The sequence below is a fragment of the Pseudomonas sp. Pseusp49 genome, assembly GCF_059491875.1.
In genome coordinates this window covers 3,740,130-3,797,800 of sequence record NZ_CP168514.1, presented here as the reverse complement: position 1 = coordinate 3,797,800, position 57,671 = coordinate 3,740,130, and the positions used below count along the sequence as shown (strand labels likewise).

Here is a 57,671-nt window from a genome sequence, read left to right as displayed (position 1 = left end):
CCTCGCGCTGCAAGAAAACCCCCGATTCTCGGGGGTTTTTCGTTTCTGGCGGCGTCTATGTTTTCCCCCTCGTTGTGCAACCCATCCCCCGCAGCAGGCTGTTTTTGCCGTCGTACAGGGTGTTTTCGACTTGGCTCGAAGGCTCTGGCGTAGGCTTTTGCGCGACGATTAAAAATAAATTGAACAGAATTTTGATTTCTGCTCAATTTGAATTTAATCTCTGGTCTTAGCAGCGAGCCTTTCGGCTTCCCTTTGCGCGACAGCTTGCGTCTGGTCACGGGAAGGACCGCGCTAACAAACCAACAAAAAGTGCCAACTTCGAGGTACCTAGACATGCTTATCGATCTCCATGCTCACGCTCCCCATCCGGGCTACTACAACCAACACCCTCATTGGGGGCCGTTTTTCGAGCAACACGCTGACGGTGACATCAAGCTGCGTGTAGGTGATTGGATTCTGGGTCTGGGATCGCCAGAACGTAAGGCCGCCGTCCGCTCCGGTAACGGCCCCAAGCTGGAAGAATATTTTGCTCGCTGGGCTGACCCGAAAGTGCGCCTGGCCGGCATGAATGCCGCCGGTCAAAACCTGCAGGTCGTGTCTGTTCCTTCGCACTGCTACATGTATTGGACCGAAGCCGAATTCGCCGTGCCGTTCGCCCGTACGGTCAACAGAACCCTGGCTGAATACTGCTCCGCAGCGCCAGACCGCCTGATGTTCTGGGCCCATGCGCCGCTCAATGTCCCGGAAGCGGCCGCCGCTGAAATTCGCTACGCCTGCACAGAGCTGGGTGCCAAAGGTCTGGTCGCGGGGGGCGCCAACTTCGGTGGCCTGGAATTCGATTCGCCGGAACTCGATGTGGTATGGCGCACCCTCTGCGACCTGGATTTGCCGATTTTCGTGCACGGCTACAACCAGTCGGTTACCTGGGGCAAGAACGCCAACGACGACCGTTACGAAACCACCGCGATCGTCGGCATGCAGTACGACGAAACCCGTTGCTTCTGGAACCTGATCTGCGGCGGTGTGCTCGATCGCTTCCCGGACCTCAAGGTCTACATCACCCACGGTGGTGGTTATGTGCCGTACCAGCTTGGTCGCTTGGCCAAGACCAACGAAAACCTCGACGTCAAATACAACAAGAAACCACTGCTCGAATACATGAAGAACTTCTACTTCGACGTGGAGCTGCATGAAGTACCGATGCGCCAGGCGTTGATCGACATCATCGGTGCTGACCATGTGCTGTACGGCAGTAACTTTGGTGGCAGCGATGCGGTACGCCACGACCTGACGCATGGCCTGCAGTTGTCCGATGCCGATATGCGCAAGATCCGTTATGAAAACGCCTGCCGTTTGCTGCACCTGGACCCGACCAAGTTGGGCAAGGTAGGTGCCTGATGAAACTGGCGCGATGTGAATACTTGGGCACGGGCATTTTTTGGGCTGTTGTCGATGTCGCCCAAGACCAGGTAACGCCAATTTCCGGTGAGTTCAACGACTGGGCGCCAGCGGTGGCGGCCGGTCGCGGCATCAGCTCGGTGCGGCTCTCGGGTTCTTCCTTGCCGTTATCAAAAGTACGCCTGCTGCCACCGATTGAACCCGTCAATCGAGTGGTCGTGGCGGGTGCCAATTACGCCAAGCACCTGGTGGAATTCGGTTTGAGTGCGCCGGCGCAGCCCGTCGCTTTTCTCAAGGCCTATGGGGCATTGATTGGTGCGAATGACCCGATTCGTTTCCCGCCGTTGACGGAGGAACTGGATCACGAAGTGGAACTGGTCGTCGTCATCGGCACTCCCGAGATCGATCTGGAAAACCCGTTGGCTTGCGTACTCGGCTACACCGTCGGCAACGACGTCAGTGCACGAGATCTGCAACGCAGTGGGCCTGCGGGTATCGGCATGGACTTGTTCGCGGCGAAAAGCCAGGACCAGACCACAGGCCTTGGCCCCTGGATCGTCACCAAGGACGAGTTCCCGCAAGGTTCACCACGGTTGCGACTGACCTTGAAAGTGAATGGCGAAGTGCGCCAGGACGGCTCCACCGGCGAAATGACCTGGGATGTGGGGCAGTTGATCAGCTTCGTGCAGCAGCGTTCGAGTTTCGCCGCGGGCGATGTGTTGTTTACCGGGTCTCCGGCGGGCGTGGGAATGGGTACCGGTCTGTTCCTCAAGGAGGGCGATGTCGTCGAAGCCAGCGTTGAGGGTATTGGCACGTTGCGCAATGTGGTCAGCAAAAAGAACCGAGCCTAAAAGAGAGCCGAACATGAGCGCTAATCAAGAAAAAGTAGTCGTCGTCGGTGCCGGCCTGATGGGTACCGGCATTGCACATGCGTTCGCCAGCTCCGGGTTTATTACGTTGCTGGTGGACACCAACACTGCGGCACTGGCGCAGGCCCGGGCGAGTATCGAGAAAATCCTTGCCGATGGCGTGCGCCTGGGCAAGGTCAGCGAGCAGCAAGCACAGCAATCCCTGGCGAATCTGCTGACCTGTGGCGACTTGAGTGAAGCCGCCATCGGCGCCAACGTGCTGATCGAGACGGTTTCGGAGCAGTTGGCAATCAAGAAGGCGGTCATTGGCCAGGCGGCACCGCTGCTGGCAGAAGACGCCATCATCGCCACCAACACCTCTGCCCTCAGTGTCACCGAGATTGCGGCGTCGGTGGACTGTGCCGATCGTGTAGTCGGCATGCACTTCTTCAATCCAGTGCACAAGATGAAGTTGGTGGAGCTTGTGCGCGGCCTCGCGACCAGTGATGAAGTGGTCGCGCGTACCCGCACCCTCTGCGAGCAAATCGGCAAGACCTCGATCGTCGTCAATGAATCGCCGGGACTGACCACCAGCCGTATGTCGGCGTTGTTGGGTAACGAGGCGATGTGGATGCTGCAGGAAGGCACCGCGACAGCTGAAGACATCGACACCGCGCTGCGCCTTGGCTTCAACCACCCGATGGGACCGTTGGAACTGGGTGACCTGACCGGTTGGGACACTCGGCTGTCGGTGCTGCGCTACCTGCACCAGACCCTCGGTGAAAAGTTTCGACCTTGCCCGCTGATCATCAAGATGGTTGCGGCCGGCCGGTTGGGGCGCAAATCCGGACATGGCGTTTACCGCTATGAAGAAGGCAAGCAAGTGCCGGGCTCGGGGCTCAAGGCCAGTGCACTATGAAAAACGATAAGAAAGACATCGTCATAGTTGATGCGGTACGCACGCCGGTAGGCAAGTTTCGCGGCAGCCTTGCCGGCGTGCGTGCGGACCATCTCGGGTCACTGGTGATCAGTCGTTTGCTGGAGCGCGTCGACGTATCGCCGGCCTCTGTGGACGACGTGATCTTTGGCTGCGTAACGCAAATCGGTGAACAATCCGCCAACATCGCCCGTACGGCGTTGTTGGGGGCCGGCTGGCCGGTCACCGTTGCCGGGCTGACCATCGACCGTAAATGCGGTTCGGGTGAAGTCGCGGTCCACCTGGCCGCCGGTGCAATTGCCGCGGGTGCCGCCGACATCGTGGTGGCGGGCGGTGCTGAAAACATGAGCCGTGTACCCATGGGTAGCAACCGTGAAATCCATGGGCAAGCGTTTGGCTGGATGGCCGCGCAACGCTACGAGTTGACCAGTCAAGGTGAGGCCGCCGAGCGGATCGCCGATAAGTGGGGACTCAGTCGCGAGGCCCTGGATGACTTCGCGTTTGCCAGTCACCAGCGCGCTGCTGCCGCTTGCGATGCAGGTTATTTTGAGAATGAAATCGTTCCAGTGGCGGTCGAGCGACTGCGAGAACTGGAGTTGACGGAACCTGCAAGCACGCTGCTTCGCGATGAAACCATTCGCCGTGATACCTCGCGGGACAAGCTCTCGACACTGAAAACCAGCTTTCGCCCGGATACCGGGCGCATCACGGCTGGCAACTCGTCGCAGATCTCTGACGGGGCAGCGGCATTGCTATTGATGAGTGGCGAAACCGCGAAAAACCTAGGGTTGCGGGCGAGGGCGCGCGTCGTTGCCTTCACCACCGTTGGCTCCGATCCGACACTGATGCTTACCGGGCCCATTGAAGCGACCCGCAAGGTCTTGGCCAAGGCCGGGCTGAGTATCGGTGACATCGACCTGTTCGAAGTCAACGAAGCCTTCGCTTCGGTGCCGTTGGCCTGGATGGCGGAAACTGGCGTGCCGCACAGCAAGTTGAACGTCAATGGTGGCGCCATCGCGCTTGGCCATCCATTGGGGGCGAGCGGTGCACGGCTGATGACGACCTTGCTCAATGAGCTCGAGCGCCGCGGCGGGCGTTATGGCTTGCAAGCCATTTGCTGCGCCGGCGGGATGGGCACGGCCACGATCATTGAGCGGCTCGATTGAGATGGCGCGCTTACCGCTGATACCACTGGAAACCATGCCGGCTGCGTTGCAAGACGCCGTCGAGCGTGGCCAGCGCAACCGCATGCTCAGTTCCACCACGCCAGTGCAGGTCTGGGCACATCGTCCGCAAGTGGCACTGGCCTGGCTCGGCTTGATGGAAAGCCTGCATACCGACAGTTTGCTCGATGAGCGTTTGCGCGAGTTGGTGCGGCTGAAGATCGCCAGCATCACCACCTGCCAGGCCTGCCAACTGGCGCGAAAATCCGACACCGTTACTGAGCAGGACATCGCCTGCATGGCGACGGACAGCGAGCTCTTCACGCCGGCCGAACGGGCAGCGTTGCACTATGCAGAAGCATTTGCGAGCGATTACCTGGCCATCGACGACGCGTATTTCTCCCGGCTCGCGGGTTTTTTCTCCACTGAACAAGTGGTGGAACTGGGGCTGTACTGCGCGCTGATGCTGGCGGGTGGTCGCATGACACTGGTGCAGCAAGCTTATTGAACCTAGCCTGTGGCAATGACAGTTGATCTGATTTTAAATAAGTGTCAAGTATTGTTCAGGCAAGGCCTATTATCAGGCAATCATCCGAGCCTTTCGTCAGGCTCACACCAAAAATAATGACAATAAAGGCGGAGACGATCATGTCAACAGCGGAACAGAGCGACCTGGCCAAGGTTTTTACCGACGTAGCCAGCAATTATCGCGGCACCAGTGACATCGACCTGCACGCGACCTACCGCGAAATGCGCGCCAACTCTCCCGTACTTGAAGACAATTTCATGACTCGCCTGGGTGTGCCTTCGATTGCCGGGCTGGATGCCAATCGACCGACGTTCACGTTGTTCAAGTACGACGATGTCATGGCAGTGATGCGTGATGCGAGCACCTTCACCAGCGGTTTTATCGCCGAGGGGTTGGGGGCGTTTTTCGATGGCTTGATTCTTACGGCCATGGACGGTGACGCCCACAAGAACATCCGCAGCCTGTTGCAACCGGTGTTTATGCCGGAAACGGTCAATCGCTGGAAAGAAACCCGGATCGACCGGGTGATTCGCGAGGAATACATCCAGCCGATGGTGCCGGCCAAGGGCGCCGACCTGATGGACTTCGCCCTGTATTTCCCTATCCGGGTGATCTATTCGCTGATAGGGTTCCCTGAAGACCGCCCTGAACAGATCGAGCAGTACGCGGCGTGGGCACTGGCGATCCTGGCGGGGCCGCAAGTCGATCCGGAAAAAGCCGCCGCTGCTCGTGGCGCCGCCATGCAGGCTGCTCAGGCGCTGTACGATGTGGTCAAGGACGTGGTGACCGAGCGCCGGGCCGCAGGTGCCTCAGGGGATGACTTGATCAGCCGGTTGATCCGCGTCGAGTACCAGGGGCGCTCGCTGGACGATCATGAAATCGCCACCTTTGTGCGTTCGCTGTTGCCGGCTGCCAGTGAAACCACGACTCGTACGTTTGGCACCTTGATGTCGTTACTGCTGCAGAACCCCGATGTGCTGGAGCGGGTGCGCAACGATCGCAGCCTGGTGAACAAGGCGATTGATGAGGCGGTGCGCTTTGAGCCGGTGGCGACCTTCAAGGTGCGCCAGGCGGCCAAAGACCTGGAGATTCGTGGTGTACCGATTCCGAAAGGGGCGATGGTGCAATGCATCGTGACGTCCGCCAACCGCGATGAAGAGGCGTTCGAAAACGCCGACAAATTCGACATCGACCGCAAGCCAAAACCGTCGTTTGGCTTCGGCTTTGGTCCTCATATGTGCATCGGTCAGTTCGTCGCCAAGACCGAGATCAATTGCGCGCTGAATGCGATCCTCGACTTGATGCCCAATATTCGACTCGACCCAAGCAAGCCGGGGCCGCAGATCGTTGGCGCTCAGCTGCGTGGCCCGCACTACCTGCACGTGTTGTGGGACTGAACAACCTCGTAACTCCCCTCTGAAGCCTCTGATTAGCCCGCGACAGGTCTGGTACCTGTCGCGGGCTAGTGCGTTATCGCTCGCGCTTTTTCCCTAGGCCTGAATTAATATGAACACAAACAAAAAATGTGTTTAATAAAGTAAAGATGTGCTCTATGATTCAGGCACAACAACAAGCCCGAATGCGAAGGGGAAAACAATGAAAGTTGAAGATCTGATTCTCGTCAGTGTCGATGACCACGCGATCGAGCCGCCAAATGCCTTTGCTCGTCACATGCCTGCACGCTTCAAGGGGCGTGAGCCGCACGTGGTCAAGAAAGGTGACCGCGATGTGTGGGTGTTCGAAGAGCAAGCCACTGGCTACATGGGCCTCAACTCCGTGGTGGGTCGACCGAAAGAGGAATACGGCATGGAGCCGTTGGGCTACGACCAGATGCGTCGTGGCACCTGGAACATCAAGGACCGCGTCGACGACATGAACGCCAACGGCGTGCTCGGTTCATTGTGCTTTCCAACCTTTCCTGGCTTCGCCGGGCAACGTTTCCAGGTGCATGCCGACCGCGACGTGTCGATGGCCGCGATCCAGGCCTACAACGACTGGCATTTGCACGATTGGTGCAATGCGGCGCCAGGTCGCTTCATTCCGCTGATGATCGTGCCGTGGTGGGACATGAAAGCCGCGGCAGCCGAAGTCGAGCGTCTGGCCAAGCAGGGCGTGCACGCATTGTCGCTGTCGGACAACCCGGCCATTCACGGTTACCCGTCGATCCACAGTGATTACTGGGACCCGTTGTGGAAAGTCTGCAGCGATAACAAGGTCGTGATCTGCTGCCATATCGGTACCGGTGTCAAAGCCAACCACGCTTCCGATATGTCGCCTATCGACGCCTGGATTACTTCCATGCCGATTTCCATCGCCAACTCCGCGGCCGACTGGATCTGGGCACCGATGTGGAAGAAGTTCCCGGACCTGCGCATGGCGCTGTCCGAGGGCGGCATCGGCTGGATACCTTATCTGCTGGAGCGTGCTGATTTCACCCACCGCCACCACAATGCGTGGACCAACTCCAACTTCGGCGGGAAGATGCCCAGCGACATCTTCAACAAGCACTTCATCACCTGCTTCATCGAAGACAATTTCGGGCTGAAAAACCTCGACTACCTGAACGCCGAGATGGTGACCTGGGAAAGCGATTACCCGCACTCCGACTGCACTTGGCCGAACTCGCCGGAAACCGCGTGGGAAGGCTTGAAGCACCTGCCCAAAGAGATGATCGACAAGGTCACGCACTTGAACGCGATGCGCGAGTTTTCCTTTGATCCGTTCTCCATCCACGGTCGGGAAAATTGCACCGTCGGTGCGCTGCGCGCTCAGGCGACACACGTCAGCATCGAACCGGCCCTGGGCCTGGGCGGCGCCGACCACGGTCGTCACGACAATAAACCGGTGACCTCCGGCGACATCAACGCGATGTTCGCCCAGGCTGACGCGCAAACCGCGTTGTAAGTTGCCGCTGTTCTCTGCAGTCGTCGGTCCACGGCGACTGCGGGGGGCGGTTGCCGTTCTGTGGTCGCTTCATTCGAAGCGATTGCGCCTGTGTTCAGCGTTAGAGAGCGCATATGGCCATCAGTCAATTTACCTACAGCAATATTCCTGCCGAGGCACAAGCGCTTCGCGCACAAGTTCGGGAGTTTATCCAGACCAATCTGGCCGATTACCCGCCCAGCTTGAGCGCACAGTCCTGGATGGGATTCGACGCCGAATTCAGCGGGAAACTCGGTGCCCGGGGTTGGGTTGGCATGGCACTGCCCAAAGCCTACGGCGGTTCGGAGGCGGGCCCCTTTGCGCGCTATGTGATTATTGAGGAATTGCTGGCTGCCGGTGCACCGGTATCGGCCCACTGGATTGCCGACCGCCAAAGCGGGCCATTGATCAATCGCTTCGGGACCGAAGCACAAAAGCAGCAGTACTTGCCGGCTATTTGCCGCGGTGAAAGTTTTTTCTGCATCGGCATGAGCGAGCCTAACTCGGGCTCCGACCTGGCCTCGATCAAAAGCAATGCCGTGTGTGACGGTGACAGCTGGCTGCTCAATGGCCAGAAGGTCTGGACCACCAACGCACACCATTCGAACTACATGATTGCCCTGGTGCGTACCGGTGAAAAACCGGAGGCCCGGCATGACGGAATGTCGCAATTCATCGTCGATCTGAGCTTGCCTGGCATCACCATTCGCCCCATACGCGACCTGGCTGGTGGCGAGCACTTCAACGAAGTGTTTTTCGACAATGTACGACTGCCCGCCGATGCCTTGATCGGTACCGAAGGCAAAGGCTGGGATCAGGTCACCGCCGAGCTGGCGTTCGAGCGCAGCGGGCCTGAGCGATTCCTCAGTTGCATGGCATTGCTCAAAACCCTGATTGACGCGGTGGGTAAATCTCCTGATGCGCTACAGGCGCGGGAAATTGGACGCCTTTCGGCCAAATTGCTAACGCTGCGCAACATGTCGTTGTCTGTCACTGCGCAATTGGCGGCGGGTGAACATCCGGCCTGGGCGGCTTCCTGCGTCAAGGATCTCGGCAATGCCTTTGAGCAGGAGATTCCCGAAGTTGCCCAGTTGCTGCTGGAAACCGAGCCACGGCAGGACGGAGGCAGCGAGCATGCTCGCGTGCTGGCCTACCTGACGCAAATGGCGCCCTCATTCTCACTGCGCGGGGGAACCCGCGAAATTCTGCGCGGCATCATTGCCCGCGGTATGGGGTTGCGATAATGCGCGAGATATTTGAAACGACGATAGAACGCCTGTTTGCCGATCTGGCGACGCCGGCTTATGTGATGGGCTGTGAGGGCGGTGAATGGCCGGCCGATTTATGGGCTGCGCTGGACGAGTCGGGTTTCACCCTGGCCGGTGTCTGCGAGGCACTCGGAGGCGCCGAGGCTAGCTGGGCCGACATGTATGTCCTGGTCCGCGCTGCAGGACGTTACTCAGTACCGGCTCCAGTGGGCGAAGCGCTGCTGGCCAACTGGCTGTTGAGCAAGGCGGGGCTGGAGGGGCGGGAAGGGGCGTTGAGCGTGGCGGCCCGTGCCGATCTGCTGCTTGATGGCGAGCGTGTGTACGGCTCGGCGTACGCTGTGCCATGGGGACGCAATGTCGACGCATTGGTCGCTATCGCCCGTTCGGCTTCCGGTGTCCCGAGCATTGTATTGCTGGCGCGCAGCACGGCCAGTGAACTGACCTTGAGTCTCAATGTGGCTGGCGAACCCCGTGATGACCTGGGTTTCACCAGTGCCCAGGTACTGGCACAAGCGCTGCTGCCTAACGGGTTCGACGCCAATGTTCTGGAGCTGGGCGGCGCCATGTTGCGCGCGGCGCAGTCCGCCGGGGCATTGCATGCGCTATTGGACATGACGGCCAACTATGCCGGTGAGCGCAAGCAGTTCGGTAAAGCGATCGGCTCGTTTCAGGCCATTCAGCAGCAACTGGCGGTCTTTGCCGAGCAGGCTGCCGCCGCTGGTATTGCTGCTGAGGCAGCCTTTGCGGAGTCCCGCGACGGCCTGGCAGCGCTGACCATTGCCGCGGCAAAAATCAGCACCTCAGAAGCCGCCAGCGTGGGTGCCGGCATTGCCCATTCGGTGCATGGCGCCATCGGTTTTACCGAGGAATACCCGCTGCATTTGCTCACCCGCCGGTTGTGGGCGTGGCGCAGCGAGTTCGGCTCGGCCAGCCTGTGGAGCCAGCGTCTTGGCACCATGATCTGTCAGGGTGGCAGCGAGCAGTACTGGCCATTGCTGACCCAGCATGGAACGCAACCTTTAACCACTTTTGCGAGTAATCCGGCATGAGCCCGTTTCTTCAGATTGAACGCGAGGGCGGCATCGTTACGGTGCGCATGAACCACCCGGACACGCGCAATGCCCTGACCACGCCCGAGCAGATCCAGGAATTCGTCGACCTCTGCGCTGAACTGCGCCGCGACCGTACTGTGCGGGTCTTGGTGCTGACCGGCAATGGCAGTGCGTTCTGTGCCGGTGGCAACGTCAAGGATATGCATGAGCGTGACGGTATCTTTGCCGGCTCGCCCTATGAACTACGCAATACCTATCGAGATGGCATTCAGCGGATTCCGCTGGCGATCTATGAGTTGGATATTCCGGTGATCGCCGCGGTAAACGGGCCGGCGATTGGCGCCGGTCTGGATCTGGCGTGCATGTGCGACATACGTCTGGCGGCGCCCAAGGCAATTTTTGCGGAAAGTTTTGTACGCCTGGGCATCGTTCCGGGTGACGGCGGTGCCTGGTTGTTGCCCCGCATCATCGGCATTCCGAGGGCCAGTCTGATGGCGTTTACCGGCGATGCAATCGACGCAGCCAAAGCGCTTGAGTGGGGCCTGGTGGAGCAGGTGTGCACCCACGAAACGCTGCAGTCGGAGGCGCAAGCGCTGGCGCGCAGAATTGCCAGCAATCCGGGGCACGCATTACGCCTGACCAAGCGGCTGTTGCGTGAGGGGCAGCACATGCGCCTGGACTCATTGCTTGAGTTGTCTGCTGCGTACCAGGCACTGGCCCATCACACCGAAGACCATCAAGAGGCGGTGTCTGCATTTGTCGACAAGCGCGATCCGATTTACCAGGACCGCTGATTCCCCATTGCCAACAACAAGAATCGATCTGGAGTAAGCAAGATGCGCGGCGTATTTCGAGAAGACCACAACATGTTCCGTGATCAGGCCCGCCGTTTCGTCGACCGCGAAATCGTGCCCTACCTGCATGAGTGGGAAAAAAACGGCATCGTGCCCAAGGAGGTCTGGCTGAAGGCCGGTGAGAATGGCTTGTTGTGCTCGACCGTGCCGGAAGAATACGGCGGACCGGGCGGTGACTTCGGCCACTCGGCAGTGATGATCGAGGAGCTGGCTCGCGCCAATGCCACTGCCGTGGGGTTCACCACTCATTCGGAAATCGTCACGCCTTACATCGTTGCCTATGGCAGCGAAGAGCAGAAGCAGCAATGGTTGCCGCGCATGGTCAGTGGTGAATTGATCGGTGTGATCGCCATGAGTGAACCGGGCATCGGCAGTGATCTGCGCTCCATGCGTACCTCGGCGCGGCGCGACGGTGATGATTACATCGTCAACGGCCAGAAGACCTTTATCACCAACGGCGGCAACGCCGGCCTGGTGGTCACTGCGACCAAGATCGACCCTGCGGCCAAAGAGTTGACCTTGATCTGCGTCGAAGAATCTCGTTCCGGTTTCGCCAAGGGGCGCCTGCTGGAAAAGATCGGCCTGAAAGGTCAGGACACCGCTGAACTGTTTTTCGATGAAGTCAGGGTGCCGGTTGGCAATCGGTTGGGCGAGGAGGGGATGGGGTTCAAGTACCTGACCCATCAACTGGCCTGGGAACGCTTGATCATCGCCATTCGCGCCGCGCAATCGATCGACACACTGCTGGAAGAAACCATCGGCTACACCCGTGAACGCAAGGTCTTCGGCAAACCGGTGCTCGACTTCCAGAACACCCGCTTCAAATTGGCGGAAGCCAAGGCCCAGGCCACCATGTTGCGGGTGTTTGTCGACGACTGCCTGGCCAAAGTGATGCGCGGCGAGCTGACCCCGGAAATCGCTGCGATGGCCAAACTGCTGGGTTCGGAAATGCAGGGCAAGTTACTCGACGAGTTCCTGCAATTGCATGGCGGCTATGGGTTCATGAGCGAATACAAGATCAGCCGCGCCTGGGTCGATGCCCGAGTTGCCCGCATCTATGGCGGCACCTCGGAAATCATGAAAGAAATCATCGGCCGTACCCTTTGATTGACCACCGTGTGAGGCAGCCAGATGAGTAACGCCCTTTACGACATTCCCTTGAAGCAGATCGATGGCAGTGCCGGCAGCCTAGGCGACTACCGGGGCAAAGTCCTTCTGGTGGTCAACGTCGCTTCCAAGTGCGGCCTGACCCCACAATACGAAGTGCTGGAAAAACTGTACCAAGGCAAAAAGTCCCAAGGCCTCGAAGTGCTGGGGTTTCCGGCGAATAACTTCAGGGAGCAGGAACCGGGGAGCGACGCAGAAATCGTTGAGTTCTGTTCGACGACCTACGACGTTCACTTTCCATTGTTCTCAAAGATTTCGGTGGCGGGCGCCGATCAGCACGCGCTGTACCGCGAACTGACGACCTCGCAGCCTGAGGCCATCGGTGACGGTCCGTTTCGTGAGCGGTTGAAGGGCTATGGCATCGAGTCTGCTAACACAACGGACGTGCTGTGGAACTTCGAAAAGTTTCTGATCGATCGTCAAGGCCAGGTTGTCGCGCGTTTCGCGCCAGACGTTGCGGCCGACGACCCACGGCTGCTGGCTGCCCTGGATGCGCAGTTGGCCAAAGAGGCATAAACGGTGCAGACAGTCGATACGGTGAATGCATTGCGCGCGTTGGTAAGCCGTGCGCGCAGTGAGAACAAAAAGGTTGCCCTGGTGGCGACCATGGGCAATTTGCATGAAGGGCATATTGCCCTGGTCCACTGGGCGAAGCAGCGGGCTGACTATGTGGTCGCCAGTATCTTCGTCAATCCTTTGCAGTTTGGCGCCAACGAGGACCTCGCCAGTTACCCTCGAACGCCAGAAGCGGATCGGGAAAAACTGGTCGGCGCAGGCTGCGATGTGCTGTTTGCGCCTACGGTGGAGCAGGTTTATCCGGAAGGCATGCACAGTCAGACGCTCGTTAGTGTGCCGAAGGTCTCTGAAGGTCTTTGCGGTGCGGCGCGGCCCGGTCACTTTGACGGTATGGCAACCGTCGTTATCAAGTTGCTGAACATTGTGCAGCCGCACGTGGCGGTGTTCGGGCAAAAGGATTATCAGCAACTGGCGGTCATTCGAGCGATGGTTCGGGATCTCAACATGACGGTCGACATCGTCGCTGCACCGACGATCCGGGCTGCGGACGGCTTGGCCCTATCGTCGCGTAACGGCTACCTGACCGATCACGAACGGGCAGCGGCCCCGGTGCTGTATGCGTGCCTCCAGCAGATGGCGGCGTCGATACGCAATGAGCGGCGCGTGAATGAGCGCCAGTTGATCGAGTGTCATCAACGGATCAGCGACGCTGGATTCCAACTGGAATACTTCGAAGTCAGGAATGCACAGACCCTGCAGTCGGTGACGGGCATCGATACCCATTTTGTAATTCTGGTGGCGGCGCGCCTCGGGAGAACGCGGCTCATCGATAACCTGACCCTGGATCTTCGCCAGAGTGAATGAATCAACCATCAACGGCCAGTATTGGCGGCGACGCATGCTTACGCTGTCAGTCGGGGCAGCGCAACGATCACCCGAGGAAAAATACCCATGAACCTTTATCGAGCGTTCGCTGCCCTTTGCCTGTGTTTTTTCTCCGTGGCCGGCTTTGCCCAGCAAGAGCCTGCGAATGCCTATGAAGCCGATACGGAACATGCCAAGACCTTACTGGTAAAGGCAGTTACCGAATACAAGGCCAAGGGCGATGCCGCGCTTGCCGAGTTCAGCCGGCAAGGCGCCTATGTCGATGGTGATCTGTACATCTACGTGGTGGACACTTCCGGTGTGATGCTGGCCAGCGGCGGTCCTTCCGTTTCACTGGTCGGCAAACCGGTGATCGGTTTTCTGGACGACGACCTCAAGGCGATGTTCCAGCAAGCCATTTCGCAACCGGACGACGGTGTCGTGCGCAGCGCCGAATACCGCTGGTGGAACTGGCAGCACGCCAAGGTCGAGCGCAAGCGCGTGTTCTATCAGCGAGTGCATGATCGGATCATTTCGGTGGGTTACTACATGCCACGGTCCAGCCCGGAACAGGCGCAACAGCTGCTGGGCGAGATTTCGGGGCACGTGGTCAGCGACGCAAATGCCACCTTCGAGCAGATCAACCAGCACGCCAAGCAATTCAGCCAAGAAGACCTGTATGCCTTTGTGGTGGACTTGAAAACCCAACGGTTCGTCGCTCATGGTTTTTCACCGCGCTTGATCGGTACTGATTTCAAGTCGCTGCGTTCAGTCGATGGCAAGCCTATTGGCGAGGACATCCTCAAGCAAATGAGCACCCATGAGAAAGGTGAAATTGCCTACCAGTGGCGTAACCCCATTACCGGGCAGAACGAATTCAAACGGACTTTCTTGCAGCGGGTGAACGGCTACGTTGTCGCGGTAGGCTGCTATGCGATCAAGTAATCAAGACCGGGGCCACGGCAAGGAGTACGCGCATGACTGATTTGGTATTGCTGCATGGCGGCAATCACGGTTCGTGGTGCTGGGGACCATTTGTGGAGGCATTGAACCAGCAACCCGGCGGCTTCGAGCGCGTGATCACGCTGGATATGCCCGGGTGCGGCAAGAAGCGCGGTCGCGATGTTGTATCCCTGCGACTAGATGACGTGGTCGAAGAGCTGAATCAGGACTTGCGTGTGCTGGGGGTGAACCAGGCTGTATTGCTCGGGCACTCCATCGCCGGGGCCGTTCTGCCGAGGATGGTGCTCGCCGCGCCGCCATTGTTTTCGCACCTGGTGTTCCTGGCCTGTGCGTTGCCCGATGAAGGCCAGTCCATCCTGCAGTTGCTCGGTTCAACCCTGCACGGCAAGAGCCCGGGCCACGTTGGCTGGCCGCTTGACCCTGTGCATTCAACGCCACAGGCAATGGCCGTGGCCATGTTCGGTCAGGATCTGAGCCCGGCAACTCTGGAGTGGCTGCTAGGCGAAGTCAGCCAAGACACAACGCCACTCTGTGTCGCCACAGAGTCGATCAGTCGCGAGGGATACGCTGGAATGATTCCCGCGAGCTACATCCTCACGCAGCGCGACAACATCTTGCCCGTCGACTGGCAGCGCCGATTTGCGCAACGTGCTGGTGCAGGGGAGGTGATCGAGATCAATACCGCCCACGAGCCCTTCGTATCGCATCCGCAGCTTTTGGCGGAAGTCGTACGGGGTATCGAGCGGGCCCGGTGATGGGGGACATCAGCGTTTCAAGCCAGGGCAATGGCAAGGCTATCGGCAGCCATTGGCTGATTCTGTCCATTGTCGGCTTCAATTTTATCTCGTACATGTGCAGTGGCTTACCGTTGGCGGTATTGCCCGGCTTCGTCCTTAATGACCTTGGACTGACCTCGGTATTGGCCGGTGTGGTCATCAGTTCGCAATACCTGGCGACGCTCCTGGCCCGTCCCTTGGCTGGCGCCGTGGCTGATCGCTTGGGTGCCAAATACGCGGTTGTATGCGGACTCATTGGCCTGATGCTAAGCGGCACACTAACGGTGTTCGCCATCGTCCTGCCCACACACCCCTGGTCGACCCTGACGTTGTTACTGCTGGGTAGGCTGGTACTGGGGGCATCCACAGCCATGATCTCTACACCTTGTTGCACCTGGGCGATTGGATTGTGTGGTTCATCCAGTTCGCCACAGGTCATGTCGTGGAACGGAATAGCCGCGTACGGAGGGACGGCGGTGGGCGCGCCCCTAGGCGTGCTGCTCAGCCATTCGCTGGGTCTGTTCAGTGTGGGACTGTGCACCGTTTTGCTGGGTTTGCTTTTTCTGCTGTTAGCAACAGGCAAGCGCCCGGCGCCGATTGTTGCAGGTGTCAGGCTGGCATTTCATCGTGTGTTATTCACGGTCATGCCCAATGGCCTGGTGCTGGTGTGCAGCTCGGTGGGCTTCGGCGGGCTGACGGCGTTCGTGGCGCTGTATTTCGATAGCCAGGGCTGGGACCACGCCGCCTATTGCTTGACTGGTTTTGGCGTGGGCTTCATTTTTGCCCGATTGACTTCGCCCGGATTATTGCAGCTATTTAGGGGCTACAAGGTGGTGGCTGGCTGCCTGCTTGTCCAGACTTTGGGCATGCTGCTGATATGGCTTGCGCCGTCGCCAGCGCTGGCGATTGCGGGTGGCGCGTTGACGGGCGTGGGGGTGTCCTGGGTTTATCCGGGGCTCGGGGTGGAGACCCTGGCGAGCACGCCGACGGCAAACCGCAATTCGGCGCTAAGTGCTCTTTCATTGTTTTTCGATATCGCAGTGGGTATGGCCGGGCCAATCATGGGGTTGATTGCTGTGGGTTTTGGTTATGCCGCCATTTTTCTCTGTGCTGCGCTGATGTCGATGAGTGGGTTTGTGGTAGTGACATACCTGTATTGGCGAGGAACGACGGTACGCAACTAAAGCTCAGGGAGAGGCGTTTCCTGAAGTGTAGGAGTGTTGCGAGGCTAACCTTAGGCGACGCAGTACGAGACAGTTTATCCAGGGCTCGGCGTAAACGCCTTCTAGCACCTGAAATTCCTGTTGATAACATTGTCATCACACCCATAAAAATAAAGGTGACCTGAAACGCTGTTCGTGTGACTGGTTTAGAGGGAGGTGCTGGCTTCGGTCCTTTTTTTGCCGATGGTAAAGTAAGAAGCAAACCTTTATGGCTTTTATCCATTGGTCGGTTGCTGTCTACCGCCAAGGGCTGCAACCGGCCGATTCTGTTGAAAAAGTCGGATTTTCAGCTGGCCCGGACTCAGGCACGGCCACCAGCGGAGAACCTCCTCACCACATTGAGTGGTTTCTCGGCCCTTCGTTGACCTTTGCTGCTCGGTTATTGGGTTGGTGTGAGGGGTTTTGCTTGGTGTAGGCGTACCTAGCCCGTGATCGGTGGCCCTTGAGAGGTAAATTTGGCCAGCCGACGCAGGTTCTGCACCGCAGCGGCCAGCGTGAACTCATCGGTCGCGCCACTCATGCCACGTAGCCGCAGGCGATCCAGTTTCAGGATGCGCTTGAGGTGGGCAAACAACATTTCGACCTTTTTACGTTCGTGGCGAGAGCGCTGATATGCCGGCGTCGCGGCGATGCGCCGAGCCACATCACGAGCGGCTTCATGGACGCTGCGAGCGATCTTGCGCAACGCAGTGTTCGGGCAGCACTTGGCTTTCATCGGACACGTCGTGCAGTCGGTCTGCCGGGATCGGAAGATGATGGTGTTGGCTTTGGTGACGTGTGAGCGCTCGTTCTTGAAGGCTCGCCATTCGCTGTGCAATGGGTTGCCGGCCGGGCAGCGGTATTCCTCAGACTCTTCATTCCAGTGGAAATCGTTGCTCGAAAAACTGTCATTCTTGCGCTCGGTTTTGTCCCACACCGGCACGTGTGGTTCGATGTCTTTTTCCTCCACCATCCAGGCCAGCATCGGCGCGGTACCGTACGCGGTATCGCCGATGAGGCGTTCCGGCTTGATGTCGAACTGCGCTTCGACCCGGTCGATCATGGTCTTGGTGCTCTCGACCTCGGCCGTGCGATGAGCCGGTGTGGGTTCCACATCCACGATGACGCCGTGCTCGGTATCGATCAGATAATTCGTGGAGTAAGCGTAGAACGCTGGGCCGCCCGGAGCGGCCGTCCAGCGGGCTTGAGGATCAGTCAGTGACAAACGCTTCGGCAGCGTTTCGGTCAAAGCCTCGTCATGAGTGCCTCAAGGTATTCACGTACGGCGCGACTGCTCAGGGCCGGATCGCTCCAGTTGATCTGTTCGTCACCCGGTACGCCGCGCTGCGGGCTGGCATCCGCCTTGATGATGCTGGCGTCCACGGCAAACCCTTCGCCCTTGACCAGGCCGGCGTCCATACAACGCCTCAGTACCTCGTTGAACAACCCGCGAAACAGATCGCTGTCCCGGAAACGGCCGTGCCGATTTTTGGAAAAGGTCGAGGGGTTGGGGACTTCATCTTCAAGGCTCAATCGGCAGAACCAGCGATACGCCAGGTTCAAATAGGCCTCTTCGCACAACCGCCGCTCTGAGCGAATGCCGTAGCAATAGCCCACGATCAGCATGCGGATCATCAGTTCAGGATCAATCGACGGGCGCCCAATCGGGCTGTAGAAATCGGCGAGGTGATGACGCAAATCGCTCAGATCGAGACACTGATCAATGCTGCGCAGAAGGTGATTGGCTGGGATGTGATATTCAAGGTTGAACGAGTAAAACAGTCGCTCCTGCCCACTCGATAACGGTCCCATCATGCTGCGTGCATCCCTGCCGGCCGATGCGCGGATTTTTCCGCAGGCCAGACAGGGGAGCTACTTTTTCAACAGAATCGGCCGAAAGCAGTCGTTTGCGTGGCGGTGGTGAAGTTTTAGCTGCGCAAACTCAGTCAGGCGAAAAAGGCCTGATCCGAGCGTTTCACCGTTATGTGCGTTGATTTTGCAGCAGATCGCCACGGCATTTCGCGCGCGGCAGTACCGGAGGTGGGTAGAAAAGTGTTCCATCTGAATTGCTTCCTGTTCAACTCAGAAAGCTATTGGCGCATTCTACATATGCCAGCCCTCTACCGTTGGAGGAAAGTCAGGTTTTGGCCGGGTTCTGCCTGTCGCCAAGGGCCACAACCGAGCAGAAGAAATCATCAGCAGTTAGCATCACGCTTCAACTGGCGAAGAAATTGCGATCATAATGAATCATCCCCGCCAAGACCAAAGTGTGAGTAACATCATGACCGAAGCCCAGCGCTGGACAGTGAAATGCCACGATCCTGCGGATGGAAGCGGTGACGTCATCATTGACTTACCGTCTGACCTACTCGCCAGTTTTGGATTGAGCATCGGCGACGTACTGACCATTGAAGTGATCGACGGAGCGATAGTTCTGACGCCGAAGTCGAGCGACTCAGCTACACCCCGAATCGCGCCGGCGCGCATGACCTAATCTCCAAACGGGCATATGTGAACGGTACAACTGAGCGGCAGCGATCGGGCAGATTTTACGTAGCGACTCAGACTTCAAAGCAGTGGCTACTTTTTTACACAGCTACGGTCGATTGCGGCCCGTCACGACAGGCAGAAATCGGCCAATTTCAGCCAATGCTGACCGGTAGCTATGGGGAAAGGGCGGGATTTTACCCGCCCCAATTTTTTAGCTCCGTACGAACGCTAGCCTGACCCCATCTGAAGAGAATGTAGATCTTCAGCTGGAGTTGGCGGAGCGCTTGCAATCCGATTCAAATTCTAGACAGTACCTCCCCATTCCAGCGCCTGAAGTACCCGACGAACCTGCTTGCCTCCGATTTCAGTTCCACAGAGCATGACCGGCGTATCTCCGCCGAGGGCATTGTTTGGTTTAGACATCCAGCATGCGGCCGCATTTCTGTTTTGGAACACCCTTTCAGCTAAAAGACAAACAAAGGCAACTCGATCTAGCCGTTCTGATGCGATGGAGTTGAGGGGCATTTGTTCACGGCTACGTCGCTTGAGTGTGGAGATTGACGAGTCGAGGAGCTGCTCCAAGCTGCATTTCTGAAGCACAAAGGCTATGCGAACCACTTGTAAAAGCTGAGAGGAAAAGCCTGCTTTGATCTGAAGCAGCCGCTCTGAATCTTCGAGCGATACGCAATTGGTGCTGAAATCCCAAAATACGGCGATCGCGGCGTTGCGCAATTCGGCTTTTTTATTTACCTGACGATTAGCAGTGGTTTGGGTGTTCATCAGTTCGGAATAGGCGAGCAACGGGACGCTCAAATGAGAGTCTGCGGGGGGAGGTGACAGTGAACCGTCACCAACAAATCCCACAGCACAGGAGGCAAGATTAGCAGGGCACACCGATCTCGTAAATTCGGGGCAAATCCCGTTTTTTGCGTGCCTGGCGCTGAGCAGTCTTTGAAGAGTTCATCGCGTCTCCATTGTAAAACCAGGTGAATCCAACAGAGCGTACACTTGGGACCAAGTGGATTTAAATAGCTTGACGAAGCGCGACCTGCATCCAGACGGGAACATCACTGTCTGCGAGTTGCTTGAATTCATACGGGGTCATCTTGGCTTTGATACTGGTTATGACGGTGTCATTCAGACCTTTTTTGCCTAAGTAGAAGAGGGCGCAAAGTGCTAATCCAACGTGGGTCCCGGCATGCTGCAGTTTCCTAGGGGAGACGTGGAGCAAGCGTATATGCCTCGCCCCAACTTTCACCTGGCGACTCGCACCGCTCGTGTAAAAAACTGGTTTGATTTGCATCTGGGTACTCAACCCGAAAGCCCTGACCGCTTCTGCACCATGCACCTGAATAATCTCGCGATTACGTCTAGCGATTATTCGGAGAACTGATTGGGTACTTGGTCGCACATAACCAGCAAAATGACTGAGCTTTGGTCGCATATAAATACCGCGACTCAATCGCTCCAACTCACCTGATGCAGCTAGGCGAGATAAGGTTTTGGCCACAGCTGTGCGGGAACCTGCGTCAACAAATCGACCGATGCCGAATGGCTGCCCTTTGGGGGTGTACTTGATGCGCTTGACGATATTGGCGGTAACAGACATACCACTCACCAGTGTTGAGCGAAAAGCTAGCAAGTTCTTGCCTTTTTCAAAGGCTTAGCTGTCGAGACGGCGTCGCGGGGATTTAGACATATCTACCTTCAGTCGTAGAGCTCAAGAAGGGCGGAGTGAGCCGATTCGTCATTTGCTCTTCCACTTTTCCAGCTAGCAAAACCTCATTTGAGGTGGGGTAATGACGCAAGAGCCGCCGAGCCTCGTTGCGTATGGACTCGGGCAACGCTTGGTCATGGGATAGATCAACCAGAAAGTCTCGGGCCTGAATTATCGATCGCGTACGTTCATGCGGCATTGTCATCATTGACTCCTTAGGTAGGGGAACAAATAACGCCACCGCCAGCACATCCCGGAGAAGCGCTCGATGTCAGTCGCGCTTTCTTTTGACGGCTGGGAACAAAACCCTAACGCTTTTTAGGTCCACCTCGGTGTTCACACCCAAGTGTGAGTAGGTTCGGTCAGGAACCCTGAAAAGCGGCACCCGCTCACCCTGTTGATTAATCGCCTCACTTGCCTCAAGGAGCGGCTCCATTTTCCATTGGCCGGTTTCATTTACAAAACCTGGAGTTACGTACTGAATGGAACGTACCCGAAAGGACTCGTGTTGGACCTTGAGAATGTCTTTCAACGCCTCAAATGAGGACACCATGAGCATTTCTCCGACGAATTCCTTACCGTATCGAACGTGGGCTTCGAGGTAAAACCAAGGGATCATGACCGTCTGCCGCATGAACGGACGCCCCAGAAAATCGGCATTGAAAAGGCTGGAAATGATCGTCGGCCCTTCATGATCCTTGCTCATCGCTGGTACCTCAGTATTTCGAATGCACAATATATGTTGTAGTCATATATTGCGCAATGTCGCCTTATCGTTCCTTTTGTGAGAAAGCAAAATGGAACTGAAAGAAGCATTTGGGGCGACGCTCCGGCAGGCCCGCCTTCAGAAAGGCCTGACGCAGGAACATTTTTCGTTAGTGAGCAGCCGCACAAATGTCAGTTTGCTCGAGCGAGGGGGCACCAGCCCGACGCTGGTGAAGCTCGAGGAGTTGTGCAGTGTTTTGGGGGTTCATCCCGTCAGCCTAATTACGGCGTGTTACATGCGAAAGGAAAACATCACGGATCTCAAAGCGTTTCTAGCTCAAGTGCGGAAAGATTTGAAAGCCATTGATTCCTGAGAAACAATTGAGCGTAGGTACCGTGACGTACCAGATCTTCGTGACCCAGGAAAAGGTTAATTTTGCTTGTGATGGGAAGCTGGAAGGTGTTCGGCGCCCCATCGCAGCGAAACATGCATTGGTCCGATTAAACCGGGTTTTGCAGGAGCAACCCAAACCTGGACTGCGCCAATGCAAAAACAGGTTAGCGAAAAGGACGGGGATAATAGGCGGGGCGGAGTTGCAGTTAAGTGGGGAAAACGTGGTTCCTGCACCGTTACAGATGAGAGTGCGGCACCGAACGTGAGGACAGGCTGACGCTACGATCCAGAACAGCACTTACGAGGTGCCTCAGTTATGCGTACAACCTTCAGCTGTAGCCAAGTTCGCCGGCGGCTCCGCCGCCTTTTTGCGCTGGTCGCCCAAGGTCACAGATTCGTCATAACTAAGAACGGACGAGCTATTTGCCGGTTAAAGGGTACCGAAACGAATCACGTCGCTCATGGTTAGAGCCTACCCAGCAATGAGCGGGCGCTCATTGATGCGCCTGCTGCCCCGTGAAAACGTACTTCACGTAAGCGCACAGATTTGCCGGGACCAAGCCCTGCATTACAGCATTATCCGCTGGCTAGCGCAGGCTGCGCGATTTGATTAAGAATTTGTCATTTTTGGTCACTAAGGCTGGGCTCGCCGCTCTAAGCAATTTGTAGCCAGAGATCGCTAGGCAGGTGTTACCACCTTCCCACGGTTGCTGCCTAATTCCTAATATTACCAATGAGGATCGTCGACTGCTTATACGTTCTTGAGTTTTCTCTGCGGTTCACGGATCGCTGGGAGAGGAGCCATCAGGCGCTCCCGTGAAAGACCCGCGAGTGTGGCGTTATAAATCAGTCGGTTTGCCATCTCGGCCATTTTGGACAGTTCGGCTTTCAATGCGTCGTTTTCTGTCTGGAGCCGGGTGATCTTTTTCATGGCATCCAGCGTGCTCCGCGGCTTTGATACCGCCTGGAGTTTTTGTTTCTCGAGCTTTAGTTGCTCTTTCTTGGCCTTGTAAGCGACCTTTATAACCATTTTTTTGTCGAGTGCTTGGCGTGTCGGCGGGCTCTCCCACCCCAATATAACTTGCGCGCCGATGCAGGCTGCGTTCCAGTCCAGCGTATGTCCTTCTGGCCAATTGCGAATCATCTGTACGATTTTTCTTTCATGCTGCTGGGTGATTGTCTTAGGCATTATCGGAACTCCGAAGAAGGTCAAGGCAAGCGAGCAGATCATCGCCGTAGGTGATGCCCAGCTCACGTCTGTCTAACAGCCTCACCCCTGCGGCTTCGGCCTTCTCGGAGACAATCACCTTTTCATGGCTGAAGTCTTCTCCGGCCATTTCGATAGGACTGCCGTCAGGGAGGTCGGGGTTGTGCAAAATGGTCAGCAGTTGATCGAGTCGTTCGATCTGCGGCCCTGTCTTTTCCGTCCAGCGCGATGCAGCCCGTTCGCCGTTCGCTATCGCCTGTTGGGCTGCCGTGTATGTTTGGAGGAGGTTGTCCCGATCCGTTTTAATGATTTCAGCGGCGATCTTGTCGCCCTTGCACATCAGCAGCTCTGAGCAATTGAGACAGTCGGCGAATTTGTTGCACGGTCCGGCTCGCCAACTACGACGGCAGATGCCGTAGCGGCTGCGATGGAATGGGCCTTGGTTGTAGAGTTCAGCTTCTTCGTCGGTGACTGGCTTCAGGGGCTCTTGCTGCTGCGTTGTCCTGAGCACGACTGCCCCTTTGGCGGCAGCAATGGTCGGGTTGTCGTGCAGATAAGTACGAGTTTGCTTGGTGGTGGCGCGACTGCTCCACTCGGTGAGCACCTCTACGGAGATGCCTCTGCTGCGTCCCATCCTGTTGAGTAGATGGCGGAGGCTGTGTGATTTGAACTTGCTTGTCTCGTAGCCGTGCCGGGCGAAAAAATTCATTGACTCCACACTTTTTTTACCGGTCTTGAAGCGCCCGGAATAAAAGCCCCCATCAAAGGGCGCTAGCAGCACGGGGCTTGTGCTGGACCTTGTTGCCAGTTGAAAGCGGCGAAAGCACAGAAGGGACTTGGACATTTTCAATGGCGGCTGAGTCGAGCTATCCGGGACCTCCTGGTAAGGGAAGTGTGGGTTGAGCGCGCGGTGCTCCGTCAGTACTAGTTGCCACAAGGCGTCCAGAGTAAAGCCAGTCAGCGCATAGGAACCGGTGTGCCTTTTAATGAAATTTTCGCAGCTACCTTTGCTGGAAAACCCCAGCGCTTGCGCCACCTGTTCAGGCGTCATTATCTGATCGTCAGCGATATTGGGACAGTCTGCATGACGGTAAAACTTCGTTGGATTGGTTTCCATGTAAAACGCTAGGCGACGCCCCTCCTCGGTGATTGCGCTCAGCCGCCTGACCGCTTCCTCTGTAACTTCGGCCATTGTGCGGGGGACGGGCTTGCGAGCGAATTGCCGGGTCTTCGGTACCCAGTACGCAAGGTAGTGCTGGCGATCTCCGTTCCTGTCGCTGTCATCGCGCAGGCAGTCGATGCGAAAGCGCAGGGATTCGCCAATTCGCACGGGCGCGCTCATCAGAAGCCCGGTAATGCAAGTCACCATGACATCGGAGTCTTCCTGCGTTTCAGTTGTGCCTCGAGAAAAAACTTCGGCAATGGCCAGCAATGCATCCTGGTCGGGTATCTTCTTCGCCTTGACTTCATCCGGTGCCCTTGCGCCATTGGCAGCTTCGTAGCTGTGCTGGCCCACGTAGGGGTGTCTCCAGAACCGCGGTTCGACGGTCAGGATGCACAGGTCCGCTAGCGTTTTTAGGATGTCCCGCATTACGTCGCAAATAGTCTGGCGGGCCGCGGAAGGTTCAAGGGCGCCGACTGCTCTCTCCCAGTGCCGTTGGTCGAACCTAGTTAAATCCGGCACTTCCATGTCTAAGCGTAAGGCGAATTCCATTACGCGAAGCGCACGCATTTCATGGCCTATGCCTTTGTGTGGACGCAGCGTATGCCTGTAGCGCAGGTAGGCTTTGGCTCCCTCCATAAAGGTCGGGTGCATGAGTTGATGTGGTTCGATGGGCTTGCTGTGATGCAGGTTGCTGTGTTCAAAGTTAACGAAGCGAACGCCTCCATGCGTCGTTGGCCATCTGTTCGCGTCCCAGGCAAAGCCATGCAGGGTAGACCAAAGTGTCAGATGATGGTGGGCCAGGGTGATAAAGTCATTGAGGTTCTGCTGAGCAGACAACTGGTAGTTTGGTGTGAACCGGATTACCTGACTCAAAACTTTATCTCCCGTTCGGCTTTGCGGGCGTTGCAGCGCACAATGCAATTTTCGATGGCGCGAATGTCAGATGACAAATCAATGGGAATCAGCAGGATTCGCTGGCCGCCGATCTTAAGCATCTTCTCCTCGGCGGTCTGTCGCTGCTGCAGTGCCTCCAATACCTCATGGTGTGGTGCATCGACTAGCGGTTCGAAATGCTTGCAGCGATAGCAGGGGATGGGTACGGAGGTTGTGGCGCAGAAACTATGCTTTCCGCAACGTCCTACACTCTTAAGCTCACCAGCCCGGGAGAACTCCAGCTTGCTGGTAGGGTCGCTGGCTCTTTTGGCCTCATTCTCTGAATCAATTAGGGCTCCGGTAAAAGCCATTACCAGCGGCGCCAATGCCGGCGACATTGCTTCATCGAGTTCTCGTGCCTGCTCGGCGGGATCGTTGTAGTAGGCACCCAACGACTTCTCAGACGTGTGGCCAAGCCAGTTAGAGAGTACGTGCTTGGGCACACCCTGTCGGGCGAGCTGGCGTGTTCGCGTATGGCGCATCCGCGTCGCGGTGACAACCATTGTCTGGCCGGTACGAAGGCTGACCGGCAGCTTAGGTCGCAACGACCTTGATAGGCGATCTGCTCCGTAGCTGCAATTAGGTGTGTTGTTTGTCCAGTTGATTATACTTATTACATAACCTTTGCGCAGATGAAAAAGTTTGCTATCTAAATTGTCAAGTATGTTGAGCTGGTACTTGTCTTCAATTATTTTGCGAGCTTCTTTTATTCGAATTTCGCTGCAAAAAAGCGGCAGATTGTTTAGTTGGGTATCAGAGAGTGAAAGGCCTAGAGTGTATTCATAGAGTGCCTTGACTTCTTGGCGTTGCACTTGGCACATCTTCCAAAGATGATCGGCCAGTGGGTGAGGCTCAAATTTGCTGTCACGAAAATCAGTTTCGGCGGTGATATCCTTGACGCCTGGAAAGTTTATGATACGCCCTTTGAGACCTTGACTGTCGGAGCCGTCGCTTTCACAAATGTCAACAATTTTGAGTAGTGCGATCTGTCTGGGTCTTCGCGAATATTGCATTGAAAGTAGCTTGATAAGTGTCACTTGCGTGCCAGAGATGCCATTGTCATAGTTGTCCCAAACGGCGCTTAGCAAACTGTCATATTCCGAGTTGGTGAGCCAGCTTTTTTCAGGGTCGTCAGAGAGCACATTGCGCGGCCCGTTGCGGCGTGCGGCAGTATCAATCAGCAAACGCAATGCATCTGGACTGATGGCCGTGCTGTCGTGTTCCTGCCAGTGTAGAAAAAACTGCGCAATTGGGTGTTTGTATCTATGGAACGAAGAGTTGGCCAGCGCCCGCGAAATCCAGTCGGAATCAATGGTGCTGGTGGGGATTGCCTTGAACACTGTCTTCAGCGTTGCGAAGAAACCAGATAAACTATTGGGTGAGTAGTTGCCTAGCTTCGAGAATGAAATGATCTGTTGTTTGAATGACGCCTTGAGCGAGGGACTTAGCTTCGACATGGCTTCGGTCATTTTGTTTCGTCCTTGGCCCATATGTACGAGATCATCACCTTCCCAATAATAGCTATCAGTCCACTGTTCTGGGCGTTCAGTTCGCTGGAGATCAACTTGAAGAAAAGTTGCCGCTTCCTTCAAGCGGGGTTTATTATTCATGCAGTAATCCTTGCCGTATCGGAAGCGATTTTCAGGCCAATTTCATGTGATTTTTCTTCGATATGCCGGCGGTTATAAAGTAGTGACATTGGCGAGTCTGGCGCCCAGCCCATTAGTTGCTCCCTCAATGTGCGCTCTTCCTCAAAAGGGATGCCCTCGATATCCACTTGCTTCGAAAAACGGTAATTCCAATCGTGTCGAAGTAGGTGAGGATGAAGTTGCATGAGGGCTCGAAAGGATTGCTTGAGGTTGGCAAGTCCTATACCGAATGCTGTTTTGGGGAGTGCTTGACCCTGGCTGCGTCCGCCACGATGGACAACGAAAATAAAGTCTTCATCCGAAAACCCGACTTTTGGAACCTCTGCTCGCCAGTTGTCTCTATATTCCCTTAGCTGATCTTCGAGGCCTTCCGATATCGGGACTCTGCGCCCCAACGTTTTGGCAACTGGTTGATGAAGACGGTTGTCGACCACGTCGTGGTGGTTACGGCCGATTTCTAGGTAGGCGCTATCACCGCCGCCTGCTTCAATGAGGTTTTTGAGCTTTAGGCTCAGCAGTTCACCGATTCGCATGCCCGTTTCGTAAACAACACGTAGCATCACTACATTGCGCAGTCTCGGCGCCAAATCTTGCGGTTGCTGAATGCCCGCAAAGGGACGTTCGAACAATTCCAGTAACTGGTTGCGGGCCTCGGCAGATAATTTCGCCGCCAAAATACGTTGTTCACATCCGGACTTTGACCCGGCTTTACGTCTCTTTTTTCCTAGCAACATCTTTTCTTGCTCTTCAACAGCATCCCTGATGTCGCGCGTGTTGGAGTCAGTGATGATTTCTTGTGCTAGCCAACGTAGATACATAGCAGCATAGGTTACGTAGGTGTTGTACTTAGGGTTGCTGATCACACTTCCCCGACTGCCCAATTTGCTGGCACGCAGATAGTTCGCTAGGTCATCAATCTGCATTGCGCTGAGAAATCTGCGGCTTTGGAAACATATAGCTAGATCGATATTTCTAGTGGATTCCCACTCGCAGATTCGCTTGATCACAGCTAGGTAAACCTTCTGGGTCTCGTGCGTAGTGGAGGCACGGACCGAGCGGGCGATAAAGGCGGTTGGATAAAAGAGGGGGAGGCCGGGTTTGTTAGTTTCGTAGAGCTGAGAGAATCGTTCGCCGTTGTTCGCAATGAAGGTTTTGATGGTGTAATTCATGTTGTTATGTCGAATATTCATTCTGCTCCCAAGCGGCAGGTACAAGTAGGCCTTGCCTGTCACGATGAATGCAATTCTAGGATGAATGGGCATGCGGCCCACTCTTCAACCGGGAGGGGGCGCAGGATACGGCTATCGGCGTTGCTAAAGCTGAATGGTAGTCACGCTGGCAGTATTGAACCAGTCGTAGAATTAGGCGTATTTTTACTGTATCTGATGCCAGCTGAGTAAGTAAAAATGAATGATTTTCAAAGAGTTAATCAGCTTTATCTCGATTTTCTATCAGAAGCGCGTATCCGTGAGGGGCATGGGGCCTCCGAGTGGTCCGAACCGCTGAAAAGCCTTCGCATCCGATACTGGTTCGAAGTGCTACGCCAGCGCACTGCGCTAGATAATGCCTACCAGATGGAAATGTACTTTGAGCCCGAGTCGTTTGTGCGAAATCCTGATGGTTCCATTCGGCACTACAAGAACAAATGGGCTCTTTATAGGAAAGGGAAGAATTTCCCTCGGGAAACCCTGCTAGAAAAAGTTGAGGAGAAAATTCCTGGCTCGACACGGGAGTTGCACCACCCGCTGTGGTTAGTGCTGGATCTTGAAAATACACAAATCATGGGGGGCGATGCGTTCTTGCACCAGTTAGCCCCTGCAGTTCGGGACATCCTTTTTATGCCTGCCCAAGAAGGAATGCTCGGTTACTCATTGCGGGTACCTGTGACAGAACTGGTACTGGAAAAGCTGGAGCGCAGGGCTTGTCTGGATGTGTTAGCCGGCCTGACATGGCTGCTACGTGAAGCAGCAAAGCGGCAGAGTGTGGATGCCGTAATGATTGGCCATGCTTTACACAACGTGCTGACCATGATGGCTCTGGAGTTGTATGCGCTAAAGATTGCCCTGCCGCTACTGCAGTTGTTCATTGATCGCATTCTTCCATTGGGGCTTTCGTCTCATCTTCGGTTGGGAATGAGCCCGATCGATTATATGCATACTTCCGGACATCTTAATCGACTGATCTATACAACGCCAAAAGGTGGCCGAACGCTCAATTGGATAACAAAAGTCAAAATCATGCAGCAATTATTACAAGGCAAATTCGGTGTTGACGTTCGTTTTGCTATGCGTCAGAAATTGGAACTCGATAATGCTGGTGTAGAGGTTCCTGTTGACATTGTCAGTGCCCATGATCGAACTAGTAAGTTGAATGCATGGGGCTGGCTTTGCGTACAGACAGGCCTGCGGTTGCCGCTTCCATCATTCAAGTAACTTTAAGTGTGTGGCTTTCATCTTGCGGTTGATCCAATCGGCATACGTTGGCGATCTTCCTGGCGAAGTGCTAGGAATAGTGATTTTTTGACTCTACAAGGTGGAAGTTCTTGAGTTTTGGGCTCAGCCCGCTCGGTTCCCAAAACTCTTCCGGCAGTTACTACGTCGTCCGATCATCTCTGACGCCGAAATCGCTATCTGCTTGTGATGCTCCGCCACTAATGGAGCACTTACACATTGGCGCACTTGAGTGGAAGGTAAATGGTGGTTTACACCTGAGCATTGGCCATTGAGATTGCTTTCATGTGATGTGGTAAGATCCGGCGCGTGTTTAAAGGCGGATATGCAATGACGGTTTACAAAAAACCTGCTGACAGGTCAGTAGTACTCGACACCGAAACCACCGGCATGCCGGTGACCGACGGCCACCGGATTATCGAAATCGGTTGTGTCGAGTTGATCGGCCGACGCCTGACGGGCCGGCACTTTCACGTGTACCTACAGCCCGATCGCGAAAGTGATGAGGGCGCCATCGGCGTCCACGGTATCACCAACGAATTCCTCGTGGGCAAGCCGCGTTTTGCCGAGGTGGCCGAAGAGTTCTTCGAGTTCATCAAGGGCGCGCAGCTGATCATCCATAACGCGGCGTTCGACGTTGGCTTCATCAACAACGAATTCGCTCTGATGGGGCAGCAGGATCGCGCGGACATCACGCAGCACTGCACGATCCTCGACACCCTGATGATGGCCCGGGAACGTCACCCGGGTCAGCGCAACAGTCTCGACGCCTTGTGCAAACGCTATGGCGTCGACAACTCCGGCCGTGAACTGCACGGCGCCTTGCTCGACTCCGAGATTCTCGCCGACGTCTACCTGACCATGACCGGCGGGCAGACCAGCCTGTCCCTGGCCGGTAACGCCTCCGATGGCAATGGCTCTGGTGAAGGGGCGGACAATTCGGCCACCGAAATCCGTCGTTTGCCGGCGGACCGCCAGCCGACGCGCATCATCCGCGCCAGCGAAGACGACCTGGCCCGCCACGCGGCGCGCCTGGAAATCATCGGCAAATCCGCTGGTGCCCCGGCGTTGTGGGTGCAGTTGGCAGAGGCTGAGGCTGAGGCGCAGGCGTAGCCCCCCCATTTTGCAAACATTGCTTTTGTGGCGAGGGGGCTTGCCCCCGTTCGGCTGTGAAGCAGTCGTAAATACATCCTCTGCGGTTTATCTGGAAGAATGATGGGACCGCTTCGCGCTCCAACGGGGGCAAGCCCCCTCGCCACAAAGTGGTGCATCCCGCTCGCCACTTGCGCTGCAACACTCTACCCTGAGGTGATTGGCAGGCTCTGGTCTGCCGCCTCAGGACACTGAGCCTCATGTATAAAGATTTGAAATTCCCGGTCCTGATTGTCCATCGCGACATCAAGGCCGACAGCGTCGCCGGCGACCGCGTGCGGGGGATTGCCCGGGAGCTGGAGCAGGAAGGCTTCAGCGTCGTTTCGGCGGTGGACTACACCGAAGGACGACTGGTGGCGTCGACCTACCATGGCCTGTCCTGCATGTTGATAGCGTCCGAGGACGCCAGCACCCATTCCCATTTGCTGCAAAACATGGCCGAACTGATCGGTCTGGCGCGAGTGCGTGCGCCGGATCTGCCGATATTCGCCCTGGGCGAAAAAGTGACCCTGGAAAACGCGCCCGCCGATGCCATGGCCGAGCTCAACCAGTTGCGCGGCATTCTTTACCTGTTTGAAGACACCGTGCCTTTTCTTGCCCGGCAGGTAGCCCGCGCCGCGCGCAAATACCTCGATGGCCTGTTGCCGCCGTTTTTCAAGGCCCTGGTGCAGCACACCGCGGATTCCAACTATTCCTGGCATACCCCCGGTCACGGCGGAGGGGTGGCGTATCACAAGAGTCCGGTCGGGCAGGCGTTCCACCAGTTTTTCGGGGAAAACACCCTGCGCTCGGATCTTTCGGTGTCGGTGCCGGAACTCGGCTCCTTGCTCGATCACACCGGTCCCCTGGCTGAAGCCGAGGCCCGTGCAGCGCGTAATTTCGGCGCCGATCACACCTTTTTCGTGATCAATGGCACGTCCACGGCCAACAAGATTGTCTGGCACTCGGTGGTCGCTCGCGATGACCTGGTGCTGGTGGACCGTAATTGCCACAAGTCGGTGCTGCACTCGATCATCATGACCGGAGCGATCCCGCTGTACTTGTGTCCGGAGCGTAATGAACTGGGGATCATCGGCCCGATTCCCCTGAGCGAGTTCAGTCGCGAATCGATCCAGGCCAAGATCGACGCCAGCCCGCTGACCAAGGGGCGTGCGCCGAAGGTCAAGCTTGCGGTAGTGACCAATTCGACCTATGACGGCCTCTGCTACAACGCCGAACTGATCAGGCAGCAACTGGGCAACAGTGTCGAGGTGCTGCACTTCGACGAGGCCTGGTACGCCTATGCGGCGTTCCATGAGTTTTTTGCCGGGCGCTACGGCATGGGCACGTCCCGTGATGAAGACAGCCCGTTGGTGTTTACCACCCATTCCACCCACAAGTTGTTGGCGGCCTTCAGTCAGGCGTCGATGATTCACGTGCGAGATGGCGGCGCGCGGCAACTGGACCGGGATCGCTTCAACGAAGCGTTCATGATGCACATCTCGACCTCGCCGCAGTACGGCATCATCGCCTCGCTGGATGTGGCTTCGGCGATGATGGAAGGGCCGGCCGGGCGTTCGCTGCTGCAGGAAATGTTCGACGAAGCCCTGAGTTTTCGCCGGGCACTGGCTAACTTGCGCCAGCACATTGCCGCTGATGACTGGTGGTTTTCGATCTGGCAACCGCCGTCGGCGGAAGGCATCGAGCGGGTCGTCACCGAGGACTGGTTGCTGCAGCCTGAGGCCGACTGGCACGGCTTTGGCGGAGTGACCGAGGATTATGTGCTGCTCGACCCGATCAAGGTCACGCTGGTGATGCCGGGGCTGACGGCCGGTGGCGCCCTCAGCGAGCGCGGGATTCCGGCGGCGGTGGTCAGCAAGTTCCTTTGGGAGCGCGGCCTGGTGGTTGAGAAGACCGGGCTGTATTCGTTCCTGGTGTTGTTCTCCATGGGCATCACCAAGGGCAAGTGGAGCACGCTGCTCACCGAATTGCTGGAGTTCAAGCGCAGCTATGACGCCAACGTCAGTCTGGCCAGTTGCCTGCCTTGCGTGGCGCAGGAGAATGTCGCGCGGTATCAGGGCATGGGTCTGCGTGATCTGTGCGATCAGTTGCATGCCTGTTATCGCAGCAATGCCACCGCCAGGCATCTCAAGCGCATGTACACGGTACTGCCGGAAGTCGCGATGAAGCCGGCGGACGCCTATGATCAATTGGTGCGCGGTGAAGTCGAAGCCGTATCGATCGATGCGCTGGACGGACGGATCGCCGCGGTGATGCTGGTGCCGTACCCACCCGGCATTCCGTTGATCATGCCGGGTGAGCGCTTTACCGAGTCGACCCGCTCGATCATCGATTACCTGGCGTTTGCCCGCACGTTCGATAGCAGTTTCCCGGGGTTCGTTGCTGATGTGCACGGATTGCAACACGAAGATCAGGGCAGTGGGCGGTGCTACACCGTCGATTGCATCAAGGAGTGAGGACCTTTCCCAGTATGCAGCCGGTTATAAATCCGAATTATCCAGGGTTGTCGGTACGGGTTGCCGATGAAGGTTTTGCCGCCTACATCTGGGGCAGTGATTTCAGTTTTGAAGTCGCAGCTTATGGTGCGGCCGAAATCGGCAAACCGGTCGCGCAGTGGCCGGTGACGCCGATCACGCCTTACCGCAAGTGCTACGGCATCGATCCGGAGGAGTTCAGCAGCTTTCGCGATGCCGCCGACAGCGCGATTTTCATGGCCTATCTGGATGACCAGCCCGTGGGACACCTGGTGGTCAGCACCAACTGGAACGGCTTTGCCCATATCGACGAGTTGGCGGTGCATGCGCCAGCCCGGCGGCACGGCGTGGCCAAGGCCCTGCTGGATGTGGCGCAGTTCTGGAGCCGCAAGAAGAAACTTCCGGGCATCATGCTCGAAACCCAGAATAACAACCTGGGGGCCTGCCGGCTCTATGAACGCTGCGGTTACATGATCGGCGGGATCGACCACCTGCGCTATCGCGGCATCGATCCGAACACCGCCGAAGTGGCGCTGTTCTGGTATCGAATATTTGAAAACCCGCTGGAAAACCCGCTCAGTTCGTCAGCATCGCCGCGGCTTGTTCCGTGACAATGGCCAACAGGGCCTGAACCGCCGGAGACGCTTCGGTGTTTTTCAGGGACAGGGCGTAGAGGCTGACCGGGATGGCGGGTGCCAGCGGGCAGCTGTCCAGTCCCGAGGCTTTGGCGCCGAGGGCGGTGAAGGGGTCGACGATGGCCAGGCCTTCACCGGCCTCGACCATGCTGCGCATCATCTGGTGCGTCTGCACCCGGGTCTGAATCACCGGGGCAGGGCGCAAGCCGTGCAGTTTGTTTTCCAGCGCCGGGCTCAGCGGGTCGTGCCCCTCCAGGCCGATCATCGATTGACCGGCCAGGTCCTGCAGTGAAATGTATTTCTGTTTGGGTTGCAGCCAGCCATGGGGGGCGAGCAACTGAAGTTTGCCCTGGGCAATCACCTGGCAATCGAGGTCGGCGTGATCGGGGTCGTGCAGGCTCAGGCCCAGATCGCTTTCACGCAGCAGCAGGCTTCGGACGATGTCGCGGGTCGGCTGGCTCAGCAGTGTGCAAGGCGCGTCGGGCAGGCGTCGGCGCAGGGCCGCGATGCTGTGAGGCAACAATTGGTTGGCCAGGGGCGGGGTGCAGATGATGCGCAGCGGCGGCGCCAGGTATTGCCTGAGGCTGTTGGCCAGACGCTGCACCGGTTCGAGCGCGTCGTAGACCCGGGCAATTTCCACCTGCAATTGCTGCGCTTCGCGGGTGGCCTGCAATCGTCCGCGAACGCTGGCGAACAGCATGAACCCCAACTGATCCTCGGCGTCGCGCAGCAAGCGCTCGACTTCGGCCACTGGCAACTGCAGCCATTCGGCGGCGGTGCCCAGGTGACCGGTCTGCAGGAGCGCCTGGATCACTTCGATATGGCGTAAGCGCATGCGTGAAGTCCATGTTCAGCAGGTGGAGGAGTCAGTGGCTGAATCCTACCCCAAGTCCGCGCATATGACTTCTGCTCATAACGACGGGTTATGAAGCGCTGACGGTTTGCGGTTCGCGGGTAATGGTCACGCCGGTTTGCACCAGCATGAATTCATTGTCGTCGACCTTGTTGACGCGGTCGCCAATGGCCAGCTTATAGGTAGTGACAGGCCCTGAACCGTCTACCGCCGGGGTGGATTCCTGGAACTCGTGCACCGAATAAATACGGCCTTCCGCGTCTCTTGCATGGAACTGACCGACGAGTACTGCTGCCATCTGCTTAGAACCTCTGGAGATAAATCACTCAATTTGCGGCTCTGTAGACCGTGCCTGGGTGAGGTAAGTTTTCCTACAGGAAAAAAATAGTCAGGGACGGCGTTTTCAGTCGCCCGCTGCTTGAATCGTCATCTATAACTACAAGCTCTTCATATCGGACAGTCGAGACATTCCCATGAGCAACGTCTATTCGGTCGCCGTCGTGGTCGGCAGCTTGAGAAAGGAATCGATCAACCGCAAGGTCGCACGGGCCCTGGCTGAACTGGCACCGGCCAATCTCAAGCTCAACATCGTCGAAATTGGCGACCTGCCGCTCTACAACGAAGACATCGATGGCGCTTCACCGCCGGCAGCCTACAGCACTTTCCGACAACAAGTGAGTTCATCCGACGCGGTGCTGTTCGTAACCCCGGAATACAACCGCTCGGTGCCGGCACCGTTGAAAAACGCGATTGACGTGGGGTCGCGTCCCTATGGGAAAAGTGCCTGGAACGGCAAACCAGGCGCGATTATCAGCGTTTCGCCGGGGGCCGTCGGCGGGTTTGGTGCCAACCACAACCTGCGTCAATCCATGGTTTTTCTTAATGTACCGCTGATGCAGCAACCGGAGGCCTATCTGGGGAACGCCGGTTCGGCGTTCGACGAGGCGGGCAAGCTGTCCGAGTCGGTCAAGCCTTTCCTGCAAAATTTCATCAATGCCTACGGGCAATGGGTCGAGCAGCACAAGAAAGTCTGATGTTCGTGTGGCGGCGCTCAGTCCTGCGACGCGCTGGCCAATCGGCTGCAAACCAGTGCTTCCATTTCCGACAGCCAGGCGGCGGTTTGTTCCGCCGCCGGTTGTGCCGTGATGCAGTAGCGACGTCCGCCCCAGGCCATGATGACCCAGGCTTCAATAGTCGGCGCTGACGGCTGCGCCGGTAAATCGCCGCAGGCCGCGAAGGCTTCCCGCCATTTTTGCGACAGTTCCTCGTACACCCTTCGGTGATGCTTGGGTTCGGCGATCTGATGCTCGATGAGCGACACGGCATGGTTGAACAGGGGTTGTCGGGGATCGTCAGGGTCGCAGGTCAGGCGCACCAGCAGCTTGATGCGCGTCAGCCAGTCGAGGTCGTTTGCCTGGATGACGTCTTGATCCATTTGCGCCAGCAGTACATCCAGGCGATGCCGGATGTAACCCGACAGCAGGGCTTTTTTGCTCGGGAAATAGTCATACAGCGTGCCAATCGCCACACCGGCTTCCAGTGCCACGTCCCGGGTGGTCAGACTTGACCAGCCGTTGCGCTGCCAAATCCGAACAAAAGCCTCGTAAATCGCCTCGACGGTGAAGATCGCCCGAGCCTGGCTGGGTCGTTTCAGCGGCTTGGCGCGGGAATTGAGGGTGGGCGAGCCGCCCCTGGTGTTTCCGAACCCACTCTTCATCGGCAGTCATTACCCTTGTGTGACCCGCCACCGTGTCGCAGCAGGAGACCGAACATGCAGGATTTCACCACGGTAACACGCCTGATTACCCGTAAAAATGCCCTGGACCAGAGCCGCATAGCGCAGGAGCGACGTAGCCTGGTTCCGGCAGCCGGCGAGGTGATCCTGAAGATTGATCGTTGCGCACTGACCACCAATAACATTACGTACGCGGCTTATGGCAATTCAATGAACTACTGGGGTTTCTTTCCCGCCGGCGAGGAGGGCTGGGGCCACATTCCGGCCTGGGGGTTCGCGGACGTCATTGCGTCGACCGTGACCGGCATCGAGGTGGGCGAGCGCTTCTACGGTTACTTTCCGCTGGCCAGCCACCTGTGGATGCGCCCGGAACGGGTTACCGAGCGTGGCTTCTATGATGGGGCCGCGCATCGCTTGGGGCTGACCTCGGCGTACAACCAATACACCCGTTGCAGCTGGGATCCTTACTACAACCCGGAAACCGAAAACCTGCAGATTCTGCTCAAGCCGCTGTTCCTGACCTCTTCAATGCTGGCGGACTTCCTCCAGGACAACCAGTTCTTTGGCGCAACCCGGCTGGTGTTTTCCAGTGCGTCGAGTAAAACCGCCTACGGCACGGCGGTCTGCCTGGAGAGTCATCCGCAACTGGAACGGATTGCCCTGACCTCGGCCGCCAACAAAGCTTTTGTCAAAACCCTCGGTTGTTACGAGCGGGTAGTGTCCTACGAAGAGCTGACGAGTCTTGGGAATGATCGTCCTGCGCTGTATGTGGATTTTTCGGGTGACCTCCCTTTGCGGGATCAGGTGCACCAGCACTGTGCCGGACAACTGGTCTACAGCTGCTTCGCCGGCTCTGCGCAAAGTACCGATGAGGCACGGTTGACGGCTATCGAAGGGCCACAACCGGTGTTCTTTTTTGCGCCGATCCAGATCCGCAAGCGCAATGCCGAATGGGGGCCGGAAGGGGTCAGCCAGCACATCGGCGAGGGGTTGCTGCGGTTTATTCGGCTGGTGACGGAAAGTGAAAGACCATTGCTGAAGGTCATTGAAAGCCGAGGTTATGAGGCAGCGCAAAGCGTCATTTCCCGCTTGTTTCATGGCCAGGTCCCACCTGTCGAGGGGCATGTGATTCGGTTGTAGGCGGGCAGTCTTCGTGCATCCTGGATAGACCGAGGTGACTTCTTCGCGAGCAAGCCCGCTCCCACATTTGATCCCGGTCGAATAGAGATTTTGTATCCGCTGAGAATCCCTGTGGGAGCGGGCTTGGTCCGGGCGGCGATCCGACGAAGGGGCCGGCTCAGGCAATGCAAAACTCAACCCTGTCCCGGCACATTCGGCCAAAGATCCGCCACCAGAAACAGGCGCTCGGCCTCTTCCCAGTCGCCATTGGCATTTTCCGTCAGTCGCACCAGCAGTTGCGCCGGCGCCAGCGGGTCCAGGTCATTGAGCCATGCCTGCATCTGTTCAGGGGTCCAGGTGTGCTCCGCCGAATAGTGCGCCGGTGCCAGCCAGGCATGGCGGGGCAAGGGTTGCCAGCGACCGGGCGCGCTCTGGGCAACCAACGCCGGCCAATCCTTTTGATGCAGCCAGCGACCGCGCAAATGCTGCGGATGGGCACCCGACGGCGGGGCGGCCTGTCCTGGCCAGGGGTAGAGCAAATAACCTCCCAGCCATAAATGGGCGCTGAAGGCCTGGATATCCAGCGCCGCCAGTACTTCACGGCTCTCGGGGCGTGCGGAAATCGGCAGTTGATGCTGGCTCAGGTGCGCCAGTTTGCGGTCGAGCCGATCGTGGCAGCCCGGGCCCAGCCACTGGGCGGTGTTGTGCCCGTCGCCCGATTGCGGGCCTAGGTAGAGCTTGATCGCCAGTTCCAGGTGATGCACACCGTCGTGGTCGCGCAGCAGCATGTCCAGCTCACCCAGGGTGTGCCCTTCGCGGCGGATCGGCATGTTGGCGGCAATCAGGTCAATGCCCGGCGCATGCTGCACGGCGAATTGCCAGAGGCGTTCGTAGTACAGGCCCAGGCGGCGGGTACGGGCCTGGGCCAGCCAGTGCAGCAAGCCATAACTGTCCCGGTCCAGCTGCCGCAGCCACAGCTCCAGCCGGTCCGGCGCCTGCACCCAATCGCTGCCGGCCAACGGGTGACGTTGCGGCCACGGGGTATCGTCCAGCATGGGCGGGGCGAGGATGACCCACGCCAGGTCACGCACTTCGGGATGGCGTAACTGATGGGGCAGGTGGAGCAGATCCGGAAATAGCATCATCTTGCGAGCATAGCCCGAAACCCGGGCACACCCTTGAAGCTGAAAGGATTTTGTCTCCGGGCGGCTTTCGCCCATAATCGTGGTTTTCGCCGCCACACAGATCCCCGCAGGAGCCCCATGGAGCAATTTCGCAATATCGGCATCATCGGTCGCCTGGGCAGTTCCCAGGTGCTGGATACCGTCCGCCGACTGAAACGGTTTCTGCTCGATCGTCACCTGCACGTGATCCTCGAAGACACCATCGCCGAAGTGCTGCCAGGGCACGGCCTGCAAACCTCGTCGCGCAAGATGCTCGGCGAAGTCTGCGACATGGTCATCGTGGTCGGTGGTGACGGCAGCCTGCTCGGCGCTGCCCGGGCGTTGGCCAAGCACAATATTCCGGTGCTCGGCATCAACCGGGGCAGCCTGGGTTTCCTGACCGACATCCGTCCCGACGAGCTGGAAGCCAAGGTCGCCGAAGTGCTGGACGGCCACTATCTGGTGGAAAACCGCTTCCTGTTGCAGGCCGAAGTCCGCCGCCACGGTGAGGCCATCGGCCAGGGCGATGCCCTGAACGACGTCGTGCTGCACCCCGGCAAATCCACGCGAATGATCGAATTCGAGCTGTACATCGACGGCCAGTTCGTCTGCAGCCAGAAGGCCGACGGCCTGATCGTCGCCACGCCGACCGGCTCCACCGCCTACGCGTTGTCTGCCGGCGGGCCGATCATGCACCCCAAGCTCGACGCTATTGTTATTGTGCCGATGTACCCCCATACCTTGTCGGGCAGACCGATCGTGGTCGATGGCAACAGTGAGCTGAAAATCGTCGTGTCCAAGGATATGCAGATTTACCCGCAAGTCTCGTGCGACGGGCAGAACCACTTCACCTGCGCGCCCGGCGACACCATTACGGTCAGCAAAAAAGCCCAGAAACTGCGGCTGATTCACCCGCTTGACCACAACTACTACGAAGTCTGCCGGACCAAGCTCGGCTGGGGCAGCAAGCTGGGGGGTGGAGGCGACTGATGCTCGATCCCGCGCGTAGCTACGACCTGATCGGTGACGTGCACGGTTGCGCCCTGACCCTGGAGCACTTGCTCGACCGACTCGGTTATCACAAACAGGGTGGCGTCTGGCGGCATGCCTCGCGCATGGCGGTGTTCGTCGGCGATATCATTGACCGCGGCCCGCGGATTCGCGAGGCGCTGCACATCGTCCACGACATGGTCGCGGCTGGTCAGGCGCTGTGCATCATGGGCAACCATGAGTTCAATGCGCTGGGCTGGAGCACGCCGGCGCTGCCCGGCAGCGGCAAGCAGTTCGTGCGCGAGCACACGCCGCGCCATGCCCGCCTGCTGCACGAAACCCTGACCCAGTTCGAAGGCCATCCGGCTGACTGGCACGACTTCCAGCAATGGTTCTATGAGCTGCCGCTGTTCGTCGATGCCGGGCGTTTCCGCGTGGTCCACGCCTGTTGGGATGCCGGGCTGATCGAGCCGCTGCGGGCGTTGTTCCCCAACGGTTGTATCGACGAGCATTTTCTCCAGGCATCGGCGGAGTCGGGTTCGTTTGCCTGCACCGTGTTCGATCGCCTGCTGCGCGGCACCGACATGCGCTTGCCCCATGGCCTGACCATGACCAGCGGCGATGGGCTGGTGCGTTCGTTCTTCCGCACCAAGTTCTGGGAAGACGATCCGAAAACCTACGGCGACATCGTGTTCCAGCCGGACGCGTTGCCTGAACCCGTGGCGCGGACGCCGCTGACGTCCACTGAAAAGAACAGCTTGCTGCGCTATGGCATCGATGAGCCGTTGTTGTTCGTCGGCCATTACTGGCGCAGCGGCAAGCCGGCACCGATTCGCCCGAACCTGGCCTGCCTGGATTACAGCGCAGTGCTCTACGGCAAACTGGTTGCCTACCGACTGGATCAGGAAACCCGCCTCGATCCGGATAAATTCGTCTGGGTCGATGTCGAGCGGCCGGAGGTGCTGCAATGAGTGCTGTAGCGGTATTGCGTCTGCCCCTGGCAGTGGACTTGAGCGGGTTCGTCAACTTGCTCAAGCGCATGCAAGTGCCCCATCGGGTCAGCGAAGAAGCGGGCGAGCAAGTGCTGTGGGTGCCGGACAACATCAGTGAAGATGTGCGCGCACTGTACGAACGGTTTCCGGCGGGCGATCCCGACCAGCAACTGGACATTCCGGTGGCGCAGACCATCAAGCGTCCGGGCTTTGTCGAACAGTTGAAATACGCCAGGGCCACTGCATTGGTATTGCTGCTGAGCCTCATCGTCGGTGCGGTCACCTTGCTCGGTGACAACCTGGAAACGATGCGCTGGCTGACCTTCCTCGAATTTCGCGTAGTCGGCGAATACCTCCACTTCACACCGCTGGCCGACAGCCTGGCGGCGGGGCAGTGGTGGCGCCTGTTCACGCCGATGCTGATCCACTTCGGCATCCTGCACCTGGCGATGAACGGCATGTGGTACTGGGAGTTGGGGCGGCGCATCGAGTCGCGCCAGGGCAGCATCAACCTGATCGGCCTGACCCTGCTGTTCAGCCTGGTGTCGAACTACGCCCAGTACTCCTTCAGCGGCCCGACCTTGTTCGGTGGCCTGTCCGGCGTACTGTACGGCCTGCTCGGGCATTGCTGGATCTTCCAGCTGCTGGCGCCGAACCCGGCTTATCGCCTGCCGCGCGGCGTACTGGTGATGATGCTGGTGTGGTTGCTGCTGTGCCTGTCCGGGCTGGTCTCGATGATCGGCTTCGGCGAAATCGCCAACGCGGCCCACGTCAGCGGGTTACTCATCGGATGCTTCACCGGTTTGTTGGGCGGTTTGTATAACCGCCGTAAACTGGCCGCCTAATTCAAGAACATGCAATAAAGAGACGGAGACCCAATGTCCTCTTTTAACGAAATGATCCAGAACATCACCCCCGATATCTACGAGAGCCTGAAACTGGCGGTGGAAATCGGCAAATGGTCCGACGGTGGCAAACTCACCGCCGAACAACGCGAGCTGTCGCTGCAGGCGATGATCGCCTGGGAAATCCAGAACCTGCCCGAGGACCGGCGTACCGGCTACATGGGCCCGCAGGAATGCGCCTCGAAGTCGATCGAAGTGCCGAATATCCTGTTCAAGTCGGATGCCATCCATTGATCGAGATTGGCCGCGGTGCAATCAGCAAAATGTCGGCACGCCTTGACGGGCCGAACGTGCAATACGCTTTCCGTCTGGGCGAAACCGAGGTTCCGGTCAATCCGTTGATCGGCACCACGGTGCGCCTGGAATACCTGGGGGCGATCCACTGCACCCATTGCGGACGCAAGACCAAGACCAGCTTCAGCCAGGGTTACTGCTACCCGTGCATGACCAAGCTGGCCCAGTGCGATGTGTGCATCATGAGCCCGGAGCGTTGCCACTTCGACGCCGGTACCTGCCGAGAGCCGGAGTGGGGCGAGAAGTTCTGCATGACCGATCATGTGGTGTACCTGGCCAACTCGTCGGGGATCAAAGTCGGGATTACCCGTGCCACCCAGCTGCCGACCCGCTGGCTCGACCAGGGTGCGAGCCAGGCCTTGCCGATCGTGCGCGTATCGACCCGGCAGCAGTCGGGTTTCGTCGAGGATCTGTTTCGCAGCCAGGTGGCGGACAAGACCAACTGGCGTGCTTTACTCAAGGGCGATGCGGCGGCGGTGAACCTGGCCGAGGTTCGCGATCAACTGTTCGACAGCTGCGCCGAAGGCTTGCAAGGGTTGCAGGAACGTTTCGGCTTGCAGGCGATCCAGACGGTTACCGGCGTCGAACCGCTGGAGATCCGCTATCCGGTCGAGCAATACCCGGCGAAGATTGTCAGCTTCAACCTGGACAAGAACCCGATTGCCGAAGGCACGCTGATGGGGGTCAAGGGCCAATACCTGATCTTCGACACCGGCGTGATCAACATTCGTAAATACACGGCTTACCAGCTCGCCGTGCATCAGTAAGGACTCCAGCATGCGCACCGAACAACCGAAGATGATCTACCTCAAGGACTATCAGGCGCCCGAGTACCTGATCGACGAAACACACCTGACCTTCGAGTTGTACGAGGACCACAGCCTGGTCCATGCGCAACTGGTGATGCGCCGCAACCCCGAGCGTGGCCCGGGGCTGCCGCCGCTGGTGCTGGATGGTCAGCAGCTGGAACTGCTGTCGGTCACCCTGGCCGACCAGGAGCTTTCCGAGGCGCAGTATCAACTGACCGAGAATCACCTGACCCTGCAACCGACCAGCGCTACCTTCACGGTCGATACCAGCGTCAGGATCCACCCGGAATCCAACACCGCGCTGGAAGGCCTGTACAAGTCCGGCACGATGTTCTGCACCCAGTGCGAGGCCGAAGGCTTCCGCAAGATTACCTATTACCTCGACCGCCCGGACGTGATGAGCACCTTCACCACCACGGTGGTCGCCGAGCAGCACAGCTATCCGGTGCTGCTGTCCAACGGCAACCCGATCGCTTCCGGCCCCGGCGAAGACGGCCGGCACTGGGCGACCTGGGAAGATCCGTTCAAGAAACCGGCGTACCTGTTTGCGCTGGTGGCCGGTGACCTGTGGTGCGTCGAAGACAGCTTCACCACCCTGAGCGAGCGCAACGTGGCGCTGCGCATCTACGTCGAGCCGGAAAACATCGACAAGTGCCAGCACGCCATGAACAGCCTGAAGAAGTCCATGCGTTGGGACGAAGAGGTCTACGGTCGCGAGTACGACCTGGACATCTTCATGATCGTCGCCGTGAATGACTTCAACATGGGCGCCATGGAGAACAAGGGCCTCAACATCTTCAACTCCAGCGCCGTGCTGGCCAAGGCCGAAACCGCCACCGACGCCGCGCACCAGCGGGTCGAGGCGATTGTCGCCCACGAATACTTCCACAACTGGTCGGGCAACCGCGTGACCTGCCGCGACTGGTTCCAGCTGTCGCTCAAGGAAGGCTTCACCGTGTTCCGCGATGCCGGTTTCTCCTCGGACATGAACTCGGCCACGGTCAAGCGCATCCAGGACGTGGCGTACCTGCGTACCCACCAGTTCGCCGAAGACGCCGGCCCCATGGCTCACGCCGTGCGCCCGGACAGTTTCATCGAGATTTCCAACTTCTACACCCTGACCGTGTACGAAAAGGGCTCGGAAGTGGTCGGCATGATCCACACCTTGCTCGGCGCCGAAGGCTTCCGCAAAGGCAGCGACCTGTACTTCGAACGCCATGACGGCCAGGCCGTGACCTGCGATGACTTCATCAAGGCCATGGAAGATGCCAATGGCGTCGACCTGACCCAGTTCAAGCGCTGGTACAGCCAGGCCGGTACACCGCGTCTGGCGGTGAGCGAGTCCTTTGATGCGGCGGCGAAAACCTACAGCCTGACCTTCCGCCAGAGCTGCCCGGAAACCCCGGACAAGGTTGAAAAACTGCCGTTCGTGATCCCGGTCGAGCTGGGGCTGCTGGATGCCAAAGGGGCAGCGATTGCCCTGCGTCTGTCCGGTGAGGCCGCCGCGCAAGGCACTTCGCGGGTCATTTCCGTGACCGAAGCCGAGCAGACCTTCACCTTCGTCGATATCGCCGAACAACCGCTGCCGTCGTTGCTGCGTGGCTTTTCGGCGCCGGTGAAACTGAGCTTCCCGTACAACCGCGACCAGTTGATGTTCCTGATGCAGCACGACAGCGACGGTTTCAACCGCTGGGATGCCGGCCAGCAACTGTCGGTGCAGGTGCTGCAGGAACTGATCGCCCAGCAGCAGAAGGGCGAAGCGCTGGTGCTCGATCAGCGTCTGGTGTCGGCGCTGCGCACGGTGCTCTCGGATGAGTCGCTGGACCAGGCCATGGTCGCCGAAATGCTCTCGCTGCCGAGCGAAGCGTACCTGACCGAAATCAGCGAAGTGGCGGATGTCGAAGCGATTCACAGCGCCCGCGAATTTGCCCGCAAGCAACTGGCTGACGCGTTGTTCGAAGGCTTGTGGCTGCGTTACCAGGCCAACCGCGAACTTTCGAAGCAAACACCGTACGTGGCCGAGGCGGAACATTTTGCCCGCCGTGCCTTGCAGAACATCGCGCTGTCGTACCTGATGCTCAGCGGCAAGCCGGAGGTTCTGGCGGCGACGCTGGAGCAGTTCGAGGCGTGCGACAACATGACCGAGCGCCTGACTGCCCTCGCCGTATTGGTCAACTCGCCGTTCGAGGCCGAGAAGGCCAAGGCCCTGGCCAGTTTCGCCGAACACTTCAAGGACAACCCGCTGGTCATGGACCAGTGGTTCAGTGTCCAGGCCGGCAGCGTGTTGCCGGGTGGTCTGGAGCGGGTTCGTCAGTTGATGCAGCATCCTGCGTTCAACATCAAGAACCCGAACAAGGTGCGGGCACTGGTCGGTGCGTTTGCCGGGCAGAACCTGATCAACTTCCATGCGGCGGATGGTTCCGGGTATCGCTTCCTGGCGGATCTGGTGATTGAGTTGAACGGGTTTAACCCGCAGATTGCTTCTCGGCAGTTGGCGCCTTTGACGCGCTGGCGCAAGTACGACAGCGCTCGGCAGGCTTTGATGAAGGGCGAGCTGGAGCGGATTCGGGCTTCGGGGCAGTTGTCCAGTGATGTGTTTGAGGTGGTCAGCAAGAGTTTGGCGTGAGTCTGCTGTTGACCTTGGCGGCCTTCGGGCCGACCAGGTTCTTGGGTGATTGAGTACATATCCGTTTTTTGGGTAACGGCGGCTGGCGGTTTCGCCCTTACGGCGACTCCCTTTTTTACAAGCGCCTAAAAAAGGAAGCAAAAAACGCTCGCCCCGAACGTACGGCCCCTCGCTGAGGCTCGGGGTACCTTCGCTCCGGTATTCATCCGGGGGCATTGCCCTCCGGTCGGCTTCGCTTCGACCTACATGCAATGAGTTCGACTGCGTCGAACGGCGCTGCGCGCCCATCCCCGGATGAACACCTCCACTCAGCCTGCCGAGGGGGCGGGTGGATCAAGATCAAGAGCGGCAGGCGAGCTAACGCTCGGCCTGTAGGAGCTGCCGCAGGCTGCGATCTTTTGATCTTGATCTTCCGCTCTTTCGACATTGGCAAAAATCAAAATCAAAAGATCGCAGCCTGCGGCAGCTCCTACAGGGATTTTTGTCCGTCCACGATATTGGCGGTGTACCCGGTCAACGTAGGAGCTGCCGAAGGCTGCGATCTTTTGATCTTGATCTTCCGCCCTTTCGATATTGTCAAAAATCAAAATCAAAAGATTGCAGCCTGCGGCAGCTCCTGCGGGGATTTTTGTCCGTCCACGATATTGGCGGTGTACCCGGTCAATGTAGGAGCTGCCGCAGGCTGCGATCTTTTGATCTTCTTGCCCATGGATGGCGGCGGGCTCTGTAGGAGCGAGCTTGAACTGGTCAAGCAATCCCCCCCCATCACCCCACCTGATACCCAACCATTCAGACCAAGCCCCCATCCCCCTCGGTTAACAAAAGATAACGTGGCGTCGATTGTCAGACATTAAAAAACACCGATAGGATAGGCCAGCTTCCGAAGGGGCTCTGGATGGCGGGTTTCAGGACTATGCTCTGAAACAGCCGGTCCAGACACGCATCCTTGCGGCGCCCAGAAAGGTTGAACGACCTAACAATAATAATGGGAGAAGGTCTATGAGTGAGCCTGTCATGGGTGTGGGTATCTGCCGCCCGCCGGCACTGCGCAAATTAGCGTTGCTGGCTACAGCGCTCTCGCTGTTGGGCTCTGCCATGCTGTCGGCACCTGTGCTGGCGGCGGCGGCGCCAGCATCCGATGTTGTTTATTCCATTGAATCGGCCAAGGCTGCCAAAAGCCTGATGCTCGATGTCGTCCACGCCGGCAAGCGCCTGGTGGCGGTCGGGGATCGTGGGCACATCCTGTATTCCGATGACCAGGGCGCGACCTGGACCCAGGCCAAGGTTCCGACCCGGGCCCTGCTGACGTCGGTGTTTTTTGTCGATGACAAGCACGGCTGGGCCGTCGGCCATGACGCGCAGATCCTCGCCAGCGAGGACGGCGGCGCGACCTGGACCAAGCAATTCGAAGATCTGAATCGTGAATCGCCGCTGCTCGATGTCTGGTTCAAGGACGTCGACAGCGGCTTTGCCGTGGGCGCTTATGGCTCGCTGATGGAAACCACCGACGGTGGCAAGCATTGGGAAGACGCCAGCGACCGCCTGGACAACGAAGACCAGTACCACCTGAACGCGATCGCCGCGGTCAAGGATGCCGGGCTGTTCATCGTTGGCGAGCAGGGCAGCATGTTCCGCTCCGCTGATTGGGGCCAGACCTGGGAGAAGCTCGAAGGTCCGTACGAAGGTTCGCTGTTTGGCGTGATCGGCACGGCGCAGGCCAATACGCTGCTGGCCTACGGTCTGCGCGGCAACCTTTATCGCTCCACGGATTTCGGCAGCACCTGGGAGCAAGTCGAGCTCAAGGCTGAGCGCGGCGACCTGGAGTTCGGGCTGTCCGGCGGCACGCTGCTCGACGATGGTTCGATCGTGATCGTCGGCAACGGCGGTTCGGTGATTCGCAGCAGTGACAATGGCGAAACCTTCAAAGTGGTCAACCGTGCGGACCGTATTTCGGTCTCGGCAGTGGCGGCGGCAGGCAATGGCAATCTGGTTCTGGCCGGGCAGGGCGGCGTTCGCGTCACCTCGCCAAACGGTACCGAGTCGGGCAAATGAGCCGGGTTAATAATAAGAAGGCGGAGCTATGACTTCCTTGAGTACACATCACCAGGACAAGGCGACGTTCCTCGAGCGCCTGATCTTCAACAACCGTCCGGCAGTGATCACGATCTGCCTGCTGGTCAGTATTTTCCTGTTCTGGCAGGCGACGCTGATCCGTCCGTCCACCAGCTTCGAAAAAATGATCCCGCTGGAGCATCCCTTCATCCAGAAGATGATGGAGCACCGCAACGATCTGGCGAACCTGGGCAACACCGTGCGGATCTCGGTGGAAGCCACCGATGGCGACATCTTCTCCAAGGAATACATGGAGACCCTGCGTCAGATCAACGACGAGGTGTTCTACATTTCCGGTGTCGACCGTTCCGGTCTGAAGTCGCTGTGGAGCCCCAGCATTCGCTGGACCGAAGTGACGGAGGAGGGCTTCGCCGGCGGGGAAGTAATCCCGCAGAGCTACAACGGCTCCCAGGCCAGCCTCGATTTGCTGCGCAACAACGTGCTCAAGTCCGGTCAGGTCGGGCGCCTGGTGTCCAACGATTTCAAGTCGAGCATCGTCGATATTCCGTTGCTGGAGTCCTACCCGGACCCGCAGGACCAGGGCAAGCTGCTGGCGCTGGACTATCGCCAGTTCTCCCACGAGCTTGAAGACAAGATCCGCACCAAGTTCGAAGCCCAGAACCCGAATGTGAAGATCCACATCGTCGGTTTCGCCAAGAAGGTCGGTGACCTGATCGATGGCCTGGTGATGGTCGTGATGTTCTTCGGCATCGCCTTCGTCATCACCCTGATCCTCCTGCTGTGGTTCACCAACTGCCTGCGCAGTACCGTCGCCGTGTTGAGCACGACGCTGGTGGCCGTGGTCTGGCAACTGGGCCTGATGCACTTCTTCGGCTTCGGGCTCGACCCCTATTCGATGCTGGTGCCGTTCCTGATCTTCGCCATCGGCATTTCCCACGGCGTGCAGAAGATCAACGGGATCGCCCTGCAATCGAGCGAGGCGGACAATGCCTTGACGGCGGCGCGTCGCACCTTCCGTCAATTGTTCCTGCCGGGGATGATCGCGATCCTCGCCGATGCCGTGGGTTTCATCACGCTGCTGATCATCGATATCGGCGTGATCCGTGAGCTGGCCATCGGTGCATCCATCGGTGTGGCGGTGATCGTGTTCACCAACCTGATCCTGCTGCCGGTGGCGATTTCCTATGTCGGCATCAGCAAGCGTGCCGTGGCCCGCAGCAAGAAAGACGCCACCCGCGAACATCCGTTCTGGCGCCTGCTGGCGAATTTCGCCAGCGCCAAAGTCGCACCGGTTTCCATTCTGCTGGCGCTGATCGCCTTCGGCGGCGGCCTGTGGTACAGCCAGAACCTGAAAATCGGCGACCTCGACCAGGGTGCCCCGGAGCTGCGTCCGGACTCGCGCTACAACAAGGACAACAACTTCATCATCAACAACTACTCCACCAGTTCCGACGTGCTGGTGGTGATGGTCAAGACCAAGTCCGAAGGTTGCTCGCGCTATGAAGCCATGGCGCCGATCGACGAGCTGATGTGGAAGATGCAGAACACCGAGGGCGTGCAGTCGGCGATTTCCCTGGTGACCGTGTCCAAGCAAATGATCAAGGGCATGAACGAAGGCAACCTGAAATGGGAAACCCTGTCGCGTAACCCTGATGTGCTGAACAACTCCATTGCCCGCGCCGACGGCCTGTACAACAACAGCTGCTCCCTGGCGCCGGTGCTGGTGTTCCTCAACGATCACAAGGCCGAGACCCTGGATCGTGCGGTGCATGCGGTGCAGGAGTTCGCCAAGGAAAACAACAAGGAAGGCCTGGAGTTCATCCTCGCTGCCGGTAACGCCGGGATCGAGGCGGCCACCAACGAGGTGATCAAGAAGTCCGAGCTGACCATCCTGATCCTGGTGTACATCTGCGTGGCGGTCATGTGCATGATCACCTTCCGCTCGTGGGCGGCGACCTTGTGCATCGTGCTGCCGCTGGTGCTGACCTCGGTACTCGGCAACGCCCTGATGGCCTTCATGGGCATCGGCGTGAAAGTGGCGACCCTGCCGGTCGTGGCGCTCGGGGTGGGGATTGGCGTGGACTACGGCATCTACATCTACAGCCGCCTGGAAAGCTTCCTGCGTGCCGGCCTGCCGCTGCAAGAGGCGTACTACCAGACGCTGAAGTCCACCGGCAAGGCCGTGCTGTTCACCGGTCTGTGCCTGGCGATCGGCGTGTGCACCTGGATCTTCTCGGCCATCAAGTTCCAGGCCGACATGGGCCTGATGCTAACCTTCATGCTGCTGTGGAACATGTTCGGTGCGCTGTGGCTGTTGCCGGCACTGGCGCGGTTCCTGATCAAGCCGGAGAAACTGGCGGGGCAGAAGGGCAACTCGTTGTTTGCTCACTGATCCATGTTGAAATGAAAAAGCCGCAATCTTGGTTGCGGCTTTTTTGTGTGCGTGAAGATCAAAAGATCGCAGCCTTCGGCAGCTCCTACAGGTGTACACCATTCCCCTGTAGGAGCTGCCGAAGCTGCGATCTTTTGATTTACGAAGGATCGGCGCCAAGCACCACATTCAACGCACTGCGCGCATCATCCAGCTGCACCAGCGTCGCATGCCGTGCGCCCAGAGCATCACGGTTTTCGATTGCGGTAAGAATCGCCTTGTGCCGGGGCAGCGCCAGTTCATGCAGGTTCGGTCGCTGGTTCGAATGCTTCAAGGCTTCGGCGATGGCCACCGAGAGCATGTTGCACAGGTTGGCCAGCAAGTCGTTGTGGGTGGCGTCGGCGATGCGGCTGTGGAAGTCCAGGTCGGGCTGCAACAGCGCCTCCGGTGTCGGCGCGGCTTCCATGCGCTGATAGGCCTCACCGATGGACGCGATGTCCGCCTCGGTAGCGAATTGCGCGGCGAGGGCGGCAGCGGCCGGTTCGATGATGCTGCGCACACTGGTCAGCAGGTCGAAAAACTGGTTTTGCGGACTGCTCTGCATCAGCCAGTGCAGCACGTCCGGATCGAGCATGTGCCAGTCCTTGCGCGGCTTGACCACAGTCCCGACGCGCGGGCGGGAATACACCAGGCCCTTGGCAACCAATACTCGGGTGGCTTCGCGCAGCACCGGTCGGCTGACCGCATATTCTTCGCACAACAGCGCTTCGGCGGGCAGTTTGTCGTCCGGCAGGAAGCGTCCCGAGACGATCTGCATGCCCAGTTCCTGGACGATGCGCGAGTGCATGCTTTTGCGGTCGGAGGGTTTGCGGTAATCCATGGGGAACGGCGCGGTCCTGTGCGAATAGGTGTCGCGCATGATAGCAGGCGCGGCACAATCTTGAGGCGGGCGTAGATCAAATGTGGGAGCGGGCTTGCTCGCGAAAGCGGTGGGTCAGACAACATATGCGTAGGCTGACACTGCGCTTTCGCGAGCAAGCCCGCTCCCACAGGGGACGGAGGTGATCAGTGGGAGTGACGCGGCACTTCAGCCCCACGGCAACCGACCAGGAAGTCGAAGTCGCAACCCTGGTCCGCTTGCAGCACATGGTCGATGTACAGCTGACGATACCCACCGACAATCAGGTTCTGCGGCGGTTGCAGGTCGGCCATGCGCGCAGCCAGTTCTGCATCCGGAATATCCAGGTGCAAACGGCCGCTGGCGCAATCGAGTTCGATCCAGTCGCCTTCCTTCACTGCGGCCAACGGCCCACCAGCCGCCGCTTCCGGCGCCACGTGCAGCACCACGGTGCCGTACGCGGTGCCGCTCATGCGCGCATCGGAAATACGCACCATGTCGGTTACACCCTGGGCCAGCAGCTTGGCTGGCAAACCCATGTTGCCCACTTCGGCCATGCCCGGATAACCCTTCGGCCCGCAGTTCTTCATCACCAGGATCGAGTTGGCATCCACGTCCAGTTCCGGGTCGTTGATCCGCGCCTTGTACATGTCGAAGTTCTCGAACACCACCGCACGTCCGCGATGCTGCATCAGTGCCGGCGTGGCGGCGGACGGCTTGAGCACGGCGCCCAGCGGTGCCAGGTTGCCGCGCAAGACACAGATGCCGCCATCGGCGCGGATCGGGTTGTCGAGGGTGCGGATCACTTCGTCCTCGCCATAGATCGGCGCGTCTTTGGTGTTCTCGCCGATGGATTTGCCGTTGACGGTCAGGGCATTCGGGTTCGGGATCAGGTTGGCTTCGCCGAGGCGACGAAGCACTGCCGGCAAGCCACCGGCGTAATAGAACTCTTCCATCAGGAAGCGTCCCGACGGTTGCAGGTCGACGATGGTCGGCATGCCGCGACCGATGCGGGTCCAGTCGTCGAGGTCCAGCTCCACGCCAATGCGCCCGGCGATGGCTTTGAGGTGGATCACCGCGTTGGTCGAACCACCGATGGCGGCGTTGACGCGAATGGCGTTTTCGAAGGCTTCCCTGGTGAGGATCTTCGACAGTTTCAGGTCTTCGCGCACCATCTCCACGGCACGCATGCCGGACATGTGCGCCAACACATAACGGCGCGCATCCACGGCCGGGATCGCGGCGTTGTGGGGCAGGGAAGTGCCCAGTGCTTCGGCCATGCAGGCCATGGTCGAGGCCGTGCCCATGGTGTTGCAGGTGCCGGCCGAGCGGGACATGCCGCCCTCGGCCGCGAGGAAGTCGTCGATGCTGATGGTGCCGGCCTTGACCTGTTCGCTGAGCTGCCAGACCACGGTGCCGGAGCCGATGTCCTTGCCCTTGTGCTTGCCATTGAGCATCGGCCCGCCGGTGACAACGATGGCCGGCACGTCGCAACTGGCGGCGCCCATCAGCAGTGCCGGGGTGGTTTTGTCGCATCCGGTCAGCAGCACCACGCCATCGATCGGGTTGCCGCGTATGGCTTCTTCGACATCCATGCTCGCCAGGTTACGGGTGAGCATGGCGGTAGGACGCAGGTTGGATTCGCCGTTGGAGAACACCGGGAACTCCACCGGGAAGCCACCGGCCTCGATCACGCCGCGTTTGACGTGCTCGGCAATCTGGCGGAAATGCGCGTTGCACGGAGTCAGTTCCGACCAGGTGTTGCAGATGCCGATGATCGGCTTGCCATGGAACTGGTGGTCGGCGATGCCCTGATTCTTCATCCAGCTGCGGTACATGAAGCCGTTCTTGTCGGCCGTGCCAAACCATTGGGCCGAGCGCAGGGTGGGTTTCTTATCAGACATGATCGGTTCTCTTATTGTATGACTATATTGTTCGAACTGAGGCGTAACATAAGCTCAAATTGCGATGTTTGGAAGTGTTGTTGAGTAAATAGTATTACTATATAGTCCGCTCAAACGGAGGGATGGCCCTGGCGAATTTTTCGCGAGAGGCGTCCCCCGAGGTTCCATAACAACAACAATCGGAGACCGATCTCATGAGCCAGGAACTGCGGCTTATCCGTCGCATCACGCTGAAACTGATTCCCTTCCTGATCCTGCTGTACCTGATCGCCTACGTGGACCGCTCCGCAGTGGGCTTCGCCAAACTGCACATGGGCGCCGACATCGGTCTGGGCGATGCGGCCTACGGACTTGGCGCGGGGCTGTTCTTCATCGGCTACTTCCTGCTGGAAATCCCCAGCAACCTGATGCTCGACCGCTTTGGCGCGAGGCGCTGGTTCGCGCGGATCATGCTCACCTGGGGCGCCATCACCATCGGCATGGCCTTCGTCCAGGGGCCGAACAGCTTCTATGTGATGCGCTTTTTGCTTGGCGCCGCCGAGGCCGGATTCTTCCCGGGCGTCCTGTACTACATCACCCAATGGTTCCCGGTGCGTCATCGCGGCAAGATCCTCGGGCTGTTCATCCTCTCGCAACCCATTGCGATGATGATCACCGGCCCCGTGTCCGGCGGCCTGCTGGGTATGGACGGCGTGCTCGGGCTGCACGGCTGGCAGTGGCTGTTCATTGTCATTGGCACCCCGGCGATCCTGCTGACCTGGCCTGTGCTGCGCTGGTTGCCGGACGGCCCGCAGCAAGTGAAGTGGATGGACCAGGCGGAAAAAGACTGGCTGAGCGGCGAGCTGAAAAAGGACCTGGACGCGTACGGCCAGACCCGACACGGCAATCCGCTGCACGCCCTCAAGGACAAGCGCGTTCTGCTGCTGGCGCTGTTCTACCTGCCGGTGACCCTGAGCATCTATGGCCTCGGCTTATGGTTGCCGACCCTGATCAAGCAGTTCGGCGGCAGCGACCTGGTGACGGGTTTCGTTTCCGCGGTGCCGTACATCTTCGGCATCGTCGGTCTGTTGATCATTCCGCGCAGTTCCGACCGCCTGAATGACCGCTACGGCCACCTCGCCGTGCTGTACGTGCTGGGTGCGATCGGTCTGTTTCTCAGCGCCTGGCTGTCGGTGCCGGTGCTGCAACTGGCGGCGCTGTGTCTGGTGGCGTTCGCGTTGTTCTCCTGCACGGCGGTGTTCTGGACGTTGCCGGGCCGCTTCTTTGCCGGCGCCAGTGCGGCGGCGGGGATCGCATTGATCAACTCGGTGGGCAACCTCGGCGGCTACCTCGGCCCATTCGTGATCGGCGCACTCAAGGAATACACCGGCAACCTGGCTTCGGGCCTGTATTTCCTGTCGTGCGTGATGGTGTTCGGGCTGGTGTTGACCGGTGTGGTGTATCGCTTGCTGGAACGCAAGCACGTGTTGCCGGCCGATGAGTTTGCCGCCAGCGCGCGTAGGGCCACCCGTACCTGATTTTGAGAGTTCACACCGACCAAATGTGGGAGCGGGCTTGCTCGCGAAAGCGGAGTGTCAGTCACTGGTGATGTCGGGTATGACGGCCTCTTCGCGAGCAAGCCCGCTCCCACATTGGTTCTGCGGTGATTTGAAGTTTTGTTTTACAGGAGAAAACTCATGCATTTGGTTCAATTCGAATTGAGTAACGGCGAACGCCGTGTCGGCGTGGTCGACAACGGCCTGGTCCGTGAAGTGCAGGGCGCGCGCACTGTTCGCGACCTGGCACTGGCGGCGATCGAGGTGGGCGCGAGCCTTGAGCAACAGGTGCAGAGCCTGGGGCTGGGCATCAGCCATGACTATGCCGAATTGCAGACGCAACAACGCATCCTGCCGCCGCTGGACCATCCGGACCCGGCGCACATGCTGGTCAGTGGTACGGGCCTGACCCATCTGGGCAGCGCGTCGGCCCGGGACAAGATGCACCAGCAAAGCGGCGACGAAACCGCGATGACCGACACCATGCGCATATTCAAATGGGGCGTGGAGGGCGGCAAGCCGGCGGCGGATCAAGCCGGTGTGCAACCGGAATGGTTCTACAAAGGCGATGGCAGCATCGTCGTCAGGCCGGGCCAGCCGTTTCCATTGCCGCCATTTGCCGAAGATGCCGGTGAAGAACCGGAGATCGCCGGCCTGTACGTGATCGGTCACGACGGCAAGCCGTATCGCCTGGGTTTTGCCGTGGGCAACGAGTTCTCCGACCACGTCATGGAGCGCAAGAACTACCTGTACCTGGCCCATTCGAAATTGCGTAGCTGCAGTTATGGTCCGGAACTGCGGGTCGGTGAATTGCCACAGCATCTGGCGGGCACCAGCCGCATCCTGCGCAACGGCGAAGTGCTGTGGCAGAACGAGTTCCTCAGTGGCGAGGCGAACATGTGCCACAGCCTCGCCAACCTGGAATTCCATCATTTCAAGTACAGCCAGTTCCTGCGCCCGGGGGATGTGCACGTTCACTTCTTCGGCACCGCGACCCTGTCCTTTGCCGACGGCATTCGCACCCGACCGGGTGACGTGTTCGAGATCACCCAGGCCGAGTTCGGCGCACCATTGATCAACGGCATCGCCCCGGTCCAGGCGGCTTTCGAACCCGGCACTGTCGGCACACTTTGAGGATTTGCCCATGATCGGGATTATTGGTCACAACTACATCGGCGGCCAACGCAGCGCCGCCGGCAGCATCAAGTTGCAGAGTGTCGATGCGTCGACGGGGGAGGCCTTGCCCCACGATTTTTTTCAGGCGACACCGCAGGAGGTCGATGCGGCGGCCACCGCAGCAGCGGCCGCCTATCCGGCCTATCGCAGCCTGAGTGCGGAGCGACGGGCGCAGTTTCTCGATGCCATCGCCGATGAACTGGACGCCCTCGGTGACGACTTTGTCGCTGTCGTCTGCCGTGAAACGGCGTTGCCCGCAGGCCGGATTCAAGGCGAGCGTGGGCGTACCAGCGGGCAGATGCGCCTGTTCGCCAAAGTGTTGCGTCGCGGTGATTTCTACGGCGCGCGAATCGACCGGGCATTGCCGGAGCGTCAGCCGTTGCCGCGTCCGGACCTGCGTCAGTACCGCATCGGCCTGGGACCTGTGGCGGTGTTTGGCGCCAGCAACTTTCCGCTGGCGTTCTCCACCGCTGGCGGCGATACCGCCTCGGCGCTGGCCGCCGGGTGCCCGGTGGTGTTCAAGGCCCATAGCGGCCACATGGCCACGGCCGAGCAGGTGGCAGATGCGATCATTCGCGCTGCGCAAAAAACGGGTATGCCGGCCGGGGTGTTCAACATGATCTACGGCGGCGGTGTCGGCGAGGCGCTGGTCAAGCATCCGGCCATCCGGGCCGTGGGGTTCACCGGTTCGCTCAAGGGTGGTCGAGCCCTGTGCGACATGGCCGCGGCACGTGCGCAACCGATTCCGGTGTTCGCCGAGATGTCGAGCATCAACCCGGTGATTGTCTTGCCCCAGGCATTGCAGGCGCGGGCCGACACGGTTGCCCGGGACCTCACGGCCTCGGTGGTGCAGGGCTGCGGGCAGTTCTGCACTAATCCGGGTCTGGTGATCGGCATTCGCTCGGCGTCGTTCAGTGCCTTTGTGCAGCAAGTGGCCGGGCTGATGGGCGACCAACCGGCGCAAACCATGCTCAATGCCGGCACCCTGGGCAGCTACGGTCAAGGCTTGCAAAAACTGCTGGCGCATCCGGGGATTGAGCACCTGGCCGGCGATCCGCAGCAGGGCAATCAGGCTCAGCCGCAGCTATTCAAGGCCGATGCGCGCCTGCTGATCGATGGCGATGAAGTCCTGCAAGAGGAAGTGTTCGGGCCGACCACCGTGGTGGTCGAGGTCGCGGATCAGGCGCAACTGACGGCGGCCCTGAACGGCCTGCACGGCCAATTGACCGCCACCGTCATTGGTGAGCCGCAAGACCTCGAGCAGTTCGCCGGGCTGACGGCATTGCTGGAGCAGAAGGTCGGGCGAATCCTGGTCAATGGCTATCCGACTGGCGTGGAAGTCTGCGACTCGATGGTCCACGGCGGACCTTACCCGGCAACCTCCGATGCGCGCGGTACTTCGGTGGGCACACTGGCCATCGATCGTTTCCTGCGCCCGGTGTGTTTCCAGAACTACCCGGACAGCTTGCTGCCGGACGCGCTGAAGAACGGCAATCCGCTGCGCATCCAGCGACTGGTGGATGGCCAACCATCGCGCGACGCCCTCTAGCGGCTGACCACAATCCCTGTGGGAGCGGGCTTGCTCGCGAAGGCGGAGTGTCAGTCGACAGAGATGTTGAATGTTACCCCCCCATTCGCGAGCAAGCCCGCTCCCACAGGTTGATCATTCCAACCAAGGGAATTGGGGTGCGATGAGCTATCATTGCGTCTTTCTCATTCAAAGACTGATTGCCATGACTGCCCCAACCGACACCCTGCTCAATGCCCTCGAACACTGCGGAATGGTGGAAATCGACGGGCTGCATGCCTTCGAATTCGCCCTCGACGAGTTCGACAACCTGCACATTGAATGCATGGATGGCCGTGCGGCCAAACACTGGGAGTTCACCCCGGCGCAGGTTCAGTCCGCGACCTTCGACACCTCGCTGCAAAGCTGGTTGATCACCGGTGACTCGGGCGAACACCGTTTGGTGTGCCTGGGCGATATCGTCAGCGGTGACAACGAAGATGATGACCAGGATGATGCGTAACCTCTGGCCACTGTTGATGGCCGGCAGCATCGGCGCGATGGGCGTCCAGGCCGCATCCGCCGAGGACGATCAACTGCTGGTGGGCTCCTACACCGCCGGTCAAAGCCAGGGGATCTATCGCCTGGCTTTCGACAGCACCACCGGGCAGATCAACGCCACGCCCTTGCAAGTGGTCAAGAGCGAAAATCCATCGTGGTTGACCCTCTCGAAAGACCAGCGCCACCTGTTCGTGGTCAACGAAAACGGTCCGGGCCAGGCTGATCCGGTCGGGCGCGTCAGCAGTTACGCGATCGATCCCAAGACCCATGCGCTAAACCTGATCAGCCAGGTGCAAAGCCTGGGCAACGAGCCGACCCATTCCAGTCTCAGCGTCGATGGCAGCCATTTGTTTGTCAGCAATTATTCGGTGGCCGAAGACCCCGGCGGCACCCTCGCGGTGGTGCCGGTGGCGGCCGATGGCCAACTCAAACCGGTGGTGCAGATGAGCAGCCACCCGGCGAGCCGAGTCAATCCAGAACGCCAGGCCTCGGCCCACGTGCATTCGACCATCCCGTCGCCGGACGGCAAATACCTGTTCTCCAACGACCTGGGCGCCGACAAGGTGTTTGCCTACCGCTTCGACCCCAAGGCCAATCCGCAGCTGCCATTGACCCCGGCCAACCCGGCATTCGTGCAACTGCCGCCCGGTAGCGGGCCGCGTCATTTGCTGTTCAGCGCCGATGGCAAACATGCCTGGCTGACCATGGAAATGAGCGCTCAGGTGGCGGT

52 protein-coding genes and 2 pseudogenes (1 of these 54 only partly in view) are annotated in these 57,671 nt (G+C 58.7%); 38 read left to right on the top strand and 16 right to left on the bottom strand.

Annotation, left to right across the window (positions count from 1 at the left end; translation table 11 throughout):
- Positions 1-333 precede the first annotated feature (333 nt).
- The 16 genes from ACEN83_RS16945 (at position 334) to ACEN83_RS16870 (ending at position 16,441) form a co-directional block, all read left to right on the top strand.
- Entirely contained in the window at positions 334-1,398 is a 1,065-nt protein-coding gene (locus ACEN83_RS16945; protein WP_095967308.1) for an amidohydrolase family protein, read from the top strand.
- Entirely contained in the window at positions 1,398-2,249 is an 852-nt protein-coding gene (locus ACEN83_RS16940) for a fumarylacetoacetate hydrolase family protein (RefSeq protein ID WP_095967307.1), read from the top strand. The genes ACEN83_RS16945 and ACEN83_RS16940 overlap by 1 nt, the downstream gene beginning before the upstream one ends.
- A 13-nt stretch (positions 2,250-2,262) precedes the next feature.
- Entirely contained in the window at positions 2,263-3,165 is a 903-nt protein-coding gene (locus ACEN83_RS16935; RefSeq protein ID WP_095967306.1) for a 3-hydroxyacyl-CoA dehydrogenase, read from the top strand.
- The gene (locus tag ACEN83_RS16930; protein WP_095967305.1) at positions 3,162-4,349 is read left to right on the top strand and encodes a thiolase family protein; all 1,188 of its coding nucleotides are present in this window, start codon (positions 3,162-3,164) and stop codon (positions 4,347-4,349) included. Before ACEN83_RS16935 ends, ACEN83_RS16930 begins: the two co-directional genes overlap by 4 nt.
- Before the next feature lies 1 nt (position 4,350).
- Entirely contained in the window at positions 4,351-4,854 is a 504-nt protein-coding gene (locus ACEN83_RS16925) for a carboxymuconolactone decarboxylase family protein (RefSeq protein ID WP_204928846.1), read from the top strand.
- A 140-nt stretch (positions 4,855-4,994) separates the two neighbouring features.
- Positions 4,995-6,272: a cytochrome P450 gene (locus tag ACEN83_RS16920; protein WP_095967304.1), complete on the top strand. Its 1,278-nt coding sequence runs from the start codon at positions 4,995-4,997 to the stop codon at positions 6,270-6,272.
- A 199-nt stretch (positions 6,273-6,471) separates the two neighbouring features.
- On the top strand, positions 6,472-7,779 hold the full coding sequence (locus ACEN83_RS16915; protein WP_495577803.1) for an amidohydrolase family protein: 1,308 nt from the start codon (positions 6,472-6,474) through the stop codon (positions 7,777-7,779).
- Positions 7,780-7,892: 113 nt separating this feature from the next.
- Complete coding sequence (locus tag ACEN83_RS16910; RefSeq protein WP_495577802.1) at positions 7,893-9,041, top strand: acyl-CoA dehydrogenase family protein; 1,149 nt, start codon at positions 7,893-7,895, stop codon at positions 9,039-9,041.
- Complete coding sequence (locus ACEN83_RS16905) at positions 9,041-10,114, top strand: acyl-CoA dehydrogenase family protein (RefSeq protein WP_204928845.1); 1,074 nt, start codon at positions 9,041-9,043, stop codon at positions 10,112-10,114. Before ACEN83_RS16910 ends, ACEN83_RS16905 begins: the two co-directional genes overlap by 1 nt.
- The gene (locus ACEN83_RS16900; RefSeq protein WP_095967300.1) at positions 10,111-10,911 is read left to right on the top strand and encodes a crotonase/enoyl-CoA hydratase family protein; all 801 of its coding nucleotides are present in this window, start codon (positions 10,111-10,113) and stop codon (positions 10,909-10,911) included. Before ACEN83_RS16905 ends, ACEN83_RS16900 begins: the two co-directional genes overlap by 4 nt.
- A gap of 42 nt (positions 10,912-10,953) precedes the next feature.
- Positions 10,954-12,078 carry an acyl-CoA dehydrogenase family protein gene (locus tag ACEN83_RS16895; RefSeq protein ID WP_495577801.1) on the top strand — a complete coding sequence of 375 codons (1,125 nt, stop codon included), beginning with the start codon at positions 10,954-10,956 and terminating at the stop codon, positions 12,076-12,078.
- 24 nt (positions 12,079-12,102) lie between these two features.
- A complete protein-coding gene (locus ACEN83_RS16890; RefSeq protein ID WP_495577800.1) occupies positions 12,103-12,654 on the top strand; it encodes a glutathione peroxidase in 552 nt (183 codons plus the stop codon).
- Between the two features lie 3 nt (positions 12,655-12,657).
- Positions 12,658-13,518, top strand: a complete 861-nt coding sequence (gene panC / locus ACEN83_RS16885) for a pantoate--beta-alanine ligase (RefSeq protein WP_495577799.1) — start codon at positions 12,658-12,660, stop codon at positions 13,516-13,518.
- A gap of 87 nt (positions 13,519-13,605) precedes the next feature.
- A complete protein-coding gene (locus tag ACEN83_RS16880; protein ID WP_495577798.1) occupies positions 13,606-14,463 on the top strand; it encodes a cache domain-containing protein in 858 nt (285 codons plus the stop codon).
- Between the two features lie 32 nt (positions 14,464-14,495).
- Positions 14,496-15,236 (top strand): alpha/beta fold hydrolase, encoded by a 741-nt coding sequence (locus ACEN83_RS16875; RefSeq protein ID WP_095967296.1) that lies wholly within the window; start codon positions 14,496-14,498, stop codon positions 15,234-15,236.
- On the top strand, positions 15,236-16,441 hold the full coding sequence (locus ACEN83_RS16870; protein WP_495577797.1) for an MFS transporter: 1,206 nt from the start codon (positions 15,236-15,238) through the stop codon (positions 16,439-16,441). Before ACEN83_RS16875 ends, ACEN83_RS16870 begins: the two co-directional genes overlap by 1 nt.
- 460 nt (positions 16,442-16,901) lie before the next feature.
- On the opposite strand, the pseudogene ACEN83_RS16865 reads toward ACEN83_RS16870, so the two are convergent.
- Positions 16,902-18,274: pseudogene (locus tag ACEN83_RS16865) on the bottom strand (transposase).
- 96 nt (positions 18,275-18,370) lie between these two features.
- On the opposite strand from ACEN83_RS16865, the pseudogene ACEN83_RS16860 reads away from it, so the two are divergent.
- Positions 18,371-18,524 (top strand): annotated as a pseudogene (locus ACEN83_RS16860) (2,4-dienoyl-CoA reductase); the annotation flags it as partial.
- Between the two features lie 216 nt (positions 18,525-18,740).
- Positions 18,741-18,953: an AbrB/MazE/SpoVT family DNA-binding domain-containing protein gene (locus ACEN83_RS16855; RefSeq protein WP_495577796.1), complete on the top strand. Its 213-nt coding sequence runs from the start codon at positions 18,741-18,743 to the stop codon at positions 18,951-18,953.
- Between the two features lie 299 nt (positions 18,954-19,252).
- On the opposite strand, the gene ACEN83_RS16850 is transcribed toward ACEN83_RS16855, so the two are convergent.
- From ACEN83_RS16850 to ACEN83_RS16835, 4 genes are all read right to left on the bottom strand, one after another.
- Positions 19,253-19,762 carry an Xre family toxin-antitoxin system antitoxin gene (locus tag ACEN83_RS16850; protein ID WP_256589594.1) on the bottom strand — a complete coding sequence of 170 codons (510 nt, stop codon included), beginning with the start codon at positions 19,760-19,762 and terminating at the stop codon, positions 19,253-19,255.
- A 211-nt stretch (positions 19,763-19,973) separates the two neighbouring features.
- Positions 19,974-20,558: a DUF6088 family protein gene (locus ACEN83_RS16845; protein ID WP_495577795.1), complete on the bottom strand. Its 585-nt coding sequence runs from the start codon at positions 20,556-20,558 to the stop codon at positions 19,974-19,976.
- Positions 20,559-20,640: 82 nt separating this feature from the next.
- On the bottom strand, positions 20,641-20,865 hold the full coding sequence (locus ACEN83_RS16840; protein ID WP_305887522.1) for a BPSL0761 family protein: 225 nt from the start codon (positions 20,863-20,865) through the stop codon (positions 20,641-20,643).
- Positions 20,866-20,937: 72 nt separating this feature from the next.
- On the bottom strand, positions 20,938-21,372 hold the full coding sequence (locus ACEN83_RS16835) for a hypothetical protein (RefSeq protein ID WP_095967292.1): 435 nt from the start codon (positions 21,370-21,372) through the stop codon (positions 20,938-20,940).
- Positions 21,373-21,463: 91 nt separating this feature from the next.
- Here ACEN83_RS16835 and ACEN83_RS16830 point away from each other — a divergent pair, with 91 nt between their 5' ends.
- Positions 21,464-21,745 (top strand): helix-turn-helix domain-containing protein, encoded by a 282-nt coding sequence (locus ACEN83_RS16830; RefSeq protein ID WP_495577794.1) that lies wholly within the window; start codon positions 21,464-21,466, stop codon positions 21,743-21,745.
- 771 nt (positions 21,746-22,516) lie between these two features.
- On the opposite strand, the gene ACEN83_RS16825 is transcribed toward ACEN83_RS16830, so the two are convergent.
- From ACEN83_RS16825 to ACEN83_RS16810, 4 genes are read right to left on the bottom strand one after another with little or no spacing between them, the layout of a single operon-like run.
- Positions 22,517-22,954 (bottom strand): hypothetical protein, encoded by a 438-nt coding sequence (locus tag ACEN83_RS16825; protein WP_495577793.1) that lies wholly within the window; start codon positions 22,952-22,954, stop codon positions 22,517-22,519.
- Complete coding sequence (locus tag ACEN83_RS16820) at positions 22,947-25,010, bottom strand: integrase (RefSeq protein ID WP_495577792.1); 2,064 nt, start codon at positions 25,008-25,010, stop codon at positions 22,947-22,949. Before ACEN83_RS16820 ends, ACEN83_RS16825 begins: the two co-directional genes overlap by 8 nt.
- Positions 25,007-26,680 (bottom strand): site-specific integrase, encoded by a 1,674-nt coding sequence (locus tag ACEN83_RS16815; RefSeq protein ID WP_495577791.1) that lies wholly within the window; start codon positions 26,678-26,680, stop codon positions 25,007-25,009. The genes ACEN83_RS16820 and ACEN83_RS16815 overlap by 4 nt, the downstream gene beginning before the upstream one ends.
- The gene (locus ACEN83_RS16810) at positions 26,677-27,981 is read right to left on the bottom strand and encodes a tyrosine-type recombinase/integrase (protein ID WP_495577790.1); all 1,305 of its coding nucleotides are present in this window, start codon (positions 27,979-27,981) and stop codon (positions 26,677-26,679) included. The genes ACEN83_RS16815 and ACEN83_RS16810 overlap by 4 nt, the downstream gene beginning before the upstream one ends.
- A 144-nt stretch (positions 27,982-28,125) precedes the next feature.
- On the opposite strand from ACEN83_RS16810, the gene ACEN83_RS16805 reads away from it, so the two are divergent.
- The 4 genes from ACEN83_RS16805 (at position 28,126) to ACEN83_RS16790 (ending at position 33,406) form a co-directional block, all read left to right on the top strand.
- A complete protein-coding gene (locus tag ACEN83_RS16805; RefSeq protein ID WP_495577789.1) occupies positions 28,126-29,151 on the top strand; it encodes a hypothetical protein in 1,026 nt (341 codons plus the stop codon).
- A 348-nt stretch (positions 29,152-29,499) separates the two neighbouring features.
- Positions 29,500-30,282 carry a DNA polymerase III subunit epsilon gene (gene dnaQ, locus ACEN83_RS16800; RefSeq protein WP_495577788.1) on the top strand — a complete coding sequence of 261 codons (783 nt, stop codon included), beginning with the start codon at positions 29,500-29,502 and terminating at the stop codon, positions 30,280-30,282.
- 239 nt (positions 30,283-30,521) lie between these two features.
- Positions 30,522-32,777, top strand: coding sequence for an Orn/Lys/Arg family decarboxylase (locus tag ACEN83_RS16795; protein ID WP_495577787.1), 2,256 nt, complete (start codon positions 30,522-30,524; stop codon positions 32,775-32,777).
- 14 nt (positions 32,778-32,791) lie between these two features.
- Entirely contained in the window at positions 32,792-33,406 is a 615-nt protein-coding gene (locus ACEN83_RS16790) for a GNAT family N-acetyltransferase (RefSeq protein WP_095966995.1), read from the top strand.
- Here the strand turns inward: ACEN83_RS16790 and ACEN83_RS16785 are convergent.
- Both ACEN83_RS16785 and ACEN83_RS16780 read right to left on the bottom strand, forming a co-directional pair.
- On the bottom strand, positions 33,372-34,265 hold the full coding sequence (locus tag ACEN83_RS16785) for a LysR substrate-binding domain-containing protein (protein ID WP_495577786.1): 894 nt from the start codon (positions 34,263-34,265) through the stop codon (positions 33,372-33,374). The two genes, ACEN83_RS16790 and ACEN83_RS16785, sit on opposite strands and share 35 nt — an antisense overlap.
- Before the next feature lie 88 nt (positions 34,266-34,353).
- On the bottom strand, positions 34,354-34,581 hold the full coding sequence (locus tag ACEN83_RS16780) for a hypothetical protein (RefSeq protein WP_007979133.1): 228 nt from the start codon (positions 34,579-34,581) through the stop codon (positions 34,354-34,356).
- Positions 34,582-34,756: 175 nt separating this feature from the next.
- Between ACEN83_RS16780 and ACEN83_RS16775 the strand changes: the two genes are divergently transcribed.
- Entirely contained in the window at positions 34,757-35,317 is a 561-nt protein-coding gene (locus ACEN83_RS16775) for an NADPH-dependent FMN reductase (RefSeq protein WP_458374518.1), read from the top strand.
- A 17-nt stretch (positions 35,318-35,334) separates the two neighbouring features.
- On the opposite strand, the gene ACEN83_RS16770 is transcribed toward ACEN83_RS16775, so the two are convergent.
- Positions 35,335-36,000, bottom strand: a complete 666-nt coding sequence (locus ACEN83_RS16770; protein ID WP_495577785.1) for a TetR/AcrR family transcriptional regulator — start codon at positions 35,998-36,000, stop codon at positions 35,335-35,337.
- A gap of 54 nt (positions 36,001-36,054) precedes the next feature.
- Between ACEN83_RS16770 and ACEN83_RS16765 the strand changes: the two genes are divergently transcribed.
- On the top strand, positions 36,055-37,158 hold the full coding sequence (locus ACEN83_RS16765; protein WP_495577784.1) for a DUF2855 family protein: 1,104 nt from the start codon (positions 36,055-36,057) through the stop codon (positions 37,156-37,158).
- A gap of 173 nt (positions 37,159-37,331) precedes the next feature.
- Here ACEN83_RS16765 and ACEN83_RS16760 read toward each other — a convergent pair whose 3' ends face one another.
- The gene (locus ACEN83_RS16760) at positions 37,332-38,282 is read right to left on the bottom strand and encodes a DUF1853 family protein (protein WP_495577783.1); all 951 of its coding nucleotides are present in this window, start codon (positions 38,280-38,282) and stop codon (positions 37,332-37,334) included.
- Positions 38,283-38,399: 117 nt separating this feature from the next.
- On the opposite strand from ACEN83_RS16760, the gene ACEN83_RS16755 reads away from it, so the two are divergent.
- From ACEN83_RS16755 to pepN, 6 genes are read left to right on the top strand one after another with little or no spacing between them, the layout of a single operon-like run.
- Entirely contained in the window at positions 38,400-39,290 is an 891-nt protein-coding gene (locus ACEN83_RS16755) for an NAD(+) kinase (RefSeq protein ID WP_007979142.1), read from the top strand.
- Positions 39,287-40,261 carry a metallophosphoesterase gene (locus tag ACEN83_RS16750; protein WP_495580885.1) on the top strand — a complete coding sequence of 325 codons (975 nt, stop codon included), beginning with the start codon at positions 39,287-39,289 and terminating at the stop codon, positions 40,259-40,261. Before ACEN83_RS16755 ends, ACEN83_RS16750 begins: the two co-directional genes overlap by 4 nt.
- Positions 40,258-41,127, top strand: a complete 870-nt coding sequence (locus ACEN83_RS16745) for a rhomboid family intramembrane serine protease (protein WP_495577782.1) — start codon at positions 40,258-40,260, stop codon at positions 41,125-41,127. The genes ACEN83_RS16750 and ACEN83_RS16745 overlap by 4 nt, the downstream gene beginning before the upstream one ends.
- Before the next feature lie 33 nt (positions 41,128-41,160).
- Positions 41,161-41,421: a YeaC family protein gene (locus ACEN83_RS16740; protein WP_495577781.1), complete on the top strand. Its 261-nt coding sequence runs from the start codon at positions 41,161-41,163 to the stop codon at positions 41,419-41,421.
- Complete coding sequence (locus tag ACEN83_RS16735) at positions 41,418-42,248, top strand: DUF2797 domain-containing protein (protein ID WP_218484458.1); 831 nt, start codon at positions 41,418-41,420, stop codon at positions 42,246-42,248. The genes ACEN83_RS16740 and ACEN83_RS16735 overlap by 4 nt, the downstream gene beginning before the upstream one ends.
- Positions 42,249-42,258: 10 nt before the next feature.
- Positions 42,259-44,916: an aminopeptidase N gene (gene pepN, locus ACEN83_RS16730; protein ID WP_495577780.1), complete on the top strand. Its 2,658-nt coding sequence runs from the start codon at positions 42,259-42,261 to the stop codon at positions 44,914-44,916.
- A gap of 308 nt (positions 44,917-45,224) precedes the next feature.
- Here the strand turns inward: pepN and ACEN83_RS16725 are convergent, their stop codons facing one another.
- Positions 45,225-45,671: a hypothetical protein gene (locus tag ACEN83_RS16725; protein WP_495577779.1), complete on the bottom strand. Its 447-nt coding sequence runs from the start codon at positions 45,669-45,671 to the stop codon at positions 45,225-45,227.
- Between the two features lie 244 nt (positions 45,672-45,915).
- Between ACEN83_RS16725 and ACEN83_RS16720 the strand changes: the two genes are divergently transcribed.
- On the top strand, positions 45,916-46,968 hold the full coding sequence (locus ACEN83_RS16720; protein WP_495577778.1) for a WD40/YVTN/BNR-like repeat-containing protein: 1,053 nt from the start codon (positions 45,916-45,918) through the stop codon (positions 46,966-46,968).
- 28 nt (positions 46,969-46,996) lie between these two features.
- Positions 46,997-49,381 carry an efflux RND transporter permease subunit gene (locus tag ACEN83_RS16715; RefSeq protein WP_007979964.1) on the top strand — a complete coding sequence of 795 codons (2,385 nt, stop codon included), beginning with the start codon at positions 46,997-46,999 and terminating at the stop codon, positions 49,379-49,381.
- 139 nt (positions 49,382-49,520) lie between these two features.
- Here the strand turns inward: ACEN83_RS16715 and ACEN83_RS16710 are convergent, their stop codons facing one another.
- On the bottom strand, positions 49,521-50,240 hold the full coding sequence (locus ACEN83_RS16710) for a FadR/GntR family transcriptional regulator (protein WP_165824740.1): 720 nt from the start codon (positions 50,238-50,240) through the stop codon (positions 49,521-49,523).
- Between the two features lie 185 nt (positions 50,241-50,425).
- Entirely contained in the window at positions 50,426-52,162 is a 1,737-nt protein-coding gene (locus ACEN83_RS16705; RefSeq protein ID WP_007979961.1) for an IlvD/Edd family dehydratase, read from the bottom strand.
- A gap of 194 nt (positions 52,163-52,356) precedes the next feature.
- Between ACEN83_RS16705 and ACEN83_RS16700 the strand changes: the two genes are divergently transcribed.
- From ACEN83_RS16700 to ACEN83_RS16680, 5 genes are all read left to right on the top strand, one after another.
- Positions 52,357-53,679, top strand: coding sequence for an MFS transporter (locus tag ACEN83_RS16700; protein WP_495577777.1), 1,323 nt, complete (start codon positions 52,357-52,359; stop codon positions 53,677-53,679).
- A 159-nt stretch (positions 53,680-53,838) separates the two neighbouring features.
- Positions 53,839-54,831 carry an AraD1 family protein gene (gene araD1 / locus ACEN83_RS16695; RefSeq protein WP_495577776.1) on the top strand — a complete coding sequence of 331 codons (993 nt, stop codon included), beginning with the start codon at positions 53,839-53,841 and terminating at the stop codon, positions 54,829-54,831.
- 10 nt (positions 54,832-54,841) lie between these two features.
- Entirely contained in the window at positions 54,842-56,422 is a 1,581-nt protein-coding gene (locus ACEN83_RS16690) for an aldehyde dehydrogenase (NADP(+)) (protein WP_495577775.1), read from the top strand.
- A 142-nt stretch (positions 56,423-56,564) separates the two neighbouring features.
- A complete protein-coding gene (locus tag ACEN83_RS16685; RefSeq protein ID WP_495577774.1) occupies positions 56,565-56,903 on the top strand; it encodes a DUF5629 family protein in 339 nt (112 codons plus the stop codon).
- Positions 56,896-57,671 carry the 5' portion of a lactonase family protein gene (locus ACEN83_RS16680; protein WP_495580884.1) on the top strand. The gene runs 394 nt beyond the window's last position, so only the first 776 of its 1,170 coding nucleotides appear in the window; it begins with the start codon at positions 56,896-56,898; the stop codon falls past the right edge of the window. The genes ACEN83_RS16685 and ACEN83_RS16680 overlap by 8 nt, the downstream gene beginning before the upstream one ends.

Coding starts and splice junctions, on each gene's coding strand:
- araD1 (WP_495577776.1), top strand. CDS start 53,839: ATGCATTTGGTTCAATTCGAATTGAGTAACGGCGAACGCCGTGTCGGC.
- ACEN83_RS16905 (WP_204928845.1), top strand. CDS start 9,041: ATGCGCGAGATATTTGAAACGACGATAGAACGCCTGTTTGCCGATCTG.
- ACEN83_RS16940 (WP_095967307.1), top strand. CDS start 1,398: ATGAAACTGGCGCGATGTGAATACTTGGGCACGGGCATTTTTTGGGCT.
- ACEN83_RS16875 (WP_095967296.1), top strand. CDS start 14,496: ATGACTGATTTGGTATTGCTGCATGGCGGCAATCACGGTTCGTGGTGC.
- ACEN83_RS16890 (WP_495577800.1), top strand. CDS start 12,103: ATGAGTAACGCCCTTTACGACATTCCCTTGAAGCAGATCGATGGCAGT.
- ACEN83_RS16740 (WP_495577781.1), top strand. CDS start 41,161: ATGTCCTCTTTTAACGAAATGATCCAGAACATCACCCCCGATATCTAC.
- ACEN83_RS16745 (WP_495577782.1), top strand. CDS start 40,258: ATGAGTGCTGTAGCGGTATTGCGTCTGCCCCTGGCAGTGGACTTGAGC.
- ACEN83_RS16835 (WP_095967292.1), bottom strand. CDS start 21,372: ATGAGCAAGGATCATGAAGGGCCGACGATCATTTCCAGCCTTTTCAAT.
- ACEN83_RS16845 (WP_495577795.1), bottom strand. CDS start 20,558: ATGTCTGTTACCGCCAATATCGTCAAGCGCATCAAGTACACCCCCAAA.
- ACEN83_RS16815 (WP_495577791.1), bottom strand. CDS start 26,680: ATGAATAATAAACCCCGCTTGAAGGAAGCGGCAACTTTTCTTCAAGTT.
- ACEN83_RS16930 (WP_095967305.1), top strand. CDS start 3,162: ATGAAAAACGATAAGAAAGACATCGTCATAGTTGATGCGGTACGCACG.
- ACEN83_RS16895 (WP_495577801.1), top strand. CDS start 10,954: ATGCGCGGCGTATTTCGAGAAGACCACAACATGTTCCGTGATCAGGCC.
- ACEN83_RS16795 (WP_495577787.1), top strand. CDS start 30,522: ATGTATAAAGATTTGAAATTCCCGGTCCTGATTGTCCATCGCGACATC.
- ACEN83_RS16780 (WP_007979133.1), bottom strand. CDS start 34,581: ATGGCAGCAGTACTCGTCGGTCAGTTCCATGCAAGAGACGCGGAAGGC.
- ACEN83_RS16855 (WP_495577796.1), top strand. CDS start 18,741: ATGACCGAAGCCCAGCGCTGGACAGTGAAATGCCACGATCCTGCGGAT.
- ACEN83_RS16945 (WP_095967308.1), top strand. CDS start 334: ATGCTTATCGATCTCCATGCTCACGCTCCCCATCCGGGCTACTACAAC.
- ACEN83_RS16900 (WP_095967300.1), top strand. CDS start 10,111: ATGAGCCCGTTTCTTCAGATTGAACGCGAGGGCGGCATCGTTACGGTG.
- ACEN83_RS16825 (WP_495577793.1), bottom strand. CDS start 22,954: ATGCCTAAGACAATCACCCAGCAGCATGAAAGAAAAATCGTACAGATG.
- pepN (WP_495577780.1), top strand. CDS start 42,259: ATGCGCACCGAACAACCGAAGATGATCTACCTCAAGGACTATCAGGCG.
- ACEN83_RS16700 (WP_495577777.1), top strand. CDS start 52,357: ATGAGCCAGGAACTGCGGCTTATCCGTCGCATCACGCTGAAACTGATT.
- ACEN83_RS16710 (WP_165824740.1), bottom strand. CDS start 50,240: ATGGATTACCGCAAACCCTCCGACCGCAAAAGCATGCACTCGCGCATC.
- ACEN83_RS16920 (WP_095967304.1), top strand. CDS start 4,995: ATGTCAACAGCGGAACAGAGCGACCTGGCCAAGGTTTTTACCGACGTA.
- ACEN83_RS16705 (WP_007979961.1), bottom strand. CDS start 52,162: ATGTCTGATAAGAAACCCACCCTGCGCTCGGCCCAATGGTTTGGCACG.
- dnaQ (WP_495577788.1), top strand. CDS start 29,500: ATGACGGTTTACAAAAAACCTGCTGACAGGTCAGTAGTACTCGACACC.
- ACEN83_RS16910 (WP_495577802.1), top strand. CDS start 7,893: ATGGCCATCAGTCAATTTACCTACAGCAATATTCCTGCCGAGGCACAA.
- ACEN83_RS16880 (WP_495577798.1), top strand. CDS start 13,606: ATGAACCTTTATCGAGCGTTCGCTGCCCTTTGCCTGTGTTTTTTCTCC.
- ACEN83_RS16770 (WP_495577785.1), bottom strand. CDS start 36,000: ATGAAGAGTGGGTTCGGAAACACCAGGGGCGGCTCGCCCACCCTCAAT.
- ACEN83_RS16790 (WP_095966995.1), top strand. CDS start 32,792: ATGCAGCCGGTTATAAATCCGAATTATCCAGGGTTGTCGGTACGGGTT.
- ACEN83_RS16830 (WP_495577794.1), top strand. CDS start 21,464: ATGGAACTGAAAGAAGCATTTGGGGCGACGCTCCGGCAGGCCCGCCTT.
- ACEN83_RS16685 (WP_495577774.1), top strand. CDS start 56,565: ATGAGCTATCATTGCGTCTTTCTCATTCAAAGACTGATTGCCATGACT.
- ACEN83_RS16785 (WP_495577786.1), bottom strand. CDS start 34,265: ATGCGCTTACGCCATATCGAAGTGATCCAGGCGCTCCTGCAGACCGGT.
- ACEN83_RS16720 (WP_495577778.1), top strand. CDS start 45,916: ATGAGTGAGCCTGTCATGGGTGTGGGTATCTGCCGCCCGCCGGCACTG.
- ACEN83_RS16690 (WP_495577775.1), top strand. CDS start 54,842: ATGATCGGGATTATTGGTCACAACTACATCGGCGGCCAACGCAGCGCC.
- ACEN83_RS16755 (WP_007979142.1), top strand. CDS start 38,400: ATGGAGCAATTTCGCAATATCGGCATCATCGGTCGCCTGGGCAGTTCC.
- ACEN83_RS16765 (WP_495577784.1), top strand. CDS start 36,055: ATGCAGGATTTCACCACGGTAACACGCCTGATTACCCGTAAAAATGCC.
- ACEN83_RS16925 (WP_204928846.1), top strand. CDS start 4,351: ATGGCGCGCTTACCGCTGATACCACTGGAAACCATGCCGGCTGCGTTG.
- ACEN83_RS16805 (WP_495577789.1), top strand. CDS start 28,126: ATGAATGATTTTCAAAGAGTTAATCAGCTTTATCTCGATTTTCTATCA.
- ACEN83_RS16775 (WP_458374518.1), top strand. CDS start 34,757: ATGAGCAACGTCTATTCGGTCGCCGTCGTGGTCGGCAGCTTGAGAAAG.
- ACEN83_RS16915 (WP_495577803.1), top strand. CDS start 6,472: ATGAAAGTTGAAGATCTGATTCTCGTCAGTGTCGATGACCACGCGATC.
- ACEN83_RS16935 (WP_095967306.1), top strand. CDS start 2,263: ATGAGCGCTAATCAAGAAAAAGTAGTCGTCGTCGGTGCCGGCCTGATG.
- ACEN83_RS16870 (WP_495577797.1), top strand. CDS start 15,236: ATGGGGGACATCAGCGTTTCAAGCCAGGGCAATGGCAAGGCTATCGGC.
- ACEN83_RS16715 (WP_007979964.1), top strand. CDS start 46,997: ATGACTTCCTTGAGTACACATCACCAGGACAAGGCGACGTTCCTCGAG.
- ACEN83_RS16810 (WP_495577790.1), bottom strand. CDS start 27,981: ATGCCCATTCATCCTAGAATTGCATTCATCGTGACAGGCAAGGCCTAC.
- ACEN83_RS16760 (WP_495577783.1), bottom strand. CDS start 38,282: ATGATGCTATTTCCGGATCTGCTCCACCTGCCCCATCAGTTACGCCAT.
- ACEN83_RS16840 (WP_305887522.1), bottom strand. CDS start 20,865: ATGCCGCATGAACGTACGCGATCGATAATTCAGGCCCGAGACTTTCTG.